At 63.6% G+C, this 57,671-nt stretch carries 51 protein-coding genes and 2 pseudogenes (2 of these 53 cut by a window edge); 27 read left to right on the top strand and 26 right to left on the bottom strand.

Annotated elements, in window-relative coordinates; translation table 11 throughout:
* Both HNP00_RS17390 and HNP00_RS17385 read left to right on the top strand, forming a co-directional pair.
* Positions 1–291, top strand: partial view of a helix-turn-helix domain-containing protein gene (locus HNP00_RS17390; RefSeq protein ID WP_184740970.1) — the 3' end only. It extends 342 nt beyond the left edge of the window; the window shows 291 of its 633 coding nt (coding positions 343–633); the start codon falls outside the window, past its left edge; its stop codon occupies positions 289–291.
* A complete protein-coding gene (locus HNP00_RS17385; protein WP_184740969.1) occupies positions 284–976 on the top strand; it encodes an SRPBCC domain-containing protein in 693 nt (230 codons plus the stop codon). The genes HNP00_RS17390 and HNP00_RS17385 overlap by 8 nt, the downstream gene beginning before the upstream one ends.
* Positions 977–1,077: 101 nt before the next feature.
* Here the strand turns inward: HNP00_RS17385 and HNP00_RS17380 are convergent, their stop codons facing one another.
* A complete protein-coding gene (locus tag HNP00_RS17380) occupies positions 1,078–1,650 on the bottom strand; it encodes a TetR-like C-terminal domain-containing protein (RefSeq protein WP_184740968.1) in 573 nt (190 codons plus the stop codon).
* Positions 1,651–1,742: 92 nt separating this feature from the next.
* On the opposite strand from HNP00_RS17380, the gene HNP00_RS17375 reads away from it, so the two are divergent.
* Entirely contained in the window at positions 1,743–2,231 is a 489-nt protein-coding gene (locus HNP00_RS17375; RefSeq protein WP_184740967.1) for a DUF4188 domain-containing protein, read from the top strand.
* An 81-nt stretch (positions 2,232–2,312) separates the two neighbouring features.
* Here the strand turns inward: HNP00_RS17375 and HNP00_RS17370 are convergent, their stop codons facing one another.
* Positions 2,313–3,800: a PLP-dependent aminotransferase family protein gene (locus tag HNP00_RS17370; RefSeq protein ID WP_184740966.1), complete on the bottom strand. Its 1,488-nt coding sequence runs from the start codon at positions 3,798–3,800 to the stop codon at positions 2,313–2,315.
* Positions 3,801–3,859: 59 nt separating this feature from the next.
* Here HNP00_RS17370 and HNP00_RS17365 point away from each other — a divergent pair, with 59 nt between their 5' ends.
* Positions 3,860–4,480 (top strand): YitT family protein, encoded by a 621-nt coding sequence (locus HNP00_RS17365; protein WP_184740965.1) that lies wholly within the window; start codon positions 3,860–3,862, stop codon positions 4,478–4,480.
* Between the two features lie 88 nt (positions 4,481–4,568).
* On the opposite strand, the gene HNP00_RS17360 is transcribed toward HNP00_RS17365, so the two are convergent.
* A complete protein-coding gene (locus tag HNP00_RS17360) occupies positions 4,569–5,453 on the bottom strand; it encodes an Fpg/Nei family DNA glycosylase (protein WP_184740964.1) in 885 nt (294 codons plus the stop codon).
* Positions 5,454–5,521: 68 nt separating this feature from the next.
* Positions 5,522–10,540 carry an ATP-dependent helicase gene (locus tag HNP00_RS17355; RefSeq protein ID WP_184740963.1) on the bottom strand — a complete coding sequence of 1,673 codons (5,019 nt, stop codon included), beginning with the start codon at positions 10,538–10,540 and terminating at the stop codon, positions 5,522–5,524.
* Positions 10,541–10,668: 128 nt separating this feature from the next.
* Here HNP00_RS17355 and HNP00_RS17350 point away from each other — a divergent pair, with 128 nt between their 5' ends.
* Complete coding sequence (locus tag HNP00_RS17350) at positions 10,669–11,328, top strand: hypothetical protein (RefSeq protein ID WP_184740962.1); 660 nt, start codon at positions 10,669–10,671, stop codon at positions 11,326–11,328.
* Here HNP00_RS17350 and HNP00_RS17345 read toward each other — a convergent pair.
* The 3 genes from HNP00_RS17345 to HNP00_RS17335 all read right to left on the bottom strand — a co-directional run bounded on the left by HNP00_RS17345 (position 11,291) and on the right by HNP00_RS17335 (position 13,463).
* Positions 11,291–11,920, bottom strand: coding sequence for a DUF4232 domain-containing protein (locus HNP00_RS17345; RefSeq protein WP_184740961.1), 630 nt, complete (start codon positions 11,918–11,920; stop codon positions 11,291–11,293). The genes HNP00_RS17350 and HNP00_RS17345 overlap by 38 nt on opposite strands.
* Before the next feature lie 105 nt (positions 11,921–12,025).
* Entirely contained in the window at positions 12,026–12,754 is a 729-nt protein-coding gene (locus tag HNP00_RS17340) for a YcnI family protein (RefSeq protein ID WP_184740960.1), read from the bottom strand.
* Positions 12,755–12,839: 85 nt separating this feature from the next.
* Entirely contained in the window at positions 12,840–13,463 is a 624-nt protein-coding gene (locus tag HNP00_RS17335) for a hypothetical protein (protein ID WP_184740959.1), read from the bottom strand.
* A gap of 347 nt (positions 13,464–13,810) precedes the next feature.
* Here HNP00_RS17335 and HNP00_RS17330 point away from each other — a divergent pair, with 347 nt between their 5' ends.
* Entirely contained in the window at positions 13,811–14,290 is a 480-nt protein-coding gene (locus tag HNP00_RS17330) for a hypothetical protein (protein ID WP_184740958.1), read from the top strand.
* Positions 14,291–14,404: 114 nt separating this feature from the next.
* Here the strand turns inward: HNP00_RS17330 and HNP00_RS23450 are convergent, their stop codons facing one another.
* The 6 genes from HNP00_RS23450 to HNP00_RS17300 all read right to left on the bottom strand — a co-directional run bounded on the left by HNP00_RS23450 (position 14,405) and on the right by HNP00_RS17300 (position 19,637).
* Positions 14,405–14,773, bottom strand: coding sequence for a DUF1049 domain-containing protein (locus HNP00_RS23450; RefSeq protein ID WP_260405034.1), 369 nt, complete (start codon positions 14,771–14,773; stop codon positions 14,405–14,407).
* 86 nt (positions 14,774–14,859) lie between these two features.
* Positions 14,860–15,948 carry an acyl-CoA desaturase gene (locus HNP00_RS17320; RefSeq protein ID WP_184740957.1) on the bottom strand — a complete coding sequence of 363 codons (1,089 nt, stop codon included), beginning with the start codon at positions 15,946–15,948 and terminating at the stop codon, positions 14,860–14,862.
* A 191-nt stretch (positions 15,949–16,139) separates the two neighbouring features.
* Complete coding sequence (locus HNP00_RS17315; protein ID WP_311770604.1) at positions 16,140–17,360, bottom strand: cation:proton antiporter; 1,221 nt, start codon at positions 17,358–17,360, stop codon at positions 16,140–16,142.
* 41 nt (positions 17,361–17,401) lie between these two features.
* Positions 17,402–17,797 carry a hypothetical protein gene (locus HNP00_RS17310; RefSeq protein ID WP_184740956.1) on the bottom strand — a complete coding sequence of 132 codons (396 nt, stop codon included), beginning with the start codon at positions 17,795–17,797 and terminating at the stop codon, positions 17,402–17,404.
* On the bottom strand, positions 17,790–18,362 hold the full coding sequence (locus HNP00_RS17305; protein WP_184741000.1) for an SRPBCC family protein: 573 nt from the start codon (positions 18,360–18,362) through the stop codon (positions 17,790–17,792). The genes HNP00_RS17310 and HNP00_RS17305 overlap by 8 nt, the downstream gene beginning before the upstream one ends.
* Before the next feature lie 123 nt (positions 18,363–18,485).
* Positions 18,486–19,637 (bottom strand): sulfite oxidase, encoded by a 1,152-nt coding sequence (locus HNP00_RS17300; RefSeq protein WP_184740955.1) that lies wholly within the window; start codon positions 19,635–19,637, stop codon positions 18,486–18,488.
* A gap of 172 nt (positions 19,638–19,809) precedes the next feature.
* Here HNP00_RS17300 and HNP00_RS17295 point away from each other — a divergent pair, with 172 nt between their 5' ends.
* The 7 genes and pseudogenes from HNP00_RS17295 to HNP00_RS17265 all read left to right on the top strand — a co-directional run bounded on the left by HNP00_RS17295 (position 19,810) and on the right by HNP00_RS17265 (position 25,143).
* Positions 19,810–20,538 (top strand): hypothetical protein, encoded by a 729-nt coding sequence (locus HNP00_RS17295; RefSeq protein WP_184740954.1) that lies wholly within the window; start codon positions 19,810–19,812, stop codon positions 20,536–20,538.
* Between the two features lie 103 nt (positions 20,539–20,641).
* The gene (locus HNP00_RS17290; protein WP_184740953.1) at positions 20,642–21,295 is read left to right on the top strand and encodes a TetR/AcrR family transcriptional regulator C-terminal domain-containing protein; all 654 of its coding nucleotides are present in this window, start codon (positions 20,642–20,644) and stop codon (positions 21,293–21,295) included.
* Between the two features lie 86 nt (positions 21,296–21,381).
* Positions 21,382–23,067, top strand: coding sequence for an amidohydrolase (locus HNP00_RS17285; RefSeq protein ID WP_311770603.1), 1,686 nt, complete (start codon positions 21,382–21,384; stop codon positions 23,065–23,067).
* 200 nt (positions 23,068–23,267) lie between these two features.
* Entirely contained in the window at positions 23,268–23,804 is a 537-nt protein-coding gene (locus tag HNP00_RS17280) for an RHS repeat-associated core domain-containing protein (RefSeq protein WP_184740952.1), read from the top strand.
* A 283-nt stretch (positions 23,805–24,087) separates the two neighbouring features.
* A pseudogene (locus HNP00_RS23835) lies at positions 24,088–24,291 on the top strand (hypothetical protein); the annotation flags it as partial.
* Positions 24,288–24,764 (top strand): DUF4304 domain-containing protein, encoded by a 477-nt coding sequence (locus HNP00_RS17270; protein ID WP_184740951.1) that lies wholly within the window; start codon positions 24,288–24,290, stop codon positions 24,762–24,764. The pseudogene HNP00_RS23835 and the gene HNP00_RS17270, both read left to right, overlap by 4 nt.
* A gap of 154 nt (positions 24,765–24,918) precedes the next feature.
* Positions 24,919–25,143, top strand: a complete 225-nt coding sequence (locus HNP00_RS17265; protein ID WP_184740950.1) for a MafI family immunity protein — start codon at positions 24,919–24,921, stop codon at positions 25,141–25,143.
* A 153-nt stretch (positions 25,144–25,296) separates the two neighbouring features.
* Here HNP00_RS17265 and HNP00_RS17260 read toward each other — a convergent pair whose 3' ends face one another.
* Positions 25,297–26,184 (bottom strand): isoprenylcysteine carboxylmethyltransferase family protein, encoded by an 888-nt coding sequence (locus HNP00_RS17260; protein WP_184740998.1) that lies wholly within the window; start codon positions 26,182–26,184, stop codon positions 25,297–25,299.
* Between the two features lie 539 nt (positions 26,185–26,723).
* On the opposite strand from HNP00_RS17260, the gene HNP00_RS17255 reads away from it, so the two are divergent.
* The gene (locus HNP00_RS17255) at positions 26,724–27,200 is read left to right on the top strand and encodes a MarR family winged helix-turn-helix transcriptional regulator (protein ID WP_184740949.1); all 477 of its coding nucleotides are present in this window, start codon (positions 26,724–26,726) and stop codon (positions 27,198–27,200) included.
* Positions 27,201–27,261: 61 nt separating this feature from the next.
* On the opposite strand, the gene HNP00_RS17250 is transcribed toward HNP00_RS17255, so the two are convergent.
* Positions 27,262–28,278 (bottom strand): LacI family DNA-binding transcriptional regulator, encoded by a 1,017-nt coding sequence (locus HNP00_RS17250; protein ID WP_184740948.1) that lies wholly within the window; start codon positions 28,276–28,278, stop codon positions 27,262–27,264.
* A 226-nt stretch (positions 28,279–28,504) separates the two neighbouring features.
* On the opposite strand from HNP00_RS17250, the gene HNP00_RS17245 reads away from it, so the two are divergent.
* The 5 genes from HNP00_RS17245 to HNP00_RS17225 all read left to right on the top strand — a co-directional run bounded on the left by HNP00_RS17245 (position 28,505) and on the right by HNP00_RS17225 (position 34,672).
* On the top strand, positions 28,505–28,882 hold the full coding sequence (locus tag HNP00_RS17245) for an L-rhamnose mutarotase (protein WP_184740947.1): 378 nt from the start codon (positions 28,505–28,507) through the stop codon (positions 28,880–28,882).
* A complete protein-coding gene (gene rhaI / locus HNP00_RS17240; RefSeq protein WP_184740946.1) occupies positions 28,879–30,045 on the top strand; it encodes an L-rhamnose isomerase in 1,167 nt (388 codons plus the stop codon). Before HNP00_RS17245 ends, rhaI begins: the two co-directional genes overlap by 4 nt.
* A gap of 4 nt (positions 30,046–30,049) precedes the next feature.
* Positions 30,050–32,092 (top strand): bifunctional aldolase/short-chain dehydrogenase, encoded by a 2,043-nt coding sequence (locus HNP00_RS17235; protein ID WP_184740945.1) that lies wholly within the window; start codon positions 30,050–30,052, stop codon positions 32,090–32,092.
* Entirely contained in the window at positions 32,089–33,561 is a 1,473-nt protein-coding gene (locus tag HNP00_RS17230) for a rhamnulokinase family protein (protein WP_184740944.1), read from the top strand. Before HNP00_RS17235 ends, HNP00_RS17230 begins: the two co-directional genes overlap by 4 nt.
* Positions 33,562–33,814: 253 nt before the next feature.
* Positions 33,815–34,672: a prephenate dehydratase gene (locus HNP00_RS17225; protein ID WP_184740943.1), complete on the top strand. Its 858-nt coding sequence runs from the start codon at positions 33,815–33,817 to the stop codon at positions 34,670–34,672.
* A gap of 76 nt (positions 34,673–34,748) precedes the next feature.
* Here HNP00_RS17225 and HNP00_RS17220 read toward each other — a convergent pair whose 3' ends face one another.
* Together HNP00_RS17220 and HNP00_RS17215 are read right to left on the bottom strand one after the other, a co-directional pair.
* Entirely contained in the window at positions 34,749–35,681 is a 933-nt protein-coding gene (locus tag HNP00_RS17220) for a patatin-like phospholipase family protein (RefSeq protein WP_184740942.1), read from the bottom strand.
* A gap of 398 nt (positions 35,682–36,079) precedes the next feature.
* Positions 36,080–37,006 carry a LysR family transcriptional regulator gene (locus HNP00_RS17215; protein WP_184740941.1) on the bottom strand — a complete coding sequence of 309 codons (927 nt, stop codon included), beginning with the start codon at positions 37,004–37,006 and terminating at the stop codon, positions 36,080–36,082.
* 148 nt (positions 37,007–37,154) lie between these two features.
* Between HNP00_RS17215 and HNP00_RS17210 the strand changes: the two genes are divergently transcribed.
* The 5 genes from HNP00_RS17210 to HNP00_RS17190 all read left to right on the top strand — a co-directional run bounded on the left by HNP00_RS17210 (position 37,155) and on the right by HNP00_RS17190 (position 39,659).
* Complete coding sequence (locus HNP00_RS17210) at positions 37,155–37,595, top strand: VOC family protein (protein ID WP_221451591.1); 441 nt, start codon at positions 37,155–37,157, stop codon at positions 37,593–37,595.
* Between the two features lie 57 nt (positions 37,596–37,652).
* Positions 37,653–38,363, top strand: a complete 711-nt coding sequence (locus tag HNP00_RS17205; RefSeq protein WP_184740940.1) for an SDR family NAD(P)-dependent oxidoreductase — start codon at positions 37,653–37,655, stop codon at positions 38,361–38,363.
* 4 nt (positions 38,364–38,367) lie between these two features.
* Positions 38,368–38,748: a nuclear transport factor 2 family protein gene (locus HNP00_RS17200; protein ID WP_184740939.1), complete on the top strand. Its 381-nt coding sequence runs from the start codon at positions 38,368–38,370 to the stop codon at positions 38,746–38,748.
* Between the two features lie 113 nt (positions 38,749–38,861).
* Complete coding sequence (locus HNP00_RS17195; protein ID WP_184740938.1) at positions 38,862–39,161, top strand: muconolactone Delta-isomerase family protein; 300 nt, start codon at positions 38,862–38,864, stop codon at positions 39,159–39,161.
* A gap of 108 nt (positions 39,162–39,269) precedes the next feature.
* Positions 39,270–39,659: a YbfB/YjiJ family MFS transporter gene (locus tag HNP00_RS17190; protein WP_221451590.1), complete on the top strand. Its 390-nt coding sequence runs from the start codon at positions 39,270–39,272 to the stop codon at positions 39,657–39,659.
* Between the two features lie 488 nt (positions 39,660–40,147).
* Here the strand turns inward: HNP00_RS17190 and HNP00_RS17185 are convergent, their stop codons facing one another.
* The 7 genes and pseudogenes from HNP00_RS17185 to HNP00_RS17160 form a co-directional block, all read right to left on the bottom strand.
* A complete protein-coding gene (locus HNP00_RS17185; protein WP_184740937.1) occupies positions 40,148–40,885 on the bottom strand; it encodes a M48 family metallopeptidase in 738 nt (245 codons plus the stop codon).
* Complete coding sequence (locus HNP00_RS17180) at positions 40,872–43,973, bottom strand: type I restriction endonuclease subunit R (RefSeq protein WP_184740936.1); 3,102 nt, start codon at positions 43,971–43,973, stop codon at positions 40,872–40,874. The genes HNP00_RS17185 and HNP00_RS17180 overlap by 14 nt, the downstream gene beginning before the upstream one ends.
* Positions 43,970–45,163, bottom strand: a complete 1,194-nt coding sequence (locus HNP00_RS23680) for a restriction endonuclease subunit S (protein WP_184740935.1) — start codon at positions 45,161–45,163, stop codon at positions 43,970–43,972. Before HNP00_RS23680 ends, HNP00_RS17180 begins: the two co-directional genes overlap by 4 nt.
* The gene (locus HNP00_RS17170) at positions 45,160–47,103 is read right to left on the bottom strand and encodes an SAM-dependent methyltransferase (protein ID WP_260405033.1); all 1,944 of its coding nucleotides are present in this window, start codon (positions 47,101–47,103) and stop codon (positions 45,160–45,162) included. The genes HNP00_RS23680 and HNP00_RS17170 overlap by 4 nt, the downstream gene beginning before the upstream one ends.
* A gap of 61 nt (positions 47,104–47,164) precedes the next feature.
* Positions 47,165–47,545: pseudogene (locus tag HNP00_RS23435) on the bottom strand (type I restriction-modification system subunit M N-terminal domain-containing protein); the annotation flags it as partial.
* Positions 47,546–47,681: 136 nt separating this feature from the next.
* Entirely contained in the window at positions 47,682–47,888 is a 207-nt protein-coding gene (locus tag HNP00_RS23430; RefSeq protein WP_184740934.1) for a helix-turn-helix domain-containing protein, read from the bottom strand.
* A 318-nt stretch (positions 47,889–48,206) separates the two neighbouring features.
* Positions 48,207–49,145: a hypothetical protein gene (locus tag HNP00_RS17160; protein ID WP_184740933.1), complete on the bottom strand. Its 939-nt coding sequence runs from the start codon at positions 49,143–49,145 to the stop codon at positions 48,207–48,209.
* A 518-nt stretch (positions 49,146–49,663) separates the two neighbouring features.
* On the opposite strand from HNP00_RS17160, the gene HNP00_RS17155 reads away from it, so the two are divergent.
* The 3 genes from HNP00_RS17155 (at position 49,664) to HNP00_RS17145 (ending at position 52,309) form a co-directional block, all read left to right on the top strand.
* Positions 49,664–50,875, top strand: a complete 1,212-nt coding sequence (locus tag HNP00_RS17155; protein ID WP_184740932.1) for a hypothetical protein — start codon at positions 49,664–49,666, stop codon at positions 50,873–50,875.
* Between the two features lie 5 nt (positions 50,876–50,880).
* A complete protein-coding gene (locus HNP00_RS17150) occupies positions 50,881–51,162 on the top strand; it encodes a hypothetical protein (RefSeq protein WP_184740931.1) in 282 nt (93 codons plus the stop codon).
* A 160-nt stretch (positions 51,163–51,322) separates the two neighbouring features.
* Positions 51,323–52,309 carry a hypothetical protein gene (locus HNP00_RS17145; protein ID WP_184740930.1) on the top strand — a complete coding sequence of 329 codons (987 nt, stop codon included), beginning with the start codon at positions 51,323–51,325 and terminating at the stop codon, positions 52,307–52,309.
* Positions 52,310–52,565: 256 nt separating this feature from the next.
* On the opposite strand, the gene HNP00_RS17140 is transcribed toward HNP00_RS17145, so the two are convergent.
* On the bottom strand, positions 52,566–54,107 hold the full coding sequence (locus HNP00_RS17140; protein ID WP_221451589.1) for a competence protein CoiA family protein: 1,542 nt from the start codon (positions 54,105–54,107) through the stop codon (positions 52,566–52,568).
* A 169-nt stretch (positions 54,108–54,276) separates the two neighbouring features.
* Positions 54,277–57,671, bottom strand: the 3' portion of a protein-coding gene (gene mobF, locus HNP00_RS17135) for a MobF family relaxase (RefSeq protein WP_260405039.1). Its footprint extends 163 nt past the window's final position; the window shows 3,395 of its 3,558 coding nt (coding positions 164–3,558); its start codon lies off the right edge, out of view — the gene reads right to left on this strand; it ends in the stop codon at positions 54,277–54,279.

The raw sequence follows: 57,671 nt of genomic DNA, 5'->3' as shown, positions 1-57,671 counted from the left end.
GCCCGGACGGTCCAGGAGATGGGCAAGCTGATCGCAGGCGCGGCCGCAGCCAAGAAGAAGCTTGCGAGCTTCGCGATCGACGGCGAAATCACCTTCCGCTCAGCGGCGGACCGCGCCGCTTTTGCCGAGGAGCTCGGCGTTGCGGTGACCCGACTCGTGGACAAATACCACGACGGCGGTGCTTCCGCACTGGCGAGCGGCGCACGCAAGCATCGCCTCGTCGTCGTACTTCATCCCGCACTCAAGACAAACACGCAGCACTCTCCAGAAAAGGAACAGGACAATGACTGACAACCGTGAATTCGAAATCGTGGCCGACACCGAACTGCCCGGCACTCCTGAACGGGTCTGGCAGGCTGTCACCACTGACACCTCGGCGTGGATGTTCCCCACCGATCAATGGCCGGCCGTGAAGACCGTGGACGAATACCCCAGCCACCTCGTGTCGAGAATGGACGGGCCGGACGGCTGGTTCAACCAGTTGGAGCACGTACTCGAACCGCTCGATGGCGGCCGGGCCAAACTGTACTATGTCCACAGCGGCATCTTCGCGGACAACTGGGAGGAGCAGTACGACGGCGCCAGCAAGCACACCGAGTTCTACCTGCACAGCCTGGGCCAGTACCTTCAATACTTCGACGGCAAGCCCGTGGTCTTCACCGACATCCAGGGTCCGGGAGCCTCGCAGACGCCCGACGGTTTCGCGCAACTGAAGAAGGCCCTCGGCGTGGACGGCGTTGCGCAGGGTTCAACGGTTGAAGTGGACGTCGACGGCGTGGGGCGGCTGAGCGGGGAACTTGACTTCTCCAACCAGCACTTCCTGGGCCTGCGGACCGCCGACACGCTCTACCGCTTCTTCGGCCGCAACTCCTTCGGAGCCCCCGTGGGCATGACGGTGCATGATTTCAGCGGCAGCGGCGATTCCGAACTGACCGCGAAGGCCTGGGGCGGGTTCCTGGAGAAGGTGTACGCCTAAGTCCTCCGACGCGTAGAACGCTGGCCGACGCGCAAATGGTCTGGCGACACCGGAATTCCGTTGTCGCCAGGCCATCTGCGCGTCGCATGGAAATTCGAGCGTCATTGCCAGCCGCGCGCCACCGCATCCAACGCCGCGGCATAGATCCCTTCCCAATCGGTTCCGGAGTCATTCACGTTCGCGAGTTCCAGGCTCACCAGTCCGTGGACCTGTCCCCAGATGGACATGGCGATCGTTGCGGCATCATCGCGGCGAATAGTTCCCGCTTCCTGTGCGGCCGTCACAGCCTCAACGAGCGGAAGCATGGCAGCCGAGGCGACTGCCGGCGTCGGGCTGCAGTCCACATAGCTGGCAAGCGCGCCGCCAAACATGAGCCGGTACAAGGCCGGATGTTCCCGTGCCCAGGAGCGATAGGCGAGGCCCAGGCTTCGGAGCCCGCCGCTTTCGGCGGCCCTCTGCGAGTCGCCGAACGAGCGGAATCCGTCGTCGACGGCGGCCGTCAGCAACTGGGCTTTGCCACCGAATAGTGAGTAGATCGCGGTGGTGGAGGTTTGGGCGGTTGCCGCAACGTCCCGAAGTGTTACTCGCGCGGGGCCGTCCCTGTCCACGAGTTCGGCCGTTACCTGAAGAAGCCGCTCCCGGACGAGCTGGTCATGAACGATGGGTCTTGCCATGCCTTCAAGTGTTTCATAACATTGTTTCATAACAACGTTATGAAACTCGAAGAGCGGAACTTCAGATACGGTTCCCAGATTGAAGGATTCACATGGCACAGGAAGTCTTCCCGGGGCGCTTCACAGCGGACCCCGGGCGCGAATCAGTGACCGTATTCCTTATCGGAATGCGGGCCAACCATTGGTGGAAGATCGGCAAACTTGCGCGTGTAGCCTCGGCCATGCCCACCATGCTGCGTCATCTCGCAGCACATCCCGAGTCTGGAATGCTCGGTTGCGAACAGTGGTTCGGGCGCACCACCATGCTGCTCAGCTACTGGGAGAGTCCAGAGCATCTGAGGCGCTTTGCCGCGGACAGGGATTCGCCGCACTTGGGACCGTGGCGACGTTTCATGAACGAAGTCGCGGGAAGCGGTGACATTGGCGTGTGGCACGAAACTTATCAGGTGCCGTCGTCCGGAATCGAGGTGGTCTACAACGGCATGCCGAAGTTTGGCCTTGCCAAAGCCACTGCGCATGTTCCGGTCGGGCCGGGCACCAACACCGCCAAGCAGCGTATGGGTGCCGGGCAACCCAACTAGCTCGCACTTAATGTCGTTCTGAGCCTTCAAAACGACAACAACTGCGAGCCAGTTGGGTGGGGGAGCGGGGGGTTTAGCGGGCTAGGCGACGGCGGCCGCTTCCTTGGGTGCCTTCAGGGTCCTCCGGAGCTGCGGAGACGCGTCGATCCTGGCCTGGGCATCTCGCAGTGCCAACACCGCCGTCTCGAGCTGCGCCGGCGGCAAGGTGTATGGGACCCGCATGAAGTGTTCGAACGCCCCGCCGACGCCGAAACGAGGCCCTGCCGCCAGCCGCACGCCGAAGTCCGGGGCGACGACGGTGAGCGCGGTACTCGACGCCGTCGGCAGCCTGCACCAAGCCGTGAGCCCGCCGCGCGGCCGTTCGACGTGCCAATCGGGCAGGTGCTCGGCGAGTAGTCCGAGGAGCGCTTCCCGGTTCCGTCGCAGTTCCTCAAGCCTGGCGTCCAGCGGTTCGGCGAAGGCCCGGAGCAGCCGTGCCGCGGCCAATTGCTCGACGACGGGCCCGCCCAGATCCATGGTGGTCCGGGTCTGCACGAAGCGGCTGATCAAGTCTTCTTCAGCGCGGATCCAACCGGTCCGGAGTCCGGCCCAGTGCGACTTGCTGAGCGAACCGATGGTGACCACCGCCGGACTGAAAGCTGCGAGCGGGGAGGTAGTGACGGCGTCGAGGTTTAACTCCCGCAGTGTCTCGTCCACCACCAGGACAGTGCCCGTTCCTGCCGCCTCGCGGACAAGGCGTCGGCGCTGGAGGTTGGACATGATCCGCCCTGTGGGGTTGTGGAAGTCCGGCACGAGGTAGGCCATGGCGGGGCGTTGGTGGCGCATCGCGGCGACCATGCCGTCGATATCCCAGCCTGCGCCTGCGGCAGGATCGGCGCCAGCGCCTGACGTCGGCTCCGCGGCCGGCGGCATCGGCACCGGAACCGTGCGGGAGCCCGAGGCGCGGATGGCATCGAGCGCGTTGGGGTAGCTGGGGTGCTCCACAAGGACCTTCTGTTGCCGACCGGCCAGCGTTTTCAGGATGATGTTCAGGGCATGCTGAGCCCCGGAAGTCACCAAGATCTGCTCCGCCGTCGTGGGGATCCCGGCTGCTGTGTAGCGGTCCGCGATGGCTTCCCGGAGAGGCGGGAGGCCAACAGCGTCGTAGCCAAAACCGGGCAAGAGCGCCGGAAGGTCAATCAACGCATCAGCAAAAGCCCGGTGCACCACCTCGCCCGTTGCCGGCAGTGAGGCGTAGGCGAGGTCAAGAATCCCCTCCGGAACAGCGAGGCCCGGTCCGCTGACTGGAATCGTCCGGTGCGGAATGCCCGTCCTGCCCCGGCTGCCTTGCCCGCCGCTGAGGAATCCTCGCTCGCGGAGGCTGGCGTAGGCGGCGGTCACGGTGGTCCGGCTGACACCCAGGGTGACGGCAAGCGCACGCTCGCTGGGCAGTGCGACGTCGAGCGGGATGCGTCCGTCCATCACCAAAAGGCGTACGACGTCGGCAAGCTCGCGGTAGGCGGGAGCGGCGCCAGTGTTCCATGCGCCAAGGAGACGCGCCATGGCTGTGGGGTTCAGGGATCCGGACATAAGACCAGTATTGCAAACTGGCTATGGAAAGCAATGCCAGTTTTCGGGATCATGGTTTCATGATGACCCGCAGAATCACCCAGCTCCTGTTCGGCCTCGCAATGTATGGGATCTCCCTGGCCATGTTCATCCGGGCCGGCCTTGGCTTGGACCCTTGGGATGTGTTCCACCAAGGCGTCGCGGGAAAGATCGGGTGGAGCATCGGAACCGTCGTGGTGGTTGTCAGCTTCCTCGTGCTGCTCCTCTGGATACCGCTCCGGCAGATGCCCGGCTTCGGAACCCTCGCCAACGCCGTGTTGGTGGGTGTCTTCGCGGACATCGGGCTGGCCATGATCCCCGCGTTCTCGCACCTGGGTGGACAGATCGCCATGCTCGCCGGTGCCGTAATCCTCAACGGCATCGCCTCCGCTTGCTACATTGGCGCACGCCTCGGCCCCGGTGCCCGAGATGGGCTCATGACGGGGCTTGCCCGCCGCACGGGTTGGTCGGTGCGCTTGTCCCGGACCTTGATCGAGGTTGTGGTGCTCGGTGTGGGCTGGTTGCTTGGTGGCTCCGTCGGCGTCGGAACCGTGGTGTATGCGTTAGCCATCGGGCCGGTGGTTCAGCTGTTGTTGCCTCGTTTCACGGTTCCGGAGAAGGCTTCCCAAAGTGCCCCGGAGGAAGTGCCGGCCGCTGCGTGACACGGATTCGTTCTGCCGACGCGCGCGCGTATTACCTGGCTGACACACAGGGAATTCCGGTGTCGCTAGGTAATTCCCGCGTCGGGAGTCAGGGACTGGGCTGGCAGCTGGGGCAGAAGTAGATGTTCCGGTCCTCCAAGCCCGACGCCGGTCCCAGCACGCCGCGGCGAATGGGCGTACCGCAACGAAGGCATGGCTTGTGCTCCCGGCCGTACACCCAATAGCCGGGACGCAGGGCTCGCGGGCCACGCGTCGTCCGAGGCCCGGGTCCTAGGTTTGCCTGGAGCAGGCTCTTGGCTTCCTCGAGTATCCCCGCCAGATCCTGGACAGCCGATACGGGCGCGGCAGGATGCACCCCGGCCAGGAAACACGCTTCGCAGCGGTAGATATTGCCGATGCCAGCCACATTCCGTTGGTCGAGGAGTGCCAAGCCAATCGGGGTGTCCGGCGCGGACCGCATCCGACCAACAGCCTCTTCGGCGTCCCAATCCGGCCCTAGCAGATCCGGGCCAAGGTGCCCCACCGCACGGGGTTCGTCCGACGTCGGGATCACTTCGAGGATGCCCAGGGAGAAGCCGACGACGTCGGTGCTCGCCGTGCGGAGAACGCACCTGGCCGTGTGGCCCGGATTCCTCCACCGGCCGCCGGGGGCATAGACCTGCCAGCTTCCCTCCATTTTCAAGTGCGAATGGATCGTCAGGGCGCGGCGGGCGGTCAAGTCCTTCGCTGGTCCAATCGGGTCCGGTTCGCCCTCCGCAACCTGCGCGACCTCCGTGCGGCTCCCAGCCTCCACAGGCTCCAGCAGGCGCATGAGCAAGTGCTTTCCCCGTGGCACTACCTCGGACACGGTCCATCCGGCCAGGCTGAGGGTGGCGAACCTGGGCACGCGGAAATCCGAGGAGACAAGCACCTGACCCGCTAGTACGCGGTGAAGCTCCGTCGCGGCGCGCCAGATCGAGTCACCCTCAGGCACGGATCCCCATCTCAGGCACGGATCCCCATCTCAGGCACGGATCCCCATCTCAGGCACGGATCCCCATCTCAGGCACGGATCCTCAATCCCTTCGGCGTGGAGTACGCCCCCGCTGCCGCAAGAGCAAAGGCTACGGGGGTGTCCAAGAGGTCGTGGCCGTTCACTTTCTCCATGATCAACTTGTCTACTGCTCCCCGACGCACCACGCCTACCAAGGCTGCAGCGGCAGCCGCCAGGACGGCGTCGTCGTGGCTGAAGGTCAGTAGGGTCTTCCCGCCGCGCTCAACATACAGGACCAAGGCGCCGTCGACTATCACTACCAAGGCTCCAGCCTTCCGCCCCGGACGGTGACCCGATCCGGCGTCGACCGCCAGAGCGGGCCACGGGAGGGCAGCGCCGTAAGGGTTGGCGGGATCCGTCGCGGCAAGTGCCAAAGCGACAGGCTCGGCTTTGGCGAGTTGGGCGTCTTCCGTGAAGGAGCGCAGGCGGTCCACCGTGGCGGGAACGGCAAACTGGGCGGCGCCGAGGTGCTCGATGAAGTAGCCGCGGCGGCACCGGCCGGCTTCTTCAAGGCGTGCGAGGACCTTATACATCAGGCCGAATCCGCCCACGATGTTCTCCACCATGACGGATCCGCGGGTCACCACGCCGTACCTGTCGAGGAGCAGTTCGGCGGTGCCGCGGGCATGGATGGTGGGGTCGAGCTCAGGGGCGGGAAGTGCCGACCAGCGGCCCACGGCCAGCGGGGGAGTGGGTGCCGTTCCGGTGACCGAGCCGTAGCGTCCGCCCGTGAGCCCCGGGGATCCCATCAGGCCCGTGCCATGCGAGCGGCCAAGCCTGCTCATGCGCAGGGACCTGGCACGTGGTGGCCGGGCGGGCTGCTTGTGTGCTGTGCGACCCCCGGAAATCAGCGCGCGGACGGGGGCGAAAGTGTCGCCTGTGATGCGGCCGGCCCACACGAGATCCCACAGCGCGGACACCACGGCGTCGTCGCTGAGCACCGCATCCATGCCGCCCGCAACCTCGGTGAGCTGCCGGAAGAAGTAGGCACCCCCGCCGGTCTGCAGATATTCCAGAAGGCGGAGTTGGGCATCGCCGGGCTCGAAATCGGGGTCCGGGTTGAGGGTCAGCTCGGCGGCTTCGGCCACATGGAGGCTGATCCATCCGTCGTTCCCGGGCAACGATCCCGCCCCCGACCACAAGACCTCACCGGCCGCCATGAGCTCGTCCAGCATGGCGGGCTGATAGTCGGGGATCCGGCTGGACAGCACCAAGGGCTCCCAAGCCGACGCCGGAACGGGCACGCCGGAGAGCTGATCGATGGCTGTCATGATGCCGTCCAACCCGCGCAGTGCCGGGGCGCCACGGGAGCGGCCTGCGGCCGGCACGGATACGTTTTGCCAAGCGGGCAGGAAACGGCCGTACGCGGCAGCGTCCACTGGTTCCACTTCGGCTCGCAGTGCGGCGAGGGAACGACGCCGGAGCTTGCGTAACACTTCGGCGTCGCACCATTCGCTGCCCGGCAGAACGGTGCCCTGAGGAACGCTGCCCGGCGAAGCATCGGCAACCTCCGGCGCCAGCGCCGGCCCGGGCGAGTCAGGTGCCTCACCGGGAACCGTATCCGGCACGCTGGGGTGCGGGCGGAACTCACCCTCCACCACCCTGCCGTCCGCCGCCAAGCGTTTCAGCGCAGTGCTCACGACGGCGACGCCTAGTCCGAGCCTCGTTGCGGCTTCTTCGGCCGTGAACGGTCCGTGGGTTCGTGCGTAACGGGAGACGAGATCCCCGAGTGGATCATGGACGGGTTCGATGAACGCGAGGGGAACTCCCATGGGCAGCGGAACGCCGATGGCATCCCGGAGCCGTGCCGCATCCTCGATGGCCGCGAATCGTTCAACGCCGCTGAGGGTCACGGTGAGGGCGCGATTGGCTTTCCGTAATGCGGCCAGATGCGATCCGGCGGCCAGATGCAACGCGGCCAGATCCGCGGAGGCCACCGCACCTTCCTCAGGCTGCAAACGGGCAGCCACTTCTTCCACGCTCAGTGGGCCCAGCAAGCGCAGCAAGTCCGCGACGCCTTCCATGCCACGGACTCGCCGGTCCGGTGCCAGTCGCTGGAGCTCGAACTCCGTGGCCTCAATGACTTTCGCATCCAGGAGCTCGCGCAGTTCCACCCTGCCGAGGAGTTCGTTCAGGAGCGTGGAGTCGAGGGCCAAGGCCGCGGCCCTACGCTCGGCGAGCGGGGAATCGCCCTCGTACAGGTACTGGGCCACGTAGCCAAAGAGCAGCGACTTGGCGAACGGGGAGGGCTGCTGCGTGGTGGTCTGGACCAAGCGCAGTTCGCGGCGCTCGATCGACGCGGCAATGTCTTTCAATGCGGGGAGGTCGTAGACGTCCTGCAGGCATTCGCGCACGGTTTCGAGAACGATCGGGAAGGAAGGGTATTTCTTGGCGACATCCAGCAATTGCGCAGAGCGTTGCCGCTGCTGCCAGAGGGGTTGCCTTTTCGCAGGATTCTGCCGCGGCAGCAACAAAGCACGGGCAGCGCACTCGCGGAAACGGGAGGCGAACAAAGCACTGCCGCCCACTTCCGCCGTTACGATTTGCTCGAGCTCGTCCGGGTCAAAGAGGAACAACTCGGCTCCGGGGGGTTCATCCTCCATCATTGGCACGCGCAGCACGATGCCGTCGTCGGCGGCCATGGCGGAGCCGTCCAGCCCGTAGCGCTGCTGGAGCCGCTGCCCGACGGCGAGGGCCCAGGGAGCGTGCACCGGCATGCCGAAGGGGCTGTGCAGCACCACCCGCCAATCGCCGAGTTCGTCATGGAAACGTTCGACGACGAGTGTCCGGTCATTGGGGACGACTTCCGTGGCCTGCTTTTGTTCGCCCAGATACTGGAGCAGGTTGCCGGCGGCGAAGTCGTCCAGGCCGCTGGCCTTGCAGCGTTCCAGGGCCGGCCCTTGGTCCGCAGCGGAGAGTTCCCGCACGAATGCTCCGAGCGCGCGGCCCAGGTCCACTGGCCGGCCCAAGGAATCACCCTTCCAGAAGGGAAGCTTCCCAGGCTGGCCGAAGGCGGGCGAGACAAGGACACGGTCGTGTGTGATGTCCTCGATTTTCCAGCTGGTGGCCCCCAATGCGAAGACATCGCCGACGCGTGATTCGTAGACCATTTCTTCGTCGAGCTCGCCGACGCGTCGGCCGCCTTTGGCAGCGCGCGACGCCGGACTGGGCTCCTGCGCGGACGCCTCACCGGTGCCGCCAGAACCTTCGGTTTCCGTGCCGATGATGTAGACGCCGAAGAGTCCGCGGTCCGGAATGGTTCCACCCGAGGTCACGGCAAGACGCTGTGCCCCTGGGCGGCCTTCGATGGTGCCGGCGTTGCGGTCCCATATGATGCGCGGCCGGAGTTCGGCGAATTCGTCCGAGGGATACCGTCCCGCCAGAAGGTCCAAGGTGGCTTCGAAAGCGGAGCGGGGCAGGGTGGCGAAAGGGGCGGAGCGGCGCACAGTGGCGAACCAATCCTCGACGTCGATGCTTCCCAGGGCGGTGGCGGCAACGGTTTGCTGAGCCAGAATGTCCAAGGGGTTGGCGGGAACATGGAGGCGTTCGATCTGGCCGCTCAGCATACGTTCCACGGTGATGGCGGTGTGGACGAGGTCTGCCCTGTGCTTCGGGAAGAGCACGCCTTCGGAGATCTCACCCACTTGGTGGCCGGCGCGGCCTACCCGTTGCAGGCCGCTGGCCACCGACGGCGGCGACTCGACCTGGACTACGAGGTCCACCGCGCCCATATCGATGCCGAGTTCCAGTGATGACGTGGCCACAACACAACGCAACCGGCCGGATTTGAGGTCGTCCTCGATGAGTGCCCGCTGGTCCTTGGACACCGAGCCGTGATGCGCACGGGCCAGGACCGGATCAGCGCCGGTGGTGCTTCCGGCTTGGGCCATCATGTGCGCGGGAGTCGATGTCGAGGACGGCAGTCCCGAGGACGGCAGCCCAGAAACAGGCGCCCCAAAATCAGCCGGCACCGAATCCGCCGCAGCAGAAAACACATCCACCGCCATGAGTTGGCGCTCCGCGTAGATCTCGTTGAGCCGGGCCGTGAGGCGCTCCGCGAGGCGGCGGGAGTTCGCGAAGACAATGGTTGACTGCTTGGACAGGACAAGATCAACGATCTTCTCCTCAACATGCGGCCAAATGGACGCTTGCGGTTGCAGCCCGGAGGCCGGTCCTGAGTCGAAGGCGCCGGCCGCTCCCGCCAAGTCCGACATGTCCTCCACAGGGACGCTGACGCTGAGGTTCCAGTTCTTACGGGAAGGCGGTGCGACGATTTCCACGGGTGCCGAGCCCGCGAGGAACTGAGCCACGAGTTCGTGTGGCTCCACGGTGGCCGAGAGCCCGATCCGCTGGGCAGGTTTGGGGAGCAGTGCGTCGAGCCGTTCCAATGACACCGCGAGGTGCGCGCCGCGCTTGGTGCCGGCAACCGCGTGGACCTCGTCCACAATCACGGTGTCCACCTCGCTGAGCGTCTCCCGGGCCTTCGATGTCAGCATCAGGAACAGGGACTCGGGCGTGGTGATGAGAATGTCTGGCGGGTGGCTGAGCAGCGCGCGGCGGTCCGCCGTCGTCGTATCCCCTGAGCGGACGCCGACGCTGACCAGCGGAGCGGGCAACCCGAGCCGTTTCGCGGTTTGCGTGATGCCGATCAGTGGCGAACGGAGGTTGCGTTCGACGTCGACGCCGAGAGCCTTGAGCGGGGAAATGTACAGGACGCGGGTCTTGCGTTTGGGGGCTTTGGCGCGGGCGCGGGCGGTTGGATCCTCAAGCCCCGGAAGCGCATCAGGAGGGTCCTCCGGGGACAGCGACAAGAGCCTGTCCAGGGCCCACAGGAAGGCGGCGAGCGTCTTGCCGGATCCGGTAGGTGCCACAACCAGGGCGTGCGAGCCGGACGAAATGGCCTTCCACGCGCCATCTTGGGCCGGTGTGGGCGCGGAGAAAGCCCCGAGGAACCAGTCACGTGTGGCACGGCTGAAGCGGTCCATGGCTGTGTGGCCCGAACCGCCCGCTAGCTCCCGCTCCTGCATTCCTCCATCATGCCTCACGGCACCGACAAGATAAGGTTCCCGCTATTGCCCGTGGACCCTCAGCGCCGTAGTGTTTCGGTCAATCCGCCAGTCCGCCGAAATGAATCTTCAGGAGCTGAGGCAACGGTGTGAGCCGAAAAACGAGGGTCATTGTTGCGACGGGAATCGCTACCGCGATTATTGCGGTCACGATGTCCGCGGCCGGAGTGTTTTCAGCCCCGGAGGCATCGAGAACGACGGCGGCAAGCCAGCCCGGCGCCCAAAGTGCGGACCCGGCTAATCCAGAAGAAGTCACGGCGATCCGGAACGTCGTCACCCAGGCGATCGACTACCGGAACCACCGGATCGTTTCCGGAACCGCTCCCGCGACCATGGAAAACGTGGGCGAATATTTCACCCCTGACGCTGCGCCCGCGGTCCTTCAGGATTTTGGTTCGCTAGAGGGACGCCAAGAACAGTTGGTGCCCTTCGGTCTGGTCCATACGGCTAGCCGTTCGGACATCGCCTTTGAGGACATTGTCGCCAGGAATGGCAAGGCAACGGCGAGGGTCAAGGAGCAAACCACCCTTGGCCTTGCGCCGATAAACGGGATCCAAGGTCCCGACGAAGGCTATGTTTACGAGCAATTGTTTGAACTTTCACAGTCCGGCGGCGTTTGGAAGATCTCCGGGACCCGGCCGGTGAATCCGCTCGGATTGGGACCCCCGACTGTCATTGACCCTCGTTCCCGCGCGGCGCCAAGCCGAGCGCCTACCCGGCTTGGAAAGCCTGAACGCTCAGGAGGTTGATGTTGGTGTTGCTGCAGGCCGTGCGTTGCTGCGGGATGAACAGCGAGGCAGTTTCCTCGGGCGGGTAGACCCGGAATCCGGTAGCAGGAACTTGGGTGCATTCGGGGTAGTTGCCGGCCTGGGTGTAGCGGAGCTGGGCGAAGCCGGACTTCCCCGGAGCAAGGACCACGTTTGCCACCGGCTGCGTGTCATCGCGGGAGGCGGCCGCGCCGATCGGATCGCCCGTGGGCGTGGACGTGAGTGAGACGCCCGGGAAGCCATTGAGGACACAGGATTCCGTGCCGGAGTTGGTGAGGATGAGCTTCATGTAGACGCTGCCTGCCGCTCCTCCGCCCGTGGAATCGACAGATGCTGTCAGCGAGGCCGCTTTGCAGAGAGCGACGCCGGATGGTGTCATGCTCCCTGTGGGTGATGACGTGGAACTGCTGCTGGGGCTCGACGTGCTTGAGGCGGACGCCGAAGACGATGCCGACGTCGTTCCGCTTGCCGTGCCTGTGCCCTGTGCCTGGCCTTGGAAACAGCCGGAGAGTAGGAATACCGAGGCTGCTGCCATCGTGAGCAGGAGACCGTTCTTGACTCGCATATTCGTCATGCGCACAGCTTTTCGTCGTCATTTGCTTGAGTCAACTGCGGCGCGGCAGCGGCGCCGGATTGGTCCCCGGATCGTAATGTTCCGGGGACCAATCCGGCGGAGTTGTTACTTGGACTCTGCGGCCTTGGCGGAACGGCTGCGGAAGAATGCCGCGCCACCCAAGCCCAGCCCTGCCACGCCGGCGATCAGGCCGGCCCAGCTGCGGGCTTGGGATCCGTCGTCGGTCACTGCAGATGCTTGCTCTGTAGAGACTGAAGCGGCCATGTGGCCGTTACCCACAGCGGCATCGGCTGCGGTGACGGCCACCGACGGAGCCGGAGCCTTCAGCGAGTGCGGGTCCTGGCCGTCCTTCGGGATTTCAGCCCAGTTTGTCTGCCCCTGCTCGCAGTTCTGGAGTGTGGGGAAGTAGAGGGTCTTGCCAGCGGCGTCGGGCAGCTTGACGGACAGGACCAGGGCATCGCGCTGGTGCGGGTCCAGCGGGGCCTTGGCTGTGTAGATGATCTGGCTGGTCCGCTTGGTGATGGAGGTGCCGTCGGCTAGCTTCTTGGGCTCGGGCAGGGTCTGCGTGACCTTCTCGATGGTCCAGTTTGGGTTCACTGTGGGCGTGGCGTCCGTCAGTTCCTCGGGGAGGTTGATGGTCAGCTTGGTGGTTCCCGAGGTGTCGCAGCCGTGCGGAACGCCGAAGGTCAGCAGGGCGTAGGAGTTCGCGGTGGTCTTGTCCGGATTGATCGAGACGTGCGCAGATGCGCCTGCGAGACCGGCCATCATCAGTGCGGCGGTGCCTCCCGCGATTGCGGTGGCGGAGAGGGTACGGCGGAGTGAGGACTTGTTCATGGTTGTTGCCTTTCAAGGGGCGCGCGGAAACACGCCAAAGTACGGGGATGTGCCCGTCACCAAGGGAAGGCGGTGCCGGGCGGAGTCAGGAGAGCACGACGACGGCGGGCGGGCCGCGTCTGCTGTCTTGCCTGAGGTTCCGCCACGGGCGGGGGATGAATGCGGCAGGTGCGCCGAACGCTTCGGCCGAGCTGCCGGCGTCGGGCCTGAAGATCAGACAGATGAGCTGCAGGAGGGGCCGGAGCCATGCCGCGAGCTGCCACAGTGCCTGCTCGCCCTTGGCCAAAAGCAATGCCGAAATAGCCGTAGCGAGGACGTGTCCCGTCAGCATCAACCAGCTGAGCGGATTGTCGAGTTCGTGCAGATGCATTGTTCCGGCGCCGAGGTCCGGGGCAATGTGCTCCACCCCCATGTGGTGCGCCGGTGATCCCGGAGCCGCGACGGCGAGCGGGCCGAATGCCGTGAACGCCTCGTGCAGGGCCAGCTGGCCGGCACCCAGGAGCGCGGCGACGGAAAAGAAGCCGAGTTTGAACCGGGTGGCCAAGGTGGTGATGAGGCCGGTCAAGGCAAGGACGGCGAGCAAGACCGGAGCCACGGGAAGCTCACCGCCAGCCAGGACGTGCGCCCCTGCCGCAAGGGCCACAATGGCGACGGCAAGAGCGCCCGAACGCATGGCATGGAAGGGCGTCCGGGCATGCGATGCGCGCACGGGTCCTCCCTCGGTAGCGTTCCAGCGGATGGTTGACCCTCCTGGTCCGGCCGGTCAACCCCGTAATTCTACCGGTGGTTCGTGGCCGGTCGGCTGTCGGATGGGTCGTGTGACGGGGGTTGGCCAGGATCCTCTATTCGCGACTGAAAGTTCCCGCCCGTTCGGGTGCTCCGTCACGAAGCCGGCGGGTTCGCGGGGACTTGGATGCCTCCAGGGTCCACTTCGGGACAGTCCCTCCGGAAGCGCGGTGCCTGCCGGAGGGACTGTCCTGACTAGGCGAAGTCGCCAGAAATGGGTTTAGAGTAGGCAATGTCGGCAATTACCGTGGATACCCTCTAGGAGGGTGCATGAACTCGAACCAATCCAGCTCCGAACAATTCGGGAAGCACCTAAAAAGTGTCGGCGGATCGGAAGCCGACGTCAGCGACTCCACCTACGTCGTCGCCGAGGAAGACACCGTGGAGAGTGTCGTATCCGGCCTTCGAATCGAACGCCAACAGCAAGGCGAACCGGCCAGCGAGCCCGCTATTCTCCACGCCTCCGCCGAAGTCCTGATCAGTCGGCGCGACGAACATGACCCGGACCATCACGCCGGAACCTCCCGGCCGGGGGAGTACCAGCTGGACATCCACCTCGGCGCGGATCACATCATACGGGTACCCCTCCCTGAGACTGATCTGGAGGCGGCCAAGATCTGGGCCCAGGGACGTATCGACGCTGAGGGCGCCGATTTCGGCGCTATCTACTTCCCCGCCGGGGGCGGCGAGGCGCCCGGCACGGGCGCGCTTGAATGCCGTTACGACCGTGCCGTGGGCTGGTACAGGTAGCCTGACCGCCGCTGATTGACCGACGAGGGGCGCAGCCAATGCGGTCAGCCCACCGCGGTACTCTGCGGCAGTGAGAAGTGCTGTGGGTCCTGGAGTGTCGGGTTGGGGCAGCCGCTAGCCACGGTTGTGGAGCATCCGTACCTTGCGGGCGTTGGAGCGGAGCTGGATGATCCTCGCTGCGCCTGCAACAGCTACGAGGATGCCCCCGGCGACACTGGCGATGAACAGGGCCATGCCCAGGGAGAGCGTGCCCTCAAGGCCGAGGAACAGTATCCTGGCGGGTTCTTGGTTCTGCAGGATGAAGATGATCAACAGCACCAGCAGGATCAGTGCCGTAACCACCGCCACCCACACCACACCGGACCGGGTTGCTGTGGGCCTTGTCTCAGCGGGGAGAGAAGGGGCGGCCCCCGCGGCCGCTCCCGTCGGGGGTGGCTGCTCCGGCGGCAGCGCCCCGGGCGTCACTGGCTCCGATGCCATCATTGCTCACTTTCCTCTCGGTACAGTTCAATCCTCCGCTGACTTGCCGCCCGCGGCGGGTACCCGTGCCCCGGGCGCCGGCGTTACGTTCAACCGGGCCTGGAACTTTCCACCATGGGGCATTCGAACGGACCACCGGCAAGGAGGCCGACGGCGTTCAAGTACCTGACCACGATCGCGTAGGAGGCGATGAGACTGGTCTCCGTGTAGGGGATTCCCTGCTCCCTGCAGGTAGAGCGCACGAACGCGGCTGCGCACAGCAGGTATGGCCGGGGCATGTCCGGGAACAGGTGGTGTTCGATCTGGCGGTTCAGCCCGCCCATCAGGACGTCCATAAACCTGCCGCCGGCGATGTTGCGTCCGGTGAGTACCTGGCGGTGAAGGAAATCCGCCCGGCTGGAGGCCGGCAGGATCGGCATTCCCTTGTGGTTCGGCGCGAATGAGGCGCCCATGTAGAACCCGAACACGCCCACCTGCACACCCAGGAACGCGAACGCCATGCCCAGGGGTAGCAGCCAGAACACCAGCGCGGGAACCAAGAGCAGACGCATCGCCAGAAGCGGGATCTCGACCCACCGGTGATCCACGTTCCCGCGGCGGAGCAGATACTTCAATGAGTCAACGTGAAGGCTTAGGCCGAGGAAGAACAGCAGCGGGAACAGCAGCCAGCCTTGCCGGCGCGTCACGCGGATCATGAAACCGCGCCGGGAAGCTGCCGCCTGTGGATGGAAGGCGATGGCGCCAGTGTGGATATCCGGGTCCTTGTCGATCATGTTGGGGTGGTTGTGGTGGCGGGTGTGCTTCTGCGCCCACATGGCGTAACTGATCCCGCATAAGCCGGTGCCGATCAGGCGTGCAGACCATTCATTCATCCCTTTGGACGCGAAGATCTGACGGTGTGCTGCCTCGTGTGCCAGGAAGCCGAACTGCGTCAGTACCACTCCCATCCCGGCGGCGATCAGCAACTGGAACCACGTGTCCTCAAGCAGGATGAAACCGGTCCATGTGCCTGCCCATGCTGCCATCAGAATGGCGAAGAGGATGATGTAGAAGCGGCGTCTGCGTCGCAGAAAGCCCGCGTCCCGCATCTGCTTCAGGAGAGTGACGTAGCTGTTGACCACCTGGTTCGGGGGCTGGTGCTGCCGTGGGTTATCGGCCTGGGAAGGTGTTTTTTCCATGTTATCTCGACCCATTATGGGGTCAGTGCGACACTCTGGATTTGGCACTTCTTACCCCTTGCCCACATAGTACGCGTGGTTGGATCAGGGTGGAACGGTGCCCTGCACTTGGCCAACACTCGCACGTACAGGGCCGTCGGCAGTGGCGAGGGCGATGCAGGACGATGTTCCATCCGCACGACTACCCGAAGTCACGCCGCGGGTTCGGGGGACCCGGCCGCCGTGGCCGGACCACCTTCCGACGGCTTGCCAGCTGGCCCCTCGCCCGCGGGTTCCTGGGCGGCCTGCGAGAAGGTTCGTGCCGCCCGCGACCCCGCGATGGTGCTTGCCCCGATGCTGATGAGGGCTCCCAGGATCATGGCCGCGGCTTCTCCCGGTTCCAGCAGATGCAATTGGGTCCCGATGGTGGCGGCGGCAACCGGTACTCCCAATTGCGATGCAGCCAGCACCGCGAGCGGCAAGGGCTGGCCGAGGAACCGGAGGCTTCCATGCACCAGCAGCGTTCCAAAACCAAGGCAGATCCCGAGGAGAATCATTCGCGGGCTCCCGGCGAGCGTACGCAGGTCCAACGATGCGCCCAGCCACACGAAGAAGACTGGCCCCAGGAAGCCGTCGCTGACGGCGAAAAGTTGGTGCGCCAGGCGCCGGGGTTCGCCTACAGCCGAGACCACAAGGCCGAACGAGAATCCGGCCAGCATAATCGACACGTGGCCGAGGACCGCCAGCCCTGAAAGTGCAAAGAGCAACGCCAGTTGGATCCGCAGCTCCAGCGCGAATTTCCGGTCTTCGGACATGTCATGCAACCGTCCGCGGTTACCGCTGTTCTCCTGCCAGCGAAGCACGAAGAACAAGACCAGCGCGCAAGCAGCGACGACGGCTGCCCCCACCGCTGCCCGGCCAGCGTTAGGTGGGTCAACGGCCAACGGAAGCGCCACGATACATGCGATGTCAGCAATCGCCACCTGCGCCGTCGTCGTCAGGACCTTCGGCCCCGTCAGCCGCAGCGAGTCGACGATCGGCAGGACCAAGGCGGCCGAGGAGGAAGCGAGCAGAACGATGTAAAGGGGGGCGTGTCCGGTGCCGAAGGAAAAAGCAATGACGATTCCGACGACGGCGGCCAGCACCGCAGCGACGCCGGCGCGCAGGGCGCCGCCACCCAGAGCCGGACGGATGGCCTTATCCCGCACCGGAACGTGCGTCCCGGCGACGAACATGATGAGGGCGAACCCGACGTCGGCCACGAAGGTGAACGTGGGGTCCGAGGAGTCCACCAGCCCCAGCCCGGTCCGCCCGATGACGATGCCCGCCAGCAACTGTCCCAGCACCACGGGAAGGTGCCATTTCCGAGGCAGCGCCAGCAGTGGACCGAGGAGCGCCACCGCGGCGATCAGCGAAAGCTGAAAGAACGACACACGTTCCTCCTTCTACCGGCGTTGCGGTTGGTGTGCGGTTGTTACCGGGGCGCATCAGCCAGTTTGAGGGGAATATCCGTGTTTTCGTTCGTGTAGTAGCTTGCGCACACCCGGTGGTAGCCATCGGCCACCTGCGCGGGAATGCCCCGGACCAGATCGCCCCGGACCATGAGGATAGGCGAGAGCCTCTTGCCTTCCCTGATCTTCTTCAGGTCCGAGGCCACGTGGGCGTTGTCTTCGGGCAGCAGCACCAGCCGTGCGGCCCGGAGAATGTCCTTGGCCTTGCGGTGCTGAATGGGCGCAACCTTGAGCGCCGCTACCACGGAGGCAACGACGTCGTCGGATTCCAACAGGGACAAATAGTCAGCCGCGCCCGGATAGTCCTGGTCCTCAGGCTGCGGCAACCAGCGGACTTCGTCTTTGTTGTCATCAGGCATGCGTTGTACTCCTTGGCCAGCGGTATCGGCTTGCAAACGTCGGCGGCGCCGGACGGGGGACCTTGGAGAGGTCCGTGCCGGGACGTCGTCGTCGTAATTCCAAGGCGAGGCTTTCCTGCCCGCGGGCCATCGCCCAATGGTGATTCGCGGAAAAGGCGGGCTTGAGCAGCCAGCTTAGCCTCCGGAGAATCGGTTTCGATGCGCTGACCCTCCAGTCATAGGTGACCACAGTTTCCGGCCCGTCCTGTTCGAAAGTCCAGCGGCCGGTGCCGTTCACGTCGCCGCTCGCAGAGATCGCGAAACCCTGCTCGGTGATGGGTTCGGTGACCGTGTACCTCCAGCGCAAGGTGTACGGCAGCCAACCCTTGGTATGTAAGGAGAAGGCTTGTCCTGTGCCGTCCGCATTTCCAGGGTCCAGCGGCGTCACGGTCAAATGCACCGAGGGCCACCACCGGGGCAGCGTTCCGGCGTCGCCCAAGACATCCATGACCTCACGCGCGGTTCCCGCGACGCGCCAGACGGTGAGGAATTCGTAATCGGTGCTGCTCTTGGAAGTGCCGCCCATTGCTGCCTCCACGGCGCGGATGGATAGTGGACTCACAGTACTTACGCCGTTGCACGCGGTCAACGGCCCCGGCCCCTGCTTCCTTACGGGCCGGTTACGCCGGGCCGGTTGCGCCCGGACCTTTTATTCCCGGACCGTCACGGTCAGCCGCTGTATGTCGTTGTTTCCCATGCCTAGATAGTTCCACTCCGGCGTCTGGGGCTGCGTCTGCCCGGTGGAATCGGTTGCACGGCATGCCAATTCGTGGGAACCGGGTGTTGCGATCCACGTGAACGTCCATCCGCGCCACGCGTACCGGCCGGCAGGTGCCTCGAGCTGTGCCTTCTCCCACACGCCGTCTACGCAGACTTCCACGCTGTCCACGGTTCCGTTCCCGGACCACGCCCGGCCGCTGAGCTGGACCGGCCCCGGGTCGACTGTGCGTTGTCGCGTGAAGAAGTCGGGAACGCCAGGGGGAACCATCAGGGCACGGACCTTGATTCGTTGGACGGGTTCGCCGGGATCGTCTGCATTCTGGGTATAGCGGTAGGAGCCCAGCTGTTGGTAACCGTCGAAGCTGTGGTCGATTGCCTCGATGGATTGCAGCCATTTGACGCTAGTCATGCCGTACCAGCCCGGGACCAGCAGCCGGACTGGGTAACCATGTTGTGGTGGCAAAGGTTGGCCGTTGACCTCATAGGCGAGCAGGACGTCGTCGGGCATTGCTTCCGCAAGCGTCAAGCTGCGCGCGTACTGATGCTCCACACCGCCCTGGATCCCACGGTCGGCGCCCGTGAAGACGAGCTCGACGGCGTCCGGTGAGACTCCGGCGTCGAGCAGCAACGGCGCGAGTGGAGTGCCCGTCCACTCGGCTGTCCCTATTCCGCCTTGGTCCCATGGCTGGCTCACCGGCCGCGGTTCCAGCCGCGAGCGGCCGTTGCCGGCGCACTCCATCGTGACGGTCAGGGTGCGGCGCTCGCGGTGTTGGAGGTCAGACAGGGTGTACTCGTGCGGATGCTCCACGAACCCGCCAATATTCAACCGCCAGGAGACGGGATCTATCCGGGGGACATCGAAATGGACCAGGAGATAGTGCATGCCCAGAGGTGTGATGGGCCATCGGAGCATCTCCAAGGGCATGGCGTGGTTGCGCGAAGCGAGTTGCAGTTCTTCCCGGGTGATGGGACCGGTGGTGGGAGTGGCCGGTGCGGTTGGCTCTGTTGGAGCAGCGGGGGCGGTGGCGGCCGAGGTGGCAACAGCGGCGCCCTCCGCTGTGCGGCGGGTCTTGACGCTCATGCTCCCAGTATGGGCGTCGCCCGCCGAGGTGTCATTACTCGAGTTGCTTCCATCGCCTGCGCGCCTCGCAGGCTCCCGGGTGCACCGACGGTAGAAATGGGGAGGCGCTGGTCCGGAAACCTTCCATTTCGTACCGGCGGGCGCGCTCCCAGTCCTTGCAACCACAGGAAAAATGACCTTCACACGCAAAACCCATGTCCTTCTCGCTGCCATCCTGATCGCGTTCATTGTGGTCGGCGGGCTCTGGTACGTCGGCCAGCAAGCCCACGCAACGGCGGCCTCCAGTGATGCCGCAGGGGCGCCGACCGTCGCCGCAGACCCAGGGGACGACGTCGAGCCCGTCCAGCCGGGCGAGACAGGACCTGCCGTGGCCCCTAACGCCGCAGTGGTGCAGGAAGCCGCGCCAAATGCGATCCATTCGCCGGACAAGGTCAGCCGGGACATCGCACTCTCTCCCAATCAGTGCAAAGTGAGGACACTGAACGCCGCGAAAGGCGAGGTTCTTCCTGACCCGTCGTGCACGCCCGGTGCCATTGATCCGGCCGTCAGCGAAGAAAGCATCGGCAGCACGATCTGCCGGTCCGGTTACACTGCCACCGTCCGTGCCGCTGCCTCGGACACGGACAAGGTCAAGAAGCTCAGCCTCCAGCAATACGGCCTGGTTCCGGTCCCTTCCACTGAATTCGACCACCTGATCAGCCTCCAACTCGGTGGCACCAACGCGGTGTCCAATTTGTGGCCAGAGCCGAACAGGGAAGGCGCCCCGGGAACCACTAACCCGAAGGACGCCATTGAAACGCGGCTCAATAAGGCGGTCTGCTCCCACCGGATCGCCCTCGGCGACGCGCAGAAAGCGATCGCCCACAATTGGGTCACCGCGGAGAAAGACCTCGGATTGTAGGACGTGTTCCGTGGACTGGCGGTGCACGCGCAGCTGAGGTAAGCAATGCGGCGCGTGGCCCGGCTGGTAGCTTGGTGCTACCCCATCCTCAGGAGACCCGACCATGGCGCGCCCGCTCAAACCGTTGATCTCCATCGACGCCGTGGTCACTGCTGCCTTGGATCTCATTGACGAGTCCGGCGATTTCAGCCTCCCCAAGCTGGCCGCGCGGATCGGGGTCAGCCCGTCGTCCATCTACAACCACGTATCCGGCCGGGAAGAGATCCTGGAATTGGTCAGGGGGCGCATTACCGAGGGGGACCCTTTGCTTCCCGGCGTGCCTCTCGACGCCGAAGCCAGCTGGGAGGACGTGCTGCGGTCTGAGATCCGCACTTACCGGGAGAACTTCGCCCGGCATCCGCGCGCGGCACCCCTCATGGTGATGCAGACGGTACGGAATGCCCGCGTCATCGCCTTCTATGAGCGAATGGCTTCGGTCCTGGAAGAAGCTGGCTTTCGGGGAGCGGACGTTGCCTCCGCCCTTGCCATGATCGACAGTTTCGCCATTGGCGCCGCGCTGGACCTCTCCGCCCCCGGCAATGTTTGGGACGTGGCGCCGGGTGCCGATTCGGCGCTGGGGCGCGCCGTCGAAGGAGCAGCGGGACTCGGGGACCGTGCCGAAACGGCTTTCGAATTCGGGCTCGAGGTCCTGATTGACGGCTTGCGCCTGAGACAGGGCCGTCTGGGCCCGCGAAACGGCCGCGTTCCGCGCAGCTAGGAATGTACCCGCTGGGGCTTGTGGTCGAGGGGATTGCTCGCCATACTAAACGAAAGCCTTTCGTTTAGTAATTTGAGGAATAGTCTGTGACCACTTTGCCGCGCACCCTGTACCGAAACGCCAAGATCTTCACCGCGGCCGGGCCGGCTTTGGCCGAGGCCATGCTTATAGAGGGAGAGCGACTTGCCTACGTGGGCAGCGAAGCCGAGGCGCTTCGGCTGGCGAGGCTCGACGGCGGTGCGTCCGACGGCGGTGCCCGCGACTCCGGCTCTCCGGCCCCGGCGGCTCCCGCCGCCGTCGTCGATTTGGGCGGTGCGTTCGTGCTCCCGGGCTTCATCGACGCGCATACGCACATCGTGATGATGGGGCAGACCATGCAGAAAGTTGCCTTGCGCGACGCTGCCAACCTTGGGGAGATCCAGCTCCGCCTCAAGGAAGCCGCTGCCGCACATCCGGAGGCGCCGCGCATCCTGGGCACTAGCTGGCTGTTCTCGGCCATCCCGGGTGGTGCGCCGACTGCGGCGATGATTGACGCCGTCGTGCCTGACCGCCCGGTGTATCTGGACGCGAACGATCTCCACTCCATGTGGGTCAACACGGCCGCGCTGGCCGAAATGGGCATCAACAAGGACACGCCGGACACACTGGGCGGCAGGATCCTGCGCGATCCGGAGACTGGCGAGGCAACCGGGTTGTTGGAAGAAACCGCCATGCACCAGTACGCGTGGCCAAAATTGGCGTCACTGACCACCGATGAGCAGCGCGACGAGCATTTGGCCACGGCATTCGAGCACTACTTGTCCACAGGCGTCACCAGCGGGATCGACATGGCGTTGGGCGAGGACGAACTTGCCGCGATGCGCCGTGCCCTGGCCGAGGGGAACGGAACGCTGCCTCTGCGCATCAACGCGCATTGGCTGGTAGCTCCTACGGGAAACAATGAAGAGAACCTCGCCCAGGTGGCTCGCGCGGCGGAATTGAGCCGCGAGGTGAACTCGCCGTGGCTGCGGGTGATCGGGATCAAGATCATCGCGGACGGCGTGATTGACGGCTGCACGGCTGCCATGAAGGAACCGTATGCGGATGGCAGCAACGCGGAGTTGATTTGGCAGCCCGAGTTCCTCAACCCCGTGGTGGCCGCCGCGGATGCCGAGGGTCTCCAGGTTGCCATCCATGCGATCGGCGATCTCGCGTCCGAGGCAGCGCTTGACGCCTTGGAGTATGCCAACCGGGTGAACGGCCCCAGGGACAGGCGGCACCGGATTGAGCACATGGAAACCGTGACGGAGGAGAGCATTCAACGCTTGGCGCGGCTGGGTGTGGTGGCTTCGATGCAGCCCGTCCACGCGGATCCGGCTGTGCAGGAGAACTGGCGTGCCATGCTGGGCGACGATCGCATCCACCGCGCCTACCCGTGGACGGAGTTCACCGAGGCCGGTGCCACGCTGGCTTTGGGCTCGGACGCTCCCACTGCCCCGCACCACCCGCTGCCCAACATGTTCGTCGCGACCACCCGGAAATCGGCCTTGGACGCGAGCCTGCCAGCCAATTTGCCGAAGTACGCCCTGGAACTGGCCGACGCGCTCAGCCACGCCACGCGCGACGCGGCGTACTCGTGCCGCCGGGAGGCCGAGCTGGGCACGCTCACCGGTGGGATGCTGGCGGACTTTGTGGTGCTGGACACTGATCCGTTCGACGCCGGACTGGACTCGCTGCTGACGGCGTCAGTTGCGCTCACAGTGGTGGGCGGGGAGGTGCGCTACCGGGGGTAGGGGACTGGGGTTACATCCGATCTACCGGCGTCATAAATCGACTGGTTGTTGCACCTATTGCGCGTTTATCCAGCCGACATGTAGTTTGCTCTCAGATATCCGTGCTTTGGGGGAACGGTCTATTTTTGGGGATCCCACGCACTTCCTTCTGGTGAAAGCTGTCCCGTGGGTTCTCGGTCTTCGTTCCTCTTGCGTGCTGTGTGTGGTTTGTCGGTCGTTGCGGGCCTTTTGGCGGCTCCCGGGCCGGCCTGGGCCAGTTCTGCGCGGTCGGCACCGAAATCACCGGCCCGGTCACGGAAAGCGTTGCCAGCTACGGTGCGGTGAACGGGTACATCGGCGGGCTCGCCGACACGGTCAGCACCCTGACCCACCTCGGCGCCCGCGACCTGGACCCCGTCCTCGGCGCCTTCACTTCACCTGACCCGGTCCTGAAACTGGGGGAAGCAAGCAACTTCTCCCCGTACGTCTACGGGGAAGCCGACGCGATCAACAACGCCGACCCCTCCGGACTCATGGTCATGGGACCTGCCCTCACCGATGGTGACGGGGGATGGTACGGACACGGATCCGTCGACTCCCGTTGGGAGGATTCCCACCCGTTCAACGACTATTTCCTCCCCAGGAAGCCCGTCGCGAACCAGCGATCCTACGTCCCGGCAGTACCCGCGTACCAACCAAGCAGGCCGCGGTACAACCCGATCACCGGAGACCCGGTCCTTGGCCATCGCGGGGACTGAACGGACGAACACCCACACCGGATAATTTCGACGACGTCCAGCTCACAAGCTTGGGCATCACCGTGGACATATATTGACCCTCGGCACTGCAACACCAGAACTGGCAGCCGCCGCAGCCGCAAGGGCAGCCGCAAAAAGGGGGCGGCCACCGCCGCCGAAAAGAGCACAGCTGAACGTGCTGTGAGGGACGGTGTGGAGGATGTCGCGGAGAAAGCCGCGGTCAACGGTGAGACGACTGCAACGAAGCTTGGACGCCTGATGCACGCGTCTTGGGTACGGCCCGGGATTCACCAAAGAGTTCACGCTCCGAGCTGGGGGACGCGTCGACACGATCAACTTCGAGACGCGTGAAATCCTCGAACTCAAGCCCAACAACCCACGCCAGATCACCCTCGGCAATAAACAAATCGCCGGCTACCTTGCTAAACTCAACGAGCAGTTCCCGGGCAAGCCATGGGCCGGAAGAGTGGTGACCTACGACAAATGAGCACACGCAACCTCATCCAGACGACATTCGACGAATTCGGCAAGTCGCTCGGCGGATCAAAGAAGTCCGGCTCTTGGTATGTCACCGGACCTAACGCCATCGCCGTCCTGAACCTCCAGAAGTCCCAATCCGGTCCGCGCTATTACCTCAACGTCGGCCTTTGGTTCTTGGGCGTGGCCCCCGCAATGAACCCCAAACGGAGCCACTGCCATGTTCAGAGCCGACTTGAGACATTAGTCCCAGCCGCTCATCGCAAGCATCTGGAGGAATTGCTCGACCTCGATCATGCAGTTGGTGACGAAGAGCGACGGACCGAACTGCTGGCCGTCCTTACGAGCCAGCTGGAACCACTGCTTGAGGCAGGGATGTCCGATAGTGGTCTCGCAACCGAGGCGGGTCAACACTTCTTGACGAAGTCATTGATCGACGGAGACGGACAACGATTTCTCGCGGCGCAAGCCGCCGGTTCATAAGCACCAAGCGAGAGTCGGCAGCATCCACCCGCGGAGGGCTGCGACATGGAGCGACTGGCTCGAATGCATCCACTATGCGGAGGACGGACTCCCTCTCATGAGGTACCGCAACCACACTGGCACACGCACAATTGCTGTTAGGCTCCACCACGCGATGGATGCCGCCATAGGTCTGGCGCCTGAAGACATCTCGAACGTCGAAATGCTCATCCAAGTCGGTGAGTGGCTGCTTGCCTTCGAGACTTTATGCACACAAGTCTACGAATGGGAGATCTCTCTCCCTGCCGGGACCCTTCGCGACTTGGAGGGCCTCGGCTCCGCTCTTGGTTCTCGCGCGGAACTCACGGAGCACCTAAGGGAAGATCCCACCAATGGATGACTTTCGCCGCCTGTGGCTTGACAGTCGCTCGCCAACGGAGACCTCAACTACCAGCCCGCGACCACCGCGTGCGGCGGCATCCCCGCCGGGCGGCATCCCGCCGTCGCACTGAACCTCACCGTGGAACGTGAATGGTGAGGTGGTTGTGTGCAGTCATCGCCTCTCATAGCGCTGAGTCTTCGATACTTGAGGGATCCAGCACCGAACCGTGTCACGGTATTGCTGGAATTCTTCGCCGAACCGTTCCTCAAGGTCAGATTCCTCAAGCGGCCTGACGGCGTAGTTCCATAGCAGCGAACCAATGACGGCGTAAGCGATCACGAGCCATGACTGCAAGACGAGGCCTACTGCGGCGCCTTGGACGACGCCCGAGACCGCCATCGGATTGCGAATCCAGCGGTAAGGACCTGCTATGACCAGACGGTTGGGCATTGCCGATGGCAGCGGCGTGCCATTTCCCAGCGTTGACATCACTACGGCTGAAGAGATGCCAAGAGCGCTGGCGAGTATAAGAACCGTGATACCTGCAGGAATTGAAAACGACGGAAACGGGAGCGCCACGGTCCAGCGCCGTTCGAGAACCGATATAGCAAACGGAAGCACCGCTAGGAAGAATCCCCAGAAGAGGACGATTTGACCGAATGTTGAAGCCATGTAGGCTGCGGCGGTCGGGCGATTGGTGGCGGGACGGAATGCGAACGGACCGCGAAGGATCCACATGGTCGGTACGCGCCCCAGCAAGACAGCGCAGAGCGCGATCAGCGAACCTGCGGTGGCAGCAACCATGCCTACAACGCCCCAGCCCGCTTCGGTTGTGATTGTGGCGTACACCGCCAGTGCGACGGCGACAACGCCCGTCCAACCGGTACTCACCACCGCTGCAACTCTGACGCCAGATGCCGCCACGGCCGAGGCGATGACGAACAGCGGAATATCGAAGACAGCGACCGCGGCGGGGTCGAGATTACCGAGGGTCGCCTCGCGAACCACGGGCGACACGAAAACCATGGTCCACCAGGAGAATCCGGCAATCGCCTGCATCGCGAAATAAGCTCGACCCCACAGAACCAAGCGCATCACCGACCCAACCCAAACATTAATAGTCCTTGCGGCTTGTCGATAGAATTCTTCGAGCAATCGCTTCCGGCTCTAGGACGCGGCCCTGTTCGTGTCGAAGACAATGTTGGCCTCAGCCTACCGAATTCGACCGCTGCGTCTGCCGTCGAGTCGGTGCTACTTTACAACGACGTCTTGGGGGAGAGATGAAGAACCGGTCAAGGCTTGTCCTGGCAGCTTGCGGGGGGGCTGATCGTTGGGCTTACAGCCTGCGCGGGGTCAGCGGAGACAATGAACCAAACTCCAACTACAGCCTCGCCAACGCCCACTACAGCCGCGCTGAGAGCGTATTCGGAGTCTGAACTGGCAAAGCTGGTTATGTTTGGCGCCAGGGACGGAGAGAAGTTCACCGTAGTCCCGTCCGAACAGACAGAACGTCTGCGTTCCGCACTCGATACGGCCGTTAGTCCAGGCAGCCTGCACCCCCTCCACCCCCCAAATCCGCTCGGACCTACAATGGAGACATGCCGGACATTGAGCGATGGCCCACGGGGCGCTTGTTGTCTACAGCGGCCCGGCTAGTGGAACACGCCTGGGATGAAAACCTCAGGTCGATCGGTCTTACCCACGCTGGCGTCATTGCGATGGAAGTTCTCTCGGCCACAGGTCCCATCACCCAGACCACGCTGGCGCAGATCGTGCGGGTGCAGGCCCAGACCATGGGCCAGACCCTCAATAGACTCGAAGCCCACGGCCACATCTCCCGCCGGCGAAGTTCCGAGGACCGCAGGGTACATGTCGTGTCCCTGACCGAGGCTGGCGTGCAAGCGCTGGAGCGGGCTGTCGAATCCGAGCAGCAAGTCCTAGCCCAGTTGTCCATCGATAACGCGATGTTCCGCCAGGAGCTAAAGGTACTCGTGCGCGAACTCGCTGATCGGCAAACCGGGGCCGGGAATGACGCCGTCAGCGTCCCTTATTCTTCCGCTGGGCGCGAAGACTAATCGCGTAGTGATTCGGAAACGTCGACGGCGGCTCTTTCGCTGAGCGGGATCCCTCACCACGCTAGCGGCGCAGGGTGCTCTGCCTGGCAACGAGTTCGGGCGTGAACACCACTTGGCTGTGCACGTGGCCGTGCTCGCTGTCGATTTCGTCAAAGAGGAGTTCTGCGGCACGTTCGCCGATCAGCTGCCTCGGCTGGCTGATGGAGGTGAGCGGAATACTCGATTGGGACGCAAAGTCGATGTCGTCGAAGCCGACGATTGCAATGTCCTCTGGCACGCGGAGCCCATTGGCGGCGAAGGATTGCAGGAGTCCAAGCGCCAGTTGGTCGTTGGCGGCAAACACGGCGTCGGGGCGCTTGGCAGGCTGGAGATTCCCGATGAGATCGCCAACCTGGCGCCCACGCTCAAATTTCAGGTCCGGCGTTTCAAATAATTGAAGGGGGACTCCTGCCCTTTCTGCCGCGTCGGCTGCGCCCCGGTAGCGGTCCTCGACCTGCTGCAGTGTGAAGGGACCGCCGACGAACGCTGGGCGGACTGAGCCGATGCTGACGAGATGGTCCAGGGCGGCCGCCCCGCCGGCGACGTCGTCCACGGAGACCGAGCAGAACTGATCTGTGCTTGCAAGCCTGTCCACGAGGACGGAGGGGATGCCCCGGGTGCGCATTTTCTCAAGGCGTTCAAGGACGTTCCCGAACGGAGTGATCAAGACGCCTTGGACACGCTGCTGCTCAAACAGGTCTAGATATGCCTGCTCACGCCCGGCATTTTCGGCGCTGTTGGCCAGGATCAGGGAATGGTTGTGGTCCTCGGCGACGTTCTCAGCGCCCAAAGCCACATCCGTGAAGAAGGGGTTCCGAACGTCCAGGACCAGCATGCCGAGGCTCCTGGTGGATCCGGACCTCAGTGAGCGGGCTGATTCGTTTCGTACGAATCCCAACTGGTCGATCGCGGCCAGGACCCGGCTTCTCTTATCGATCGACACTTGGTCCGGCCGGTTGAGGACATTCGAAACAGTGCCGACCGAAACCCCCGCAAGAGCGGCGACGTCCGTCAGCTTTGCACCCGGGCCGCTTGGCACGCTAAACCTCCCAATTGATGAATCGAATCAATCCGTTTCGTCAATGTTACGTCGTTCGCGATGGCCATCCTCGTGCAACCAAAGCACTTGCCACGAGCAGTGCCGGAGTTGCCGGAACAAATGTGCCGACAGCTATTGCATCTATGAATCGATTCAATTAGAGTTTGAATGAATCGATTCAATCAATCAATCTGATTCATTCACCTTGAGACCAGGAGAATTCCAGATGAGGGTGTGCTTCCGTTCCTCGGTCAAACCCAGCCAGATTCCCGAATACCGAAGCCGTCACGCTGCCGTGTGGCCGGAGTTGCTCCGGGAACTCAAGGCCGCTGGTTGGAACAACTACTCGCTGTTCCTCGCTGACGACGGGCTGTTGGTGGGATACGTGGAGTGCGACGACGACTTCGACGCGGCGAGGGCCCGCATGGCCCTGACCGAGGTGAATGCCCGCTGGCAGGCGGAAATGGCACTCCTGTTCGAGGACGGGGCGCAGTCACCAGACCAGGGATTCCTCCAACTCACCGAAATCTTCAATCTCGAGGACCAGTTGTCCGCGGCCACGGCCTCAGGGGACAATCACCAACCGCAGAAGGAACAATCATGAAAGACGTAGCAACGGCGCTGGGCCGGTTGGAAGAACTGGCCATCGAAGTTCCCTCGTGGGCCTACGGCAACTCGGGCACCCGCTTCAAGGTGTTCAGCACGCCCGGCACGCCGCGGACTATCCAGGAGAAGCTCGCCGACGCCGCGAAGGTCCACGAACTGACAGGCCTCGCGCCGACCGTGGCACTGCACATCCCCTGGGACAAGGTGGAAGATTACTCCGCCCTGCGCGAGTACGCTGCCGATCTTGGCGTTGAACTGGGAACCATCAATTCCAATACCTTCCAGGACGACGAATACAAGTTCGGCAGCCTCACGCACAGCGACCCGGCCGTGCGCCAAAAGGCCGTGGACCACATGTACGAGTGCCTTGAAGTGATGAATATGACTGGCTCGCAGGACCTGAAGATCTGGCTGGCCGACGGCACCAACTACCCGGGCCAGGGCAACATACGGGCCCGCCAGGACTGGCTGGCTGAATCCCTGCGCAAGGTCTACGACCGGCTCGGCGAGGACCAGCGTCTGGTGCTGGAATACAAGTTCTTCGAACCGGCATTCTACCACACCGATATTCCCGACTGGGGCACGTCCTACGTGCACTGCGCGGCCCTGGGCGAGAAGGCCAAGGTCTGCCTGGACACCGGACACCACGCACCGGGCACCAACATCGAGTTCATCGTGGCGCAGCTGCTGCGCCTGGGAAAGCTCGGCTCGTTCGACTTCAATTCACGCTTCTACGCCGACGACGACCTGATCGTCGGCGCCGCGGACCCGTTCCAGTTGTTCCGGATCATGTACGAGGTGGTCCGCGGAGGCGGACTGGAGTCCGCTGCTGGGGTGGCCTTCATGCTGGACCAGTGCCACAACATCGAGGGGAAGATCCCGGGCCAGATCCGCTCCGTCCTCAACGTCCAGGAAATGACGGCACGGGCACTGCTCGTCGATACGACAGCCTTGGAGATAGCCCAGAATGAAGGCGATGTCCTGACCGCCAACGGCATCTTTAACGATGCCTTCTATACAGATGTCCGACCGGCCCTGGCCGAGTGGCGTGAATCGCGCGGCCTCCCGGCCGATCCGATGACTGCGTTCAAAGCCAGTGGCTACCAGAAGAAGATCAACGAGGACCGCGTGGGCGGCCAGCAAGCCGGATGGGGCGCATAGGAACATGACAAGCGAAAACACCACTGTTGCGGAACTGATCAACCGTTCCAACCGCCTCGGCGCGGACAAGCGGAACACCAACTTTGCCGGCGGGAACACCTCGGCCAAGGGCACTGAAAAAGACCCAGTCACAGGCGAGGATGTCGAGCTCCTCTGGGTCAAAGGTTCCGGTGGCGACCTGGGAACCCTGAGGTCCGAAAACCTCGCCGTTTTGCGCCTGGACCGGCTGCAGGCACTCAAGGCGGTTTACCCCGGCGTCGAGCGCGAAGACGAAATGGTGGCCGCGTTCGATTACTGCCTTCACGGCAAGGGCGGCGCCGCTCCGTCAATCGATACCGCCATGCACGGTCTGGTTGATGCCGCGCACGTGGACCACCTGCACCCGGACTCGGGCATCGCGATTGCGACGGCGGTGGACGGGGAGGCCTTGACGTCCAAGATCTTCGGCGAGAAGGTGGTGTGGGTTCCGTGGCGCCGCCCGGGCTTCCAGCTGGGACTGGACATCGCGGCGATCAAGGAGGCCAACCCTCAAGCAATCGGCACCATCCTTGGTGGCCACGGCATCACCGCGTGGGGCGGCACGAGCGCGGAAGCCGAAGCCAACTCCCTCTGGATCATCGAGCAGGCTGAACGCTACATCGCGGAGAACGGCAAGGCCGAGCCTTTCGGCGCGAAACTTCCCGGCTATGCCGCGCTTCCCGAAGCCGAAAGGAATGCCAAAGCAGCCACCCTGGCTCCCGTTATCCGCGGCCTTGCCTCCGCTGACAAGCCGCAGGTGGGCCACTTCAGCGACGACGCCCGCGTCCTGGAGTTCCTCGAAGGATCGGAGCACCCGCGCCTGGGCGCGCTGGGCACCTCCTGCCCGGACCACTTCCTTCGCACCAAGGTCAAGCCCCTGGTGCTGGACCTCCCCGCTGACGCAGGCATCGAGGAAAGCATCGCACGCCTGAAAGAACTCCACGCCGCGTACCGGGAGGATTACCGGGCGTATTACGACCGCCATGCCGACACTGGCAGCCCGGCGATGCGCGGCGCCGACCCGGCCATCGTCTTGGTCCCCGGCGTCGGAATGTTCTCCTACGGCAAGGACAAGCAGACCGCTCGTGTGGCCGGCGAGTTCTACCTGAACGCCATCAACGTGATGCGCGGCGCCGAGGCCATCTCCTCCTACGCCCCCATCGAGGAATCGGAGAAGTTCCGGATCGAATACTGGGCCCTCGAGGAAGCCAAGCTCGCCCGGATGCCCAAGCCCAAGTCCCATGCCACGCGCATCGCTTTGGTGACGGGCGCGGCGTCGGGCATCGGCAAGGCGATCGCCACCCGCTTGGCGTCCGACGGCGCGTGCGTCGTCATTGCCGACCTGAACCTTGAGAACGCCCAAGCCGTCGCTGCGGAACTGGGCGGTGCCGACGTCGCCATCGGAGTCCAGGCAGACGTCACCGACGAAGCCCAGATCGCCGCGGCCGTCCAGGAAGCTGTCCTCGCCTTCGGCGGAATCGACCTGGTTGTGAACAACGCGGGACTGTCCATCTCCAAGCCGCTCCTGGAAACCACGGAGAAGGACTGGGACCTGCAGCACAACGTCATGGCCAAGGGCTCGTTCCTGGTCTCCAAAGCCGCGGCGAAGGTCATGATCGACCAGGGCATGGGCGGGGACATCGTCTACATTTCCTCGAAGAACTCGGTATTCGCGGGTCCGAACAACATCGCCTACTCCGCCACCAAGGCCGACCAGGCCCACCAGGTACGTCTGTTGGCAGCTGAACTGGGCGAGTACGGCATCCGCGTCAACGGCATCAACCCCGACGGGGTCGTCCGCGGTTCCGGCATCTTCGCCGGCGGTTGGGGCGCCAAGCGTGCCGCCGTCTACGGGGTCGAAGAGCAGGAACTGGGCAGGTACTACGCACAGCGCACCTTGCTCAAGCGCGAAGTCCTGCCCGAGCACGTGGCCAACGCCGCCGCCGTCCTGACCAGCAACGAGCTCTCGCACACCACAGGCCTGCATATCCCGGTGGACGCGGGCGTCGCCGCGGCCTTCCTGCGATGAGCGGCCGGCTTCGCGACGGCGGCGTTTTCGTCGCCGTCGATATCGGAGCGTCGTCGGGGCGCGTCATGCTCGGCCGGGTCACCAGCGGGCGGGCCGAGCTCGAAACAGTGCACCGCTTCCCCAACGGCGTCATAGAGCTCGACGGCGGACTCCACTGGGACTTCGACGCTTTGTTCGATGAGGTGCTCAAGGGACTTGCGGCTGCCGCTGAGACGGCCACCGCGAGCGGCGAGCGAATCACCAGCATCGGCATCGACACATGGGCCGTCGACTACGGGCTGGTGGATGACTCCGGCAAACTCCTCGCGCAGCCGTTCAGCTACCGCGACGAGCGGGGCCGCTCCGCCGTCGCGAACGTCCACAAGGTGCTTGATCCGGCGCGGCTCTACGCCACCACCGGGCTGCAATTCCTCCAGTTCAATACGATCTACCAGCTCGCCACTGAGCGGGACCTGCGCGGCCTGCAGGCCTTGCTGATTCCGGACTTGATCGCGTTCAAACTCACCGGGCAGCGCCGGAGCGAGGCCACGAACGCGTCCACCACCGGACTCTTCGACGCCGTCGCGGGGGAGTGGGCCACCGAGCTCTTCAAGCCGCTCGGCCTGCCCAAGAACCTGTTCCCCGCCACTATTCAGCCCGGCGAAACCGTGGGCACGCTGCTTCCGGACATCGCCGCCCGGACAGGATTGCCGGCGGACACTGCGGTGGTTGCCGTGGGATCGCACGACACCGCCTCGGCGGTGGCCGCGGTGCCGGCCTCGCGCGAAGACTTCGCCTACATTTCTTCCGGGACGTGGTCCTTGGTGGGGGTGGAACTGGACAGCCCGGTCCTTGGCGAAGCGAGCCGGCTGGCCAACTTCACCAACGAGCGCGGGGTCGACGGTACTATCAGGTACCTGCGCAACGTGGGCGGGTTATGGCTGCTCAGTGAATGCATGCGCACCTGGGCTGCTGAAGGGCACGCGCCGTCGCTCGCCGGCCTGCTCGAGTCCGCGGCCGCACTGCCCGCTGGTGGCCCGCAAATCAACGCCGACGATCCCGCGTTCATTGCCCCGGACAACATGCCCGAGCGGATCCGATCCGCCGTGCGCGCCACAGGCGCCGTTCTCCCGGACGGTCCGGCCGCCGTCGTGCGTTGCATTTTGGACAGCCTGGCCGCCGGCTACGCGAGAACCCTGGCACGCGCCGAAGAACTCTCCGGCAAGCAGACGTCCGTGGTCCACATCGTTGGTGGCGGCTCGCAAAACCGGCTGCTGTGCCAGCTCACTGCGGATGCCACCGGCAAGACGGTGGTGGCCGGCCCGGTGGAAGCCACGGCGCTCGGGAACGTGTTGGTACAGGCACGCGCGGCCGCCCAGGAGCACTGGAGCCTCCAGGAATTGCGCCGGCTCGTAGCCTCAAGCTCGGCCCTGCAACGCTACGAACCGGCACCCGCGGGGACGGCCGCCCTCCAAGAATTGAGCCAGTGAGTAGTAGTGAACCACTTGGTGACTGAGAAGACCGGGCGATAGTCCCACCAGTCCCTTGAGTCCACATTCGGGGCTGTCGCCGCGTCTGTCATTTCTGCATCTCCCCCCAATGGGCGCATCCGTTAGCGCGCCGTCAACGTCGACCGCTCAATCACTACTCGTTCGGCTCCAGGCGCCGCTTGCGGAGAGCCTTCCGGCCTTGAACTGCGACCCAGTTGGGCTGCTTGGTGTCCTGCGTGAAACCATGAGCACCATGACCCAGAAAATTGCGTATCAAGGTGAGGCGGGAGCAAACTCGGACCTCGCGTGCAGGGAAATGTTCCCCGAACTCGAAAGCGTGCCTTGCGCCAGCTTTGAGGACGCCTTTGAACTGGTGTCCACAGGGGCCGTGGACCTGGCCATGATCCCCATCGAGAACTCCATCGCGGGCCGCGTGGCCGACATCCACGTCCTTCTCCCTCAGTCCAAGCTGCAGATCGTTGGCGAGTACTTCCTGCCGATCCGCTTCGACCTGTTGGGCATCCCGGGCAGCACCATCGAGGGCGCCACGGAGGTGCACAGCCACATCCACGCACTCGGGCAGTGCCGCAAGATCATCCGCGAAGCGGGTCTCAAGCCAGTCATCGCCGGCGATACCGCTGGCTCCGCAAGGGAAGTGCGCGACTGGAACGACCCCCGCAAACTGTCCCTCGCTCCGCCGCTTGCCGCGCGTCTGTACGGGCTGGACGTCCTGGCCTCCGGCGTCGAAGACGATCCCACTAACACCACGCGCTTCGTGGTCTTGGCCCAGGAACGGGACCTGCCGTCCAAGGCCGACATTCCCGGTCCCGCGATCACCAGTTTCGTCTTCCGTGTCCGCAACGTGCCCTCGGCCCTCTACAAGGCCCTTGGCGGTTTCGCCACCAACGGCGTCAACATGACCCGGCTGGAGAGCTACATGGTGGGTAACGAATTCTCGGCCACCATGTTCATGGCCGACGTCGAAGGCCACCCTGAGGATGCGCGCCTCCGCCGCGCGCTGGAGGAACTGGAGTTCTTCACCACTGAAGTGCGCGTCCTCGGCGTCTACGCCGCTGACGAATACCGCGCTCGCCAGACAGCCAGCGCCTAGCCAGCAGAGACACCGGCCTCGATCGGCTCGGTAGGCATGAGTCGTCACGCCTACCGAGCCGATGGATTCGCGGGTGTCAGTGCCAGAACTCGGCGAGCTGCTCGGCGAGGGCCATGCCTTGCTCGTGTCCGGCCCGGGCCGCGGCCGGACGCATCGACAGATCCATCGCATTGGCGCCGAACATGTGCTCGGATTTGCTGTCCGGGAAGATCGTCTCGACCCTGCTGCCGCCTGCGCGTAGCTCGTCGACCTGCGCCGCGAGCTGCATGCCCCAGTCCAACGGATGCAGCGTTCTGCCGCTGAAGGGTGACAGCACCAGCACCCGCCCGTACCCGGCTGCCAGATCGGCATTCTCGTTGCGTCGGTAGCCGCCGTCGATGTATCGGTTGTCCCCGATCCTGTAGGGAAGGCCACTGGAACAGCTGGCGGCGATGGCGTCCGCCAGGTCGATTCCGCTCTTGCTGTCGAACACGGCCGGCTCACCTGTTCGGGCATCGACCGCAGTGATGAGCACTGTTCGTTCCGGCCAGCTCTGGCTGGGCAGCCGCGAGGCGACGGTAATGCGCCACTGTGTCGACCAGGAGCCGTCCGAGGCCGCGTCCATGTCGAGGGCCGCCGCGCCCATTCTGCGGCGCATGTCAGCCGCATCTTCAGCGGAGGCGATGATCCTGCTCATCCTCTCCAACTGGTCCACCACCGGCCTGCCAGGATTGTGCGCTGGCCCGGATCCGACCGCACCGGTCCGTTGCTGCGGGGCAGCGGCAAGGATGGCGGCAAGCAGCTCGGCCGGGGTCGCGCCAGCTATCTGGGCCGCGGCCGTCGAGCCGGCCGACGTCCCGACGGTCAGGTCGGCCGTGGTCACGTCCAGCCCGGCTTCGAACAGGCCGGCGACGACGCCGATCAACCAGGCGTTGCCTGTCGATCCGCCGCCACCGAGGACCAACGCTCGCCCGCCCGCGGAGGGCGCCGTCGGAGTGGAGTGCAGAGGTGAAGAAGGTGTTGTGTTCATGGGAGTCGCCTTTCGCGAATTGCCTGTGTCGGCGCTCCCGGTGGCGACTAGTTCAGTCGCGCGATCGTGGACTGCAGGGGAGCACCCATTGTGGATACTGCGTACATGGGACTCACCTCCTGCCGATGGATCACGATCATCGGAAAATTACCACGCCGACGAAGCGGGGCGCAACAGCTACTGCCGGTTGTGGAGTCCGTGTCGAAGCCGGATCCCTTGCGGGGTAAGGCTCCTGTGATCGCGCGGAACGAGCACCGATCTCTCAACGACTTGAATCCACCTTCGTCCAGACCATGTCAGGTTAGCGTTCGGTGTCGCCGTGGATAGGTGAGGTGTCCGATGCTGAGCCTCTGGCCGACTTCCAAATCCGACAACAAGTGACGAAGCCTTGGTTCGCATCATGCTTGCTTTCCGCTGGTTGGGGGCCAGTGGGTTTCGGTCGGCGGTATTCGCCACCCAGCCGCCGACGCACCGTCGATCAGCGTTCGGATCGCGCTCGTGACCATAGGCCGCGTGTCATCCGCGCGGTGCAACAGATCCCAAGCCCACAGCGGTACCGGGGACGTGACAGGCCGACGGGTCAAGGTGGGCGGCATCGGCGCCGCATGACGTTTCGGCGACTGGAGCACTGGCCGCCTCAAACGGGCCACATGCTCGAAGAATGCGGGTCCGGTAATGCCACCGTCGTCGATGTGGGTGACGGACGCCCCGCTGGCCTGCGCGAAGGCCAACGCGTAACGGTTCCACGAGTCCCAGGACGCTTCGTCAACATCGACGAGAATCGTGAGTTCGGTTGCTGGCACGCTGTCGTGACGAGCCGCCTGGTGTGTGCCTGGCATGACCGCTTGCAGTCGCTCGTACTTTAAAAGCTCGGCGGCCAGGCTCTGCCGCACGACGTCGGCCTCCTCAATCCACGCGATGGCGAGATCGAGGCTGCCTTCGGCCACTCGCGCTGCCTGAGTGTGGGATGGCAGGACCCACTCGTCGATACGGACCCGAAGGTTGGGCATTGTCGCGATCCCTGGGGGAAGCCAACTGACATAGCCCAGGCGCAGCGGCAACTGTCGGTCGCCGTTGCGAGCCCGATCGAATGCTCGTGCGGCAGCGGCCAAGACCTCCCGGGCATCAGTCAGGAACTCGCTGCCGGCGGGGGTCAACTCGACGTGCCTTCGATCACGGATGAGGAGCCGAGTCCCGAGCTCGCGCTCGAGGTTGATGATCTGCTGGGAGAGCGACGGCCCGGCAATGCGAAGCCGCTCTGCGGCTCGGCCGAAATGCAACTCCTCGGCGACAGCGACGAAGTAGGTGAGCTGCCGGAGTTCCACGGGATTGATTGTACGCCGGGATGACCGGTGAGAGGCGGGGCCTACCAGTGTTCGGATACAAGTCGTGGACCGCAGACGGGCAGACGGGTTGACTCAAAGCAAGGGCAGCCGCCCGGCAACCAACAAACACAGAAAGCGACAAATAGCCATGAGTGCAAGCATCCCGATGAATCTCGAGGTCCAGGTCATCGCGGTATCGGACCCGGACCGATCCAAGACGTTTTACGAGCAACTGGGTTGGCGCCTCGACGAGGACGCCGCCCCGATGGAGGGGTTGCGCATTGTCCAGTTCACCCCGCCGGGGTCGGGAACCTCGGTCGACTTCGGCATAGGTCTCAACCCGGCCAAGCCGGGCTCGGCCGTGAACACACTCGTCGTGTCCGACATTGAATCTGCCCACCACGAACTCGTCGGGCGTGACATCAAGGTGACGGACATCTGGCACGGTCCGCCGTTCCCCGTTGAGGCGCGGCAGCCCGGCCTGGACCCCGAACGCACCAGCTACGGGTCCTTCTGCTCCTTCGAAGACCCCGACGGCAACCTGTGGATCGTCCAGGAAGTCACTGACCGCCTCCCAGGCCGCATCTAACTCGACTCAAGAAGATGTCTCGCGGAAATAGATCGTTCGTCTAGCCAGGAATGTGAAATGACTGAATCAACCAAAGTTGCGATCATAACCGGCGCGTCGCAGGGAATAGGAGCTGGCCTGGTGGCTGGGTTCAGAAGCCTGGGATACTCGGTGGTGGCCAACTCCCGCTCCATTGGAGCGTCCAGAGAGCCGCGGATCATCTCAGTGGCAGGTGATATTGCCGACCCTGCCATTGCTGAGAAGGTGGTGGCCTCAGCGATCGAGCATTTCGGACGCGTAGACACCCTTGTGAACAACGCCGGTGTCTTCGTCGCCAAACCGTTCGAGTCCTATTCGGCGGGAGACTTCAAGAGCGTCCTGCATACGAACCTTGCAGGGTTCTTCAACGTCTCCCAGCTCGCGGTAAGGCAGATGCTGAAGCAGGGATCCGGACACATCGTCAATGTGACGACGAGCCTGGTAGAAGTAGCCGATTCAAACGTCCCATCTGTCCTCGCGTCCCTCACCAAGGGCGGCCTTGCGTCGGCGATCAAGTCGCTCGCTATCGAATACGCGTCGCGAGGCATCCGCGCGAACGCGGTCTCTCCCGGGATCGTCCAGACCCCGATGCACGACCCCGCGACCTACGAGGGACTCGCCGGCCTCCACCCCTTGAAGCGGATGGGAACGATCGACGACGTCGTGCGCGGTGTGCTCTATCTCGAGCAGTCACCCTTCGTGACAGGGGAGTTCCTCCACGTCGACGGTGGACAGAGTGCTGGAAGGTAAGGAAATGAACGACCGCATTGACGCCACACTCGCGAAACGGGTGGAAAACGTCCTTGACCCATGGGCCGAGGGGATCCGTCGCCACGAACCCGATCTGGTGGCGCTGCTTTTCACGCACGACGTGCTTTTTCAGGGATTCGATCCCGAGCCCGGTTTCGGTCGAGCGGCAGTTGTCCCTTATTACACCAAGCAGCCGGTCGGGCTCAGCCCCGAATACAAGTTGTTGTCAGTACGGGAGCTCGGCGACGGAACGATGGTCACCTACGCCCACGTGGTGTTCACTCGCCCTGACGGGACGGAGATACCGGTTTACCTCACTTTGATCACTGAAGAGAGTGGCGAAAAGGATCTGATCAGTCACTACCACGTGTCACGAATCTTCTAGCGGAAACTTGTCGCTGCCGGCGCTTGCGGCAAGCGAGTACCGGCAGCCTTTCCGCAATTTCACCGCGGTGGCGGAGCCCCACAGCGCCACTTCAACAACAAGAAAGAAAGCACATGGAATTCCTCACCACCCTCACCACGAACGTCCCGGATGGAACCCCGGAATCGACGGTCGACGCTACCAAGGATCGCGAGGCGATCCGCGCCGCCGAACTGGCGCAGATGGGCCACCTCCTGCGATTGTGGCGGCCGCCCGTAGAGCCGGGTGAGTGGCGCACTCTCGGCCTCTGGAGCGCCGACACGGAAGCCGATCTCAAGGAAATCCTGGCTTCGCTCCCGTTGCACGTGTGGATGACTGTGGAGATCACGCCACTGAATCCACACCCGAACGATCCCCTGGCAGCTAAGGCCTGACCAGCATCGCCGGCACGGACGAAAGAAGCGTGTACTCCACATGTTCCTTGACATGAAATCCCCGGCACATGGCCACGAAAGGCCCCAACTCGTCGCCGTGGATTGTCGTTGGGCAAGCTGCTGCCGCCCTCGCCGTCGGGATGGGCGTTGGCCGTTTTGGCACTAACGGACAACGTCACGGACTGGTTGTTGCTGCGGCTGGTTGCGGGCGTCGCCAGCGCTCTGATATTCATCATCGCCGCAAGCTCAATGTTTGCCCGCCTCCACGAGCACGGCAGCCACCTCATTGGTTGGGGCTTCGGCGGAGTCGGGGCGGGGATCGCAGCATCCGGATTCCTGGTCTTGATGCTGCACGATGTGTCGGACTGGAGCGCTGCTTGGATTGCTTCTGCGGCGCTGGCCGCGATTTTCTCCATTCTCTGCTGGACGCTGAGGCCCCGCCCGCCAGTTTCCACAACAACCGTGACCCAGCTCTCCCTCGGGGGCAAACAGACCTGATGCTCATCCACGACACCGAGGTCACGATCAGGGACACGCCACCGCAGAGATCATCCCGGAGCTCATCATCGACCCTGCCCGGGACTACCAGGCCAGACAAAGAAAAACACCCCGGTCCGAAGACCGGGGTGTAACCGATGACCCGACTCATCCGTGAAGGATGTCTCGACTCATCACATTGGCGGTGACGGTGGGATTTGAAACCTTTTCAGCCCCAACGTGGGCATGAAAAATCCCTAGAATTCAAGGATTTTGGTTACCTCAAATCACCCTTTTTTACATCGGATGTGCCCAAAATGTGCCCAAAAAGTGCCCACGGCCCTCTTGCGGACTTCCTGCGGGCTAGCCGCTACCTGAAAGGGTCGGGCTCTGATTCCATCCACCATTCGTCCTTCTTTTGGTTCCGAGTCTGTAACCATTCCACGAGGGCCCTGATGTCGTCCTCGTGCAGCATGATTCGCATCCGGCGACGCCATCGCAGCGCTTCATCACGCCCGCTCGTCTTCGCCCCACTCCTGATACCCCAGCGGTGCCTCGTTCAGCTCGTCTCGACGTGCTCGCCAGTCCGGCAGGAATCGGTCCATCAGAGCCACGAACTTCTCGCCGTGCCCACGCTCAAGCAGGTGCATCAACTCGTGGACGACGATGTACTCCAGACACCGCGGAGCCTTCTTCGCCAGCTCGGGGTTGAGCCAGATCGTCCGCGACGCGGTGACGCAAGTGCCCCACTTGGTCTTCATTCGGCGCACGACGAACCTGTCAGCCTCGACCCCGAGGATCGGCTGCCATTTCTCCAGCAGCGCGGGCACGGCGGCCTTGAGCTCACGCCGGTACCAACGATCCAGTGCCCCGAACCGCCCGGTGGCGTCGGTTTCGGGTGGAGTGATCAACCAGAGCGTGTTCCCCTTGGTTTCGACACCGTACGCACCGCTCGACCGGGAGACGTCAAGGAGATACCGCTGCCCCCACACATAGTGGGTCTCGCCCGAGACCATCCTGCGCTCGGTTTGCCTGTCCGCGTTCTGGAGCTGCTCCCGCTGACACTTGATCCACGAGAGTCGCTGCACGACCGCGAGCCGGATCGCGTCTTCAGTCGTCCGTTGCGGTGCAGCGACCCGCACCCGGCCCACCGGCGGGTAGACCGAGATGTGCAGGTTCTTGATGTCTTTGTAGACGACGTCGACGCCAAGGCCCGCGACAGTGAGGTAGCTGTTAACGGTACTCATCGTTGTTCTTCAACAGTTCGATGAACTCCGCCAGTGAGTCCTCCTCGACGCTTGGGAGTTCCTTGCGCAGCTCACGGGCGAGCGCGCGTTCCTTCATCCTGCCGGCACCGGCGTCGGCCCATCCGTGTTCCTTGCTCGATTGGATTCGGTGATGCAGTGCTTCGTGGTCGACGACCAGATCTACGGGATGCCACACGAAGTCCACGATCGCCCGACGTGCAGGTGTGTTCGCCCATCCTGGGTAGGTCTTGCCGTCTGCTGCCTCTCGGGTTCCGACCTTCTTCGTCAGCTCGATGAGTTTACGGAGGTAGTCCGCGTAGTCCTCGGCATCTTCCTTCTGCTTCTCGATGAGTGCGTCGAGGAGTTCGGACATGTGGTCGTAGTAGCGCGGGTTCATCGCGTGCTCGTCGACGATGGTCTTGCGGACATTGTTGATGATCGTCTCCGCTGTGGCTGCGCCGCTGCCCTTAATTCTAGGTGGCAGCGTGTCGATCGCATCCGGCCCGCGCTCGACGATCAGCTGGACCAGGGTCTTCTCCAGGTCGGCGACCTGTTCGACGGGTTTGGCGTTGATGTAGGTGTCGAGCAGTTGGCGCATCCCGGCCTCGTACTGCTTCATGTCGATGTTCTCGCCGGCTCCGGCCTCGACCTCGCTCTTGACGGCGGCATAGTGGGCGAGCTCGTCCTTGATCGACGCGATCTCAGCCGCCGTGTAGCCGGCGGCTTCCGTGTCACTGGCGACAGCTCCGAAGGCGCGTACGAGGGTGGCAACGGACTTGTAGAGCAGTACGCGTTTGGGTTCGTTGTCCTTGATCTGGTCGGCATCGCCGGGCGTGGACGCAACGAAGTAGTGCTGGTATTCGAGCGTTCCCTTGGGCGGGGCGACCGGCTCGCATAGAGCACGGACCGCGTCGAGAGCATCCTCGAGATCCTTGCGGTCCTGCTCGTTGCGGTCGCTGATCAGTCCGTCGACGTCATCGGTCTCGTACTCGCCGAAAGCTTCGGAGGTGTAGTCGGTGACCGTCTTGTCGAGCGACTTGAACAGGTCACGGTAGTCGACGATGTACCCGTAGGTCTTGTCGTCGCCGTCGAGACGGTTGACGCGGCAGATCGCTTGGAAGAGGCCGTGGTCGCGCATTCTCTTGTCGATGTACAGGTACGTCGCACTCGGCGCGTCGAAACCGGTCAGGAGTTTGTCGACCACGATGAGCAGGCGCATCTGGCCGGGCTCGTTGACGAACTTCTTCTTGGCATCTGTCTCGAACTCTTCGACCCGGCCCATGGCCTTGTCGGGGTGCTCGCCGAAGTGGTCGGCAAGCATCTGCCGGTAGATCTCGTACTTGCGGAGCTCTTCCGTGTCGCCCTCGCCAGCGTCTTCCTTTGAGATCGCGGTCGAGTTGGGCTTGTAGCTGGTGACGATCGCGACCTTGCCCTTGAAGCCGCTTTTCACGAAGGCCTCGTAGAACGTGCAAGCTTGGTAGACAGAATCGCTCACCAACATGGCGTTGCCCCGCCCGCTGAGCAACCGCGGCTGGGTCTCCATGTCCATGAGGATGTCTTGGACGATCTGCGCCGAACGGGGTGCAGAGGAGAAGACCTTCTGCATCGTGCCCCACTTTTTCTTCAGCCGAGCCTTCGAAAGGTCGGTGAGGTTCCGGGTCTTGGCATCGAACCACTTGTCGACCGCCGCGGATCCCTGGAGCTCCTGCTCGACCTTGCGGGCCTCGTACTTCAGGTCGAGCACGACGCCGTCGCGGACGGCCTCGTCGTACTTGTAGGTGTGGATGAACGAACCGAAGGTCTCGATGCTGGTCTTCTTGTCGCTCTTCAGCAACGGCGTGCCGGTGAAGCCGATGAACATCGCTCCTGGAAGAAGGTCTTTCATGATGCGGTGCATCTTGCCGCTCTGGGTGCGGTGGGCCTCGTCGACGAACACGAAGATGTTGCCCTTGGCCTTGAACCCGTCCGGGATCTTCGTCTTGAGTTCCTTTGCGAAGTCCTCGGCGTCCTTGTCGCGGGCCTCATCGTCGGTGCCGCGGAACTTGTGCACCAAGGAGCACATGAGCCGCGGGTTCGAGGTGTTGAGCATCGCGAGCATGTCCGCGCCCGACTGGGTGCGGATGATCTTCTCCCCGACCCCGGAGAAGCCGCCCTCGATCTGCTCGTCCAGCTCAGTGCGGTCGGTGATCACGAGGACGCGGGCATCATGCTGGGTCTCCAGGATCCACTTGGCCAGCCACACCATCGTGAGGCTCTTGCCCGACCCCTGGGTGTGCCAGATGATGCCGCCCTCGCGCTTCGCGACCCGGGCCTGAGAGGCCTTGACGCCGAAGTACTGGTTGTGGCGCGGGGACTTCTTCACACCCGCGTCATAGACGATGAAGTCGTGGATGGTCTCCAGGAAGCGCTCCTTGGAGCACATCTGGGTGATCGCAAGGTCGAGGTCAGCGTTCTCGCCCTCCTCCTTCCATCGCAACCAGTACTTCTCCGGGGTCTCGATCACGCCGTAGTGCAGCCCTTCGACATCGTTGCCCGCGAACAGCAGTTGGACGGTCGTGAAGAATGGGCGAACAAAGTCATGGCGCTGGTTGCCGATGTTCTGGCGGATGCCGCTGGCGACGCTCACCGTTGAGCGCTTCAACTCCACCACACCGAGTGCGATCCCGTTCACATAGAGGACGAGGTCGGGGCGCTTCGTGTGCTGGCCCTTGACCGTGACTTCTTCGGCCACGACGAAGTTGTTCTTCGCCGGGTTGGCCCAGTCGATCAGGTGGACTGACTGGGTGGTCTGGTCGACGTCGGTCTTGACCTTCGCGCCGTATCGGAGCAGCTCATAGACTTTGCGGTTCTGGTCGTACAACGAAGAGCCTCCGCCGAAAGCTGCAGAAGTCAGGAGCTGATGTACCGCTCGAGAGACCAGAGCATCGTCGTACCCACGACCGAGCAGGTAAGCGCGGAGCTTGGCTTCATTGACGTTGCGGTTGTCCTGATCCTTCAGGTTCCCGCCGTAGATGTAGTCCAGCTTGTCTTGGAAGAGCTTGACCACCCGCTCCTGGGTCTCGCGTTCCTTCTGCCCGACCGTGCTCATGCTTCCTCCTTCACCGGCAGGCGGGTCCGCCCCGTCAACAGCTCCTGCATCATCCCAACCTTCACAGCACGCGCAGACTCAAGCCGACGCTCCAATGCTTCGATCTCAGAGTCGGCATTCTGCAAGACCTCGGCAATAGCATGCTGCTCATGAGGAGTTGGGAGTCTGACCATGAACTTCGATACGACGCTCCAATCGGCTCGAGGCATGTGAGTCCCATAGGCCGCACTGGCAGTCTCGATGAAATCGTCACGCTCAACCACATAGCGCAGATACGGCCCTATGATCTCATTTGAAATCGGCCGAAGGGCCCAGATCTCTGTGGAGCAGTATCCGTCGCGGTCCGCTAGCCAGAACTTGCGAAGGTAGGGACGAAGTTTTCCGAAAAGAACATCTCCAGACTCAAATCGAGTCTTCAACGACGCAGACTCTGAGACGTCCGAGTCGCCTCTCAAATCTCCAGTACCGGATTCCATGTGCTCCAATTCCACGACGCGGCCCGACACTGACTTCGGATGCACGCGAACGCCAGCAGGGCGCACGACATCACCGAATACCGTTTCCGCCCAGTCACCGCTGATGCCGGGAAGGCGCGTGCGGCCGGTGAGGAGTTCCTGCATCATGCCCTGCTTGACATCACGCTTCTTCGCGATCAACCGCTCCAGAGCGCCGATCAGTTCATCGACATCCGTGAGCGCCTGCGCAATCGCCCGTTGTTCCGCCCAAGGAGGGATGGCAACAGCGATGCTCTTGACGATGTCGCCGCTCAGATTGTCCTGACTGCCAGCGTTACTCATGCCGCGAATGTTGCTGTAGTTGGCAGTCAGGTAGTGGAGGAGATATGTCTCATCAACACCTCGACCGGCCTCGATGGCTGCGCAGGCTTGATTCATCGAAGCCGGAATTCGCAAAATCGCGACCTTGCCGCGCGTCTTACCTTGGCCGTACATCGCCAGGAGGAGGGTGCCCGGCTCTGCAACCTTCGCAGCCGATGCGTTCAACCCCTCCGCTGTGATGGTCTCACGACTGGCTGTGATGTAGACGGAGTCGATTTCTGCGGTAGTCACCCATGGAATCTCACCGTTCCAGAACCGCGATACCGCGCGCGACGGTGTCCCACCCGAGTAGACGCGCGCGACATCACCCAGAAAGGCCTCCGCCCAGCCTCTTGGCGTTGCAATCGACCTCACGCAGTTACCGCCATAGTCGCCAGGTGGCCAGCCAACTTCGTAGCGAGCTCCGCTACCTGTGTGTCAAGCTCAGCCACCGTCGATTTGTATCGATAACCAAGCACTCCGAGCCGGGTGACCAGGATCTGCCCAAGTGCCGTGACCTCGCCATTGATCTGTCGCTGGAGCGTGGCACCCCACTTATCGACGATCACGAGACGCTGTACCTCGGCCTCGGTCAGTGACTTGTACTTTGCGAGAGTCTTCTCGTTGAGCGCGATCGTTGCGTCCTTGACGCTTGTCTTCGCCTTGGTCTCCGTGGCGTACAACGCAATGACCTTAGTCAGTGCTGAGATCTCGTCAGGGTCGCCCTTGGTGGCCTTGAGTTCCTTCAGCGCGGCCTTCGCGGCAGCATTGGTGAGCTTGCCTTCGTCGTCTGCGGCGTCGAACAGCAGCCCGCCTTCGAGGGCGTTCTCTTCGATGTCTTCAGCAACCGCGAGGGTGGCTGCGTCGCGTGCCTCGGTGAGTCGGTCCAGTTCGGCCTGCTCGGCCGTGAAGTAGCGGGCGATCACATGCTCGGGCGGCAGGAGGTCCATGACCCAGCGTTGCGCCTTGGCACCAGTGCCGAAGACGATGTGGGCGTCTTCGTACTTGGGCTTGTTGTTCTTGTCCTTCCACATGCGTGCAACGCGCGGCTGCACCGCCGATGTCCAGCCTTCACTCGCGATCAGGAAGACGTCATCGTGCATGACGTCGTTCCAGTAGCTCATGAGCTGCTCGTAGACGCCGTACTCGTCGATCAGAGGTCGGGCACGGAACGCCTCCAAGAGTGCCTCGGAGATGTCGTGGATGAGCTCGTTTGGCTTGGTGTTCGGTTCGATCTTCTCGAGCAGTCCGCGCTTGCTCGCCCACCATTGCTGCACAGTGTTCGCAGTGTCGCGGTCGAAAGCTTCGTACTCATCGGAGCCGGCGACGGTCGACCGAATCTCGCTCGGCTCGACCTTCAACTCCGAGTAGCCGTCACGCAGTGACGCGAAGAGTTCGCTGCGGAGGCTCGGGAACGCGTCCCAGTAGGGCTGGAGTGCGTCGAGGTCGCGGTTTGGGATGCCGCCGAGCATGTGGGCGTGGAGGTCCTGGATGTCCTCCGGCTCGGAAGAGTCGATGTAGCGCGGGATGTTGAGGTTGTAGTCGTTCCTCGGATCCGCGATCTCGTTGATAGGCACCATGCGGGAGTAGCGCGCGATCTCCTTGCCGCTGGTGAAGGCGTCGACGATCTTGTGCATGTCGCGCGGGCGCAGCCGGTTCTTCGGTCCGTCTTTGGCGAAGCCCTTACTCGCGTCGATCATGAAGATGCCGGTGCGCGCCTGGGCGTCTTCCTTATCGAGCACGATCAGGCAGGCGGGGATGCCGGTGCCGTAGAAGAGGTTCCCCGGCAGACCGATGATCGCCTTGATGTAGCCGCGTTTGATCAGCTCGGTGCGGATCCTCGCCTCGGAGTTGCCACGGAACAGCACACCGTGCGGGAGGACAACGACCCCCTTGCCTCGCGGCCGCAACGACTTGACCATGTGCATGAGAAATGCGTAATCGCCGTTCTTGTCGGGCGGGGTGTCGAAGCCGTCGAAACGGCCGAAGGAGAAGTCGAAGCCGTTGCTCCAGGTCTTGACCGAGAACGGCGGGTTGGCCACGAGGTAGTCGAATGTCTGGAGGTTGCCGTTGTGGGTGAACTTCGGGTTGGCCAGCGTGTTGCCCTGGCGCAGGTCGTGGGTCTCGTTGCCGTGGAGGATCATATTCATCCGCGCGAGCGCCCAGGTGGCGTTGTCGTTCTCCTGGCCGTAGATCGTCAGCCCGTTCGGTGCGGCGTCGGCGACCTTGATCAGCAAGGAGCCCGAGCCACAGGTCGGGTCGTACACCGTGGTGGACTTCGGGGTGTTTGCGGGGATCTGGAGCAGCTGCGCCATCACCCGTGAGACCTCCGCCGGGGGTGTAGAACTGGCCCTTGCTCTTGCCGGACTGGGTGGCGAAGTGCCGCATAAGGTACTCGTAGGCGTCGCCCAGGAGGTCGTCCCCTTCAGCTCTGGAGCCGGTGAAGTCAATGTCCTGGAAGATGCCGATCAGGTTCGAGACCTTGTCCTGCAGCTCCTTGCCGGAGCCCAGCTTGGCGGGGTCGTCGAAGTTTGCGTTGTTGATGACGCCCAGCAGGTCGTTCTCTTCGGCGAGACGCCTGATCGCGATGTTGACCTTCTCGCCTACGTCGGGCTTCCCTTTGAGCGAGATCAGGTAGTCGAAAGAGCCGTCGTCGGGGACGTAGATGAGCGCCGACTTGTCTGCCTTCGCCTTGTCGGAGACATACTTCACGAACAACAGCGTGAGGACGTAGTCCTTGTACTGGCTGGCGTCCATCGACCCGCGCAGCTCGTCAGCACTGCTCCACAATGAGGAGTACAGATCAGATTTCTTCAGCGCCACAGCTCACTCTTTCTACGTTCAAATACGGCATCCCGTGCGAGGGCAATTGTCCCGGCCTCACCAACACTGCTCAGGGTCTTTCGCTGCCTTCGGACTCGTCCGAGATCGCAGCCCCTCCGCCGCGGACCCAGGCGTCGACCTCGCTCGTCTGGAACTTCCAGAGCCTGCCGACCTTGTGGGCTGGCATGGAACGTTCGGCGATCCAGGTATAGATGGTCTCCTTGGTCACGCCGAGGTGGGCTGCGATCGTGTCGGCAGCAAGCCACGGTTCACTCACAACTACGCTCCTCGGGACATGCAGGGGCCGCCTGGTCGCTGTCTGTCCCGATCTTACTGGAGAAAGCACGATCTGACTGGGTTTAGACCGGATTTGCCCGGAGACGCACCTTGTCTCGGCGACACGAGTGACGCGCCATGGCTGCACCACCTGCCTGTCGCCAGTGGCTCTGGGCGGGTTCACACCGCTGATCATGGATGAGGAGCCGGAGTTCGATGGCGATTGCCAATCTGGGACGACGAGGAGTAATTGCGCCATCTGACGATCAGTCTGCGACCCCTGGAAGCTCGTCTGCGCTGACCGCCCGATGATAAGCCGCTACCCGAAAGCGCCGCTCAACGCCAGCGATGTGAACGCTTCAACCGCGGCGCTGACCGCGGCACTGAGCGCGGGCACGCCTATGCCGTTCGCCACCACGCGTAACCGTCCAGCCTTCTTCATCACGGCACCTGTTTCAGGTGTGGACTTCTTTGCCTCAGCATTGAGTTCCTCGATCGCGGTTAGCAATTCTGCATGATCGGGTTCTTTACCCATCTCGGATGCCTCACCGCGCACGGCACCCAGCAGACGGAGCGCATCTTCGATGCTGAGACCCTCGGCTTTCGCCTCGGCCTTGGTGCCAATCGCAGTGGGTCCATTTGCGGTGTGGATCGTTGTGTTGTACTGCGAACCAATATGGTGGACCACGGCCGCGTCGACCTGTTCCTTCTTGGGTAGGTCGGCCAGTGGGGTGCCAGCGGTGAGGTCCGCAACCATGTCAATAAGCTTCGTCCGAATCTTCCCCAGCACACCCGTGATCGCGGAACCAGGCATCTGAAAGTAGAGGCTCGTGACCTGCTGGAAATCTTCAAGCTGCTCATTCCAGAGCATCTGCGCATAAGAGAGGCTATTATGCATGAACGTGAGTGACTGGGAGGTCGCGTGGACTTCCAGCGCCTCTATCGGCTCGCGGAGGGGGAGATAGTCGGGTATGCCCTCCTGAGACTTGACCGGTAGCTCGAAGCGACTAACGGCCTGCCCCGTGACCACCGTGTAGCCGCTGATCGAGTTCATCTTGATCACCGGGACTGGCACTTGCCTGTATTTTGGAGTCTCGATGTCGTCGTCGTACCCGTTCAATTCGTACCGAGCCCAGTCGCGCAACGACTCCGAGCCGGTCTCTGCGCCTAACAGCAGGCACTTCCTAAGGAGTCCCGCGAGGGGCTCGGACTCGTCGAGCAATCGTTCCCTGAGTGATCTCAGCAGAGTGTCGGTCATCTTTTCCTCATGGCACTTTTCGCAGTAGCAGCAGTTAGTCGAATCTATCGGTAGTCAAAGACATTTGCCGTGCGGCTTCGATCGTGTCAAGGCAGTGGAACTCGTGGTGCTGAAGGTCGCGCCCGACAATTCGCGCACATTTGGTCGCGCGGACTCTTCGGCCGCACCAGTCCCTCCCAGAACGTAGAGTCAAGGGAGTGCTGCTCGACGAGCTGCGGGAGCGGGATCGGCGACGCCGCTGCGAACGGCCAGGTCGTCGAGCGAGGCGATGACATCCGACAATAAGACACAACGACCCTGATCGATTCAAACTCTCACGTCTAGGATCGACGCTGGCCCTCACGGCTGCGCCTCTCTTCGACGTGCCGGACCGATGAAGTGTCGGTGGTCCGCTGTAACTTGATCTCAGGGTGGAGAGACGTTAGCCCCGTGAAAAGTAAGGAGCCAGCGGTGAGTTCCACGGCTATCAGCAGGGCGGCTATACGCCTGAACAGAAGGCCGGGCCGGCGAGAATCCCGGTGAGGGACAAGGTCACCTCGCTGTTCGGGTTGGGGCCGATTGCCCCGTTACAGATCGTGAAGGCTGATGCGGTGGTAGCGGAAGCCAACCGGTCGATGGACAGCCGTGTTGACGGGAAGCTCACCCACGCCGAGCAGGTCGTCCTCGCCGGGCCGGTGAAGCGCGCGAAGGATGCCTTGGGGACGCAGGTGAAGGGACCGATTGAGAAGAAGATCGACTCGGTCAAGGATTTGTTTGCCAGGATCAACATCATTGATCAGCAGCTGGACCGTGTCGGTGAAGTCCGTCTGGTCGGGCCTAACGGGGAGCAGCTGACCCCCGAGGAGGCGCAAGACGCCCACGACACCCTGCGTGACCAGGTTGTCCGCGAGACCAACGAGGGGTCGAAGAAGCATCACATCCGCCGTGAAGGTCGGGGAGTTGCTTTCAAGGAGTCGCTGTTGCTTGCGATCGACCTGCCGATCTTCGTCTACGCGATGTGCTCCCTGCTGAATGTGAACCTGAGGCTGGTGTTCAGCGGTGATCTTCCCGTTCTGATCAACTTCGGCGTCGCTGTGATTTTCGGCTTGCTCGGGACCATCCTTTTTGCCAAGCTCATGCGGACCATGGGCAGGCGGCATCGCCGGTTCAAGGGTGCCGACTCCTCGATCGAATCCAGCACCGCGGCTTCGCTCCGTCGGTTGCGTTGTGAACAGGCCGTGACTCTTGTGGTTCTGGTCGCTGTCGCGTTCGTGATGGGTTCCCGCGTCTACAGCGAGGGGACTGGCGCCGGGGCGGACACGGTCTTAGTTCTGGCCCTGTCGGTAATGCTCGCGCTTCTCGTTGCCGTCTCCGGATACATCAACTACCAGGGCGAATACGAGAATGGATCCGACGAGACCGACCGGGTCGCCCACCACTCCGGACAGCTTGCCGGCTACACCACATATGTAGAGGGCTTGCGCAAACAGCGCGCAGTACTGCTTGAAGCTGCGGGCAAGGCCTGCGCGACCCTTTCCCGGATGATCATCAAGGCCAAGGAACAGGCCATCAAGACCGTCGAGACGAGCACCCCGTACAAGACGATCGCCATCGCCCGGTCCTACGCCACGGTCACGAATCCCATCGAGATCCCCGAGATTGTCACGGAGGCCCTCGAAGAGGCCGAGCGGCAGGCCGCGGACCTGGCGAGCCACCAGAAGACCCTCACCGGCGAAAACAAGGAGGACTGATTCAAATGTTCGGGATCCCCAAGAAGTGGCTGACGGGCGGAGTCCGTGCAGTAGCCGGCCTTGGAGCCGCGACCACGTTGCTCGGCTCCGGCCTCCCCGCCGTCGTCAAGGACAACACCAACCTCACCAAGCAGTACGGCGACTACAGCAAGGAAGTCCGCCTCCCCGAGACTCGTCGTGGCATCGACAGATCTGTACGTAGCGGGGCCCGTATCAACAACGCCTACAGGTTCGCTGGTGCTCAGCAGATCGACCGTAAGGACCTCAAGGATCTGAAGAAGAAGTAGAAAAGACAGGGGATGGAGTCACAGCCGTGTGGATGTGACTCCATCCCCTGTCTTCCTCGATGAGACTGCCTTTGTGCCGTGCCGCCGACCACAGGTAATCAGGCCACGTTCGATTCTGGCGCCGGCGGGGTAGTGCTTGGATATCGCCTATTCTCAACTCATGACTGATGCCCTGGGTGGATCCCAAATCACGATCAATGTTGCCCACCTCAGCGAAGAAGTAAGCGGTCCCTTGATGTACCTGCTTCAGGAACAGAACCTCGGAGCAGTTCTCGGCACACAGGTCCTGTCCTTGCTGCCCGACCCGAAATCGTGGCGGCTGACCATCACCGGCGACATCGTCAAGACAGTTAACGAGATTGAGAACCGAGACCCCGACAACGCCTACACCACCGACCGCGGCGCCGGCCATGTCGGCGCTCGAACAATCACTCACCCGGATGACACATCCGACATCATCATCTCCGACGACGTCTTCTTCAATTCCCCGGAAACAGCCAACAGTATCCAGGATGTGATCGAGCACGCACTCGTGGCCGGGGCGCATATCGCGCTTCACGAGGCCGGTCACGCCGCTCTCCACCACCGCGGCGAGGACTGTTCCGTGTACCAGGACCTTCCGCAGCGTGAACCCACGCATTATGCCTGGCGTAAGCACCTCGCGGCGCACATTGACGACGACCGGATTGAACAGCTCACCGCACAACGCGCACCGTCGCCCCACAGCCAGGAATCCCACCTTGAAGACGCCATCGCGCACTTTCGGGACGAGCTAAACGAGTCAAAGAGAACTTGGCAGTCCGACCTCGGATCCGCGATGTTCCGGACTCTCACGGCTGCCAACAGCCTCATTAGGGTCATCGCCTACCTCACAGCCGAACTTGGCGTCGACGAAGAAGGGAGCCCTGTTAGACCCAGCAACCTCCCGGAAGGCTGGAACGAATACATCGAGCACAGTTGGGATGAATGGAGCCAGACATTCCATGAACTCAAGCCCGCCGACCACCCGATGACCGCGGCAGAAATCGCAGCCATACTAGCCAAACTGTGCGAACTGACCGACAGATGGCTCCGCAGCATCGGGGTCCAATACCTGATGACGAGCACCCAAGACCAATCCATCTATTGGACCGAAGACCGCTACTAAGCGGACCTACAAACTGGCGACGACTCCGGCCTCCCAAGAGACCTGCCTCACGGCAAATGTGCCGCAAGCTGTGGCAAATTTGGTTCGGAGCCCCCAGCCCTCACCATCGCGGGCATGTACCGGAGATTGCGAGAAGACAGGCTCTCATACCGGGAAATCGCGGATCGAAGGTCTTGGCGAGGCGAAGTACGACACCGGAGCCCCACCCTTGCTGTCCTTGCGGGCGAGAATGGCCGTCCCCGGATAGCTAATTTGGCTACTGCCAGCCTGAACTCCTTGTACCGCGGATGAGGCAGCGCGCGTTGGCATGGATGCCTTCGTTGTCGTCCTCGAACATCCCGCCACAGTCTGTGCACTCGAAACGGAATCCATTCGGGCTGGCCCGGTAGCGGGAGTTGTTCGTGATCTCATGCATGCGAGCCGCCTTTGCGTCCTTGGCCGCTTGGCGTTCTGCTATCTCCCGGCCGTTCGTGGTTTCGGATATCCAGAACGGCGTGCGTTTTGGTCCGATGAACCGGTAGTCACCCTCGGAGATGTTGGAAGGCCTGATGGCAGCTGGTGGCCGGGGGTGAGTTTGCGGTGGATGGGCCGGTTGGCGCCGGTGCAGCACTTCGCGTGCCTCGGGGTTGGTTGCACCGCCTTCGGCAATGACGGACCACTTGGCTGGGGGGAGCGCGGTTACCCAACGGCTTTTGATGACGTCTTCGCAGATGGGGCAGGCAAATGCACTGCGGTTGCCAGGGCCTTTAAGCCGGAATATGCCTGCCCGGGCCAGACCGCGTCCGGCTGCGGACAGCCAGCTGTCTACGTGTGCCAGGACGCTGTTAAAGTTCTCAGCCCTTGGCATCCAGTTCTCTGCGTGCTGTTTGGTTGGTTCGGTGACCAGCCAGATCAGCATCGGGTGACCGGACTTCATACAGCGAACCTCACTGGCCCAAATGCGCCGGCTTGAGAGGACAGGTGGCGCGTCGGTGATTTCTGGTGTGGCGGCAGCGTCGACAAACCTCGCCGTGACTTCAGCCGCAACTGCGGCGGCATTCTCCGCGGCAAGGCGTTTCGCCTCCTCATCCTGCTTTACCTTCTCCAGATGTTCTGTCGCAGCTTTGGCCCGGATCTCCGCCGGTCTCGCGATCTCCTCCAGCTGGTGCTTCGGGGTTCCATACGACCACCGAAAGGATGGATGCAGGACCGCGTCCACCGCGCGCCCGACATGGCCCGATTTACCTAATACCGGCTGGTACCGAGCCCGATCCATGAGCTTCGCCGGGGCCTCGGGCAGGTCGCTGGTTTTGCCGAAGCCCGTGACGATCATCGGCAGTTTCACCCGGAACTCGTCGTGGTTGTCGGGGACCACCCACACCGGACCGATGCCATCATGCACGTAACGCTGGGACCGGTAGACGTACTCATCCTCGCTCTGCGGCGACAGCTGGACCTCGAATGCGAGCCGCCTGCCGGTTGTGTGAATGGCCATGACATCAGCGATCCACGCCCGTTGCGGATGCGCGTGCTCAACCTCCGCACGCCAGCCAGGCACGGCGTTGATTCTGTCCTGCAGCGCCCGCTTCATCGCCAAGTGCTGATCCGACTCAGACTTGTGCTCGACGGAGCATTCGACGCCGGGATAATGCTTGAAGAACTGCCGGCCCCTGCGCGTGACCCGGCTCGCCCGCAGCCCGCACTCCAGCAGCACCAGGTCCATGTAGAGAGGGTGATTGACCAGCGCCCGCCACGGATCGTGGGCCATCTGTGTCGCGTCGACCCGATCACCGTTCAGGTACGCCACCAACTGCACCAAGCATCCCCCATCCCCGGCTGCACAGCCGTGGCCGTCAATCTACCGTTCGCGCCCCGCCGCCGCTATCAACAAACACCTGGAGAACTTCGGTCAGCCTGATCTGCGGTCCCACTCTACTTTCTGAGCGGTCGGCATCTTCGGCCAGCGATGGGAAGTGCGACTTCTAACTTTAGATCCGCAGCCCAATGTCCCGTGTCGAGGGGGACGGCGGGTAAGGGTCCGCCGTTGCCGTGGCGGGGCTGGTGCGGGTGTGGGTAACCGGTGAGAGCTTCGTCTGGAGCCGTTGGCGTTGGTTTTGCATGTCAGGTTCCTCCCAGCCCACAAGGGTTCCGAGCGGGTTGGTGTTGTCGGTGATGGCCCAGCGGTCCCGGTAGATGAGGATTTCCTGGAGCGTCCGCCGTCGCTGGTCCGGGTCCGGGATGTTCTGGAGTTGTGAGGCGAGGTTCTGCATCCATGGTTCCTGGTGGGTGGGGATGCGTGCGGCCACGAGTTTGGCGCGGTTGCGGATGCGCTGTTCGACCTGGGTGATGAGGTTGCTCAGGTCGGGGCGGTTGCCGGGGTACCGGAGGAGCCCTTCGGGTGCTTCGTGTCGGTTGGCGGCGGTGCGTAGCCGGTTGTGGATGATGGCCGTCAGGTCGCGGACTTCGCCGCGGGGCGTCATGGCGTTGATTACTTCGTGTTCGGCCAGGTTCCGGTCGTGTGCTGCCAGCCGCTTCCAGGCGGCGACGGCGGGCCCCCATGCCGGAGAGCGTTGCAGATCCCCGGCCGATCCGGGGAAGTTGGTGGTGAGGAAATCCGTGAGGTCGTCGTCGGCGGCGAGTTGGGTGAGGTAGTCGTGCTCGGCGGCGAGCTGGTGGAGGGTATCGGTGCTGTCCTGGAGTTCCTGCCGGGTTTCGTGTGCTGTGTGTTCGGCGCCTTCGGCGGCGAGGATCTGGCCGAGGATCTCCGGCAAGCCGGGCAGACCTGTCGGATCAATCCGTTCGTCCGCGTCAGTGTCGGGTTCGACGATGTAGGCGGTGTTCGTGGTCCGGCCGCGGGTCATGCCGACGTAGAACAGTTCGCGGGTGAGCCTGCCTTCTGCGACGACGATGTGGCCGGTGTCGACGGTGATTCCCTGCGACCGGTGTGCTGTGGTTGCGTACCCCAATTCCGTAAACCCGGACAGGTAGCTACGGTCAAGGTCGATGGTGGCGCCGGTGTCTGTTCTGACGCAGGGCACGGTGCCGGATTTGGTGGGGTGTGCGGTGATGGTCAGGAGGGTGCCGTTGCGGATGAACTGGCCCATGCTGTCCCGGATCCGTCGGTCGTTGCGCCGGGCCAGGATCACATCCCCACAACCGGCTGTGAGGCCGTCGGCCAGGGGCACAGTGTGCCGGTTGTCAACGGCTCCGGTGGCGGCCCGGTCGTCCTGGGCGCGGCGGTTGAGGATGGTCACAGTGTCATTGTCCGGGGCGATGAGGATGGAGGTCATCCCTGCTCTCTCGTCGGCGGCCCATCCCGCGTAGGCCGCCTCGATCATCCGGTGGTCGTCGCCGGCCAGGATTCGGCCGTGGCGCTGGTACTCCAGGACCGCGTCCCAGTTCCCGGCCCGCAGCTGGAGGGAGGCGTCGCTTTCCCAGGGGTAGGTGAAGCGGTGCAGTGAGGTCAGCCGCACGGCCCGGCCGGTGCGGTCGAGCCAGCCGAGCATCCCGCCGGCGTCGATGGAGTCCAGCTGGGCAGGGTCACCGACCAGCACAAGTTTCGCCCCGGCCGCGGCCGCCATCCCGGTCAGGGCGGCGAGCTGGTAGGTGGAGACCATGGACGCTTCGTCGATGATGACGAGCTGGCCGGGGTGGAGCTGCCAGCGGGACTGTTCGGCGGTGACGGTGGCGAGGACCTGTGCTGCATGCCGCTGGGACCTCTGAGTCGGGCCAGCTACCAGCGAGCGTTCTAGGGCGTGTTGGGCGAGGAGGTAGCGGTGGGCGCGGTCGGCTGCTCCGGGTCCGTTGGATTCGTAGAGCCATTTCGTCACGTTCTCCGCTTCGAGTCCCAACGCGTGGCCGAGGACGTCGGCCGACATGGCCGCCGGGGCGAGGGCGACCACGCTGCTGGGGCCGTGGACCCGTTGCCAGGCGTGGCTGACGAGCTTCATCATGGCGGTCTTTCCCGCCCCGGCCGGACCGGTGAGCGCGTCCAGGCGGCGCCGGCTGCTCAGGATCCGGATGGCGGCGTCCTGCTGGTCCGCGAACAGGACATGCCGCCCACTGCCGGGCGTTGCGGTGACGGCGTCGACGGCGTCCCAGGGCTCCAGGCCGGGGGCGTCGGTGGCGTGGCTGGCGGCCATGATGGCTTCCTCGTCGGCAAGGATATGGGCGTTGGTGAAGGCACGGCCGGTGGCCGGGTCGAAAACCGTGTGCCCTTCGGTGGCGAGGTCAGCCCGGGCGTTGTCAGGGGCTATGTACCGGTAGTCGTTGAGCGGGACAGAGAACGTCTGGGCGTTGTCGGCGAGGGCTTCGATCATCGCTGTGCGTTCGGCGGGGCTGGCCATCCGGATGCCGGCGCAGACGCGTTCGGCCTCGGCGAGCAGATTCCATCGGTTCCAGGTGGCGCGTTTTTGGGCGACCAGGTGCATTACCAGCTGCCCGGTGGCCTGCCGCCATTCCGGGGACAGGTCCGCGCCTGTGAGGGGCCGGGTGCGGGACTGGTTGACGGTGGCGGTTACCAAGCGTTCCGGTGTGCAGCCGAGGCCTTCGGCCTGGCGGCGCCAGGACGTAAGCCGCTCGGCCAGCGGTGCGGGTTGGGCGTCCTTGGCCGTCCGGGTGGAGAGGGTGGCCTGTTGCCGGAGCTTCAGGACGGTGGCGTCGGAGGGATTGGTTCCGTGTTCGAGATTCCAGAGCCGGACCAGCCGGTCCTTCTCCAGTTCGATGATCCGTGCCCGGGCGGAGAACTCCGTGATCAGCCCGGCATCGATCCCGGATAGCTCGCGGCTGGGGTTGCGTTCGACCGAGACGGGTGTCCGCAGCTCGGTCTCGGTTCCCAGGCTGCGCTGCAGCTCGTCGAAGAGCAGGCCGTTGTAGTGCTCGCTGGCCGTGACCACAGCTTTGTACAGGGTCCGGGAATCGATGGTGGTCCACGCCCCGTCGATGGTTCGTTGGACGCGGTTGGCGATGACCAGGTGGGTGTGCAGTTGCGGGTCACCCGCCCGGGATTCCCAATGATCAAACGCGGCGGCGATGGCTCCGCGGACCGGGACGTGGGCCACGCCGTTGCGGCCGGTCCGGGTGCCGATGGCCCGGGACTCGAGCCAGGCCAGGGTGTCCTGGACGGCACGGTGATGCGCAGCGAACACCTGATCCCGGACGTCTTGCGGGCTGAGCGCCCACAGGACCGAGACCGACTTCGGAACGCTGAACGTCAGGTCGAACCCGGCAACGGGGCAACGCGTTGATGTTCCGGTCTTCGGTCCCGGCCCTGCCGGGACGGTGGCCCGCTGCCCGTGTCGGCGGCCCAGCGGCTCACCGGTGATTGGATGCAGCGCTCCTTCGAAGACGGCCTTTGCCGAATCATCCGTCAGGACGGTGCCGG

Source organism: Arthrobacter sp. AZCC_0090, assembly GCF_014207375.1.
Taxonomy (GTDB): domain Bacteria; phylum Actinomycetota; class Actinomycetes; order Actinomycetales; family Micrococcaceae; genus Arthrobacter.
This window is presented reverse-complemented; position numbering and strand designations above follow the sequence as displayed.

Coding starts and splice junctions, on each gene's coding strand:
- HNP00_RS17385 (WP_184740969.1), top strand. CDS start 284: ATGACTGACAACCGTGAATTCGAAATCGTGGCCGACACCGAACTGCCC.
- HNP00_RS17380 (WP_184740968.1), bottom strand. CDS start 1,650: ATGGCAAGACCCATCGTTCATGACCAGCTCGTCCGGGAGCGGCTTCTT.
- HNP00_RS17375 (WP_184740967.1), top strand. CDS start 1,743: ATGGCACAGGAAGTCTTCCCGGGGCGCTTCACAGCGGACCCCGGGCGC.
- HNP00_RS17370 (WP_184740966.1), bottom strand. CDS start 3,800: ATGTCCGGATCCCTGAACCCCACAGCCATGGCGCGTCTCCTTGGCGCA.
- HNP00_RS17365 (WP_184740965.1), top strand. CDS start 3,860: ATGATGACCCGCAGAATCACCCAGCTCCTGTTCGGCCTCGCAATGTAT.
- HNP00_RS17355 (WP_184740963.1), bottom strand. CDS start 10,540: ATGCAGGAGCGGGAGCTAGCGGGCGGTTCGGGCCACACAGCCATGGAC.
- HNP00_RS17345 (WP_184740961.1), bottom strand. CDS start 11,920: ATGACGAATATGCGAGTCAAGAACGGTCTCCTGCTCACGATGGCAGCA.
- HNP00_RS17340 (WP_184740960.1), bottom strand. CDS start 12,754: ATGAACAAGTCCTCACTCCGCCGTACCCTCTCCGCCACCGCAATCGCG.
- HNP00_RS17330 (WP_184740958.1), top strand. CDS start 13,811: ATGAACTCGAACCAATCCAGCTCCGAACAATTCGGGAAGCACCTAAAA.
- HNP00_RS23450 (WP_260405034.1), bottom strand. CDS start 14,773: ATGATGGCATCGGAGCCAGTGACGCCCGGGGCGCTGCCGCCGGAGCAG.
- HNP00_RS17320 (WP_184740957.1), bottom strand. CDS start 15,948: ATGGAAAAAACACCTTCCCAGGCCGATAACCCACGGCAGCACCAGCCC.
- HNP00_RS17310 (WP_184740956.1), bottom strand. CDS start 17,797: ATGCCTGATGACAACAAAGACGAAGTCCGCTGGTTGCCGCAGCCTGAG.
- HNP00_RS17305 (WP_184741000.1), bottom strand. CDS start 18,362: ATGGGCGGCACTTCCAAGAGCAGCACCGATTACGAATTCCTCACCGTC.
- HNP00_RS17300 (WP_184740955.1), bottom strand. CDS start 19,637: ATGAGCGTCAAGACCCGCCGCACAGCGGAGGGCGCCGCTGTTGCCACC.
- HNP00_RS17295 (WP_184740954.1), top strand. CDS start 19,810: ATGACCTTCACACGCAAAACCCATGTCCTTCTCGCTGCCATCCTGATC.
- HNP00_RS17290 (WP_184740953.1), top strand. CDS start 20,642: ATGGCGCGCCCGCTCAAACCGTTGATCTCCATCGACGCCGTGGTCACT.
- HNP00_RS17270 (WP_184740951.1), top strand. CDS start 24,288: ATGAGCACACGCAACCTCATCCAGACGACATTCGACGAATTCGGCAAG.
- HNP00_RS17265 (WP_184740950.1), top strand. CDS start 24,919: ATGGATGCCGCCATAGGTCTGGCGCCTGAAGACATCTCGAACGTCGAA.
- HNP00_RS17260 (WP_184740998.1), bottom strand. CDS start 26,184: ATGCAGGCGATTGCCGGATTCTCCTGGTGGACCATGGTTTTCGTGTCG.
- HNP00_RS17255 (WP_184740949.1), top strand. CDS start 26,724: ATGCCGGACATTGAGCGATGGCCCACGGGGCGCTTGTTGTCTACAGCG.
- HNP00_RS17245 (WP_184740947.1), top strand. CDS start 28,505: ATGAGGGTGTGCTTCCGTTCCTCGGTCAAACCCAGCCAGATTCCCGAA.
- rhaI (WP_184740946.1), top strand. CDS start 28,879: ATGAAAGACGTAGCAACGGCGCTGGGCCGGTTGGAAGAACTGGCCATC.
- HNP00_RS17235 (WP_184740945.1), top strand. CDS start 30,050: ATGACAAGCGAAAACACCACTGTTGCGGAACTGATCAACCGTTCCAAC.
- HNP00_RS17230 (WP_184740944.1), top strand. CDS start 32,089: ATGAGCGGCCGGCTTCGCGACGGCGGCGTTTTCGTCGCCGTCGATATC.
- HNP00_RS17225 (WP_184740943.1), top strand. CDS start 33,815: ATGACCCAGAAAATTGCGTATCAAGGTGAGGCGGGAGCAAACTCGGAC.
- HNP00_RS17220 (WP_184740942.1), bottom strand. CDS start 35,681: ATGAACACAACACCTTCTTCACCTCTGCACTCCACTCCGACGGCGCCC.
- HNP00_RS17210 (WP_221451591.1), top strand. CDS start 37,155: ATGAGTGCAAGCATCCCGATGAATCTCGAGGTCCAGGTCATCGCGGTA.
- HNP00_RS17205 (WP_184740940.1), top strand. CDS start 37,653: ATGACTGAATCAACCAAAGTTGCGATCATAACCGGCGCGTCGCAGGGA.
- HNP00_RS17200 (WP_184740939.1), top strand. CDS start 38,368: ATGAACGACCGCATTGACGCCACACTCGCGAAACGGGTGGAAAACGTC.
- HNP00_RS17195 (WP_184740938.1), top strand. CDS start 38,862: ATGGAATTCCTCACCACCCTCACCACGAACGTCCCGGATGGAACCCCG.
- HNP00_RS17185 (WP_184740937.1), bottom strand. CDS start 40,885: ATGAGTACCGTTAACAGCTACCTCACTGTCGCGGGCCTTGGCGTCGAC.
- HNP00_RS17180 (WP_184740936.1), bottom strand. CDS start 43,973: ATGAGCACGGTCGGGCAGAAGGAACGCGAGACCCAGGAGCGGGTGGTC.
- HNP00_RS17170 (WP_260405033.1), bottom strand. CDS start 47,103: ATGGCGCAGCTGCTCCAGATCCCCGCAAACACCCCGAAGTCCACCACG.
- HNP00_RS17160 (WP_184740933.1), bottom strand. CDS start 49,145: ATGACCGACACTCTGCTGAGATCACTCAGGGAACGATTGCTCGACGAG.
- HNP00_RS17150 (WP_184740931.1), top strand. CDS start 50,881: ATGTTCGGGATCCCCAAGAAGTGGCTGACGGGCGGAGTCCGTGCAGTA.
- HNP00_RS17145 (WP_184740930.1), top strand. CDS start 51,323: ATGACTGATGCCCTGGGTGGATCCCAAATCACGATCAATGTTGCCCAC.